This is a genomic window from Rhodococcus spelaei (assembly GCF_006704125.1).
GTDB lineage: Bacteria > Actinomycetota > Actinomycetes > Mycobacteriales > Mycobacteriaceae > Rhodococcus_G > Rhodococcus_G spelaei.
Genome location: NZ_VIGH01000012.1, coordinates 1 through 57,671, shown reverse-complemented (window position 1 = coordinate 57,671; position 57,671 = coordinate 1). Strand labels below are relative to the sequence as shown.

Genomic DNA, 57,671 nt, shown 5'->3' with positions numbered 1-57,671 from the left:
TTCGGTGTCGAGCGCCGCCGCGAGGTCGAGCACGGCGCGGGCGCGCAGGATCTCGCCCTCGGCGGCGGCCGCGTCGGCCTGGTCCTCCTCGTCGAGTAGCGAGAGCTGCGCCTCGCCGGTGTCCTCCACGCGCAGTTCCCGCTTGAGGTAGCGCAGCGACAGGTCGTCGAGGTTGAAGCTGCGCTGTCCGGGCCGCACCAGGTAGGCCGCGAGCGCGGTGTCGCTGGTCAACCCGCCGAGCGTCCAGCCGCGCCCACGGAGGGCGTGCACTGCGGCCTTCGCCTCGTGCAACGCCTTGGGCGCCGCCTCGTCGGCGAGCCACTCGCCGAGCGCCTTCTCGTCCTCCGGCGTCACGGTCGACGTGATGACGTAGCCGCCCTCGCCGTCGGCCGCGGCGATCGCGATCGCGGTCACGTCCCCGCCGTACGGGGTGCCCACGCCGACCACCGACAGTCCGCTGCGGCGGCCGTCGCGGGCGTGGTCGGCGAGCCAGGACGCCACCGCGCCGGGCTCGAGCGCCCCACCGCGCACCTCGAAGCCCTCCTCTGCCTCCGGCTCGGCCGAGGCGAGGGTGTCGAACAGCCGGTCGCGCAGGACCCGGAACTCGAGGTCGTCGAAGAGGCTGTGGATCTTGTCGCGGTCCCACGGCGCGAGCGCCAGCTGGTCGGGGGTGTAGGGCAGCGGCACGTCCCGCACCATCTCGGTGAGCTGGCGGTTGAGCACCACCGACGACAGGTTCGCCCGCAGCGAGTCGCCGACCTTGCCGCGGACCTCGTCGACGTGGTCCACGAGATCGTTCAGCGAGCCGTACTCGCGGATCCACTTGGCGGCGGTCTTCTCCCCCACCCCGGGGATGCCGGGCAGGTTGTCGCTCGGGTCACCGCGCAGCGCCGCGTAGTCCGGGTACTGGCGCGGGGTGAGACCGTACTTCTCCTCGACCGCCTCCGGGGTGAACCGGGTCAGGTCGGAGACGCCCTTCTTCGGGTACAGCACGGTGACGTCGGGGGTGACCAGCTGCAACGAGTCCCGGTCGCCCGTGCACACCAGGACCCGGTAGCCGAGCTCGCCGGCCTGGGTGGTGAGCGTGGCGATGATGTCGTCGGCCTCGAACCCGGCCTCGGCCATCACCGGGATGCCCATCGCGCCGAGCACCTCCTTGGTGATCTCGACCTGCCCCTTGAACTCGTCCGGGGTCTTCGCGCGGTTCGCCTTGTACTCGGGGAACGCCTCCGCACGGAAGGTCTGCCGGGAGACGTCGAAGGCGGCCGCCACGTGCGTGGGCTGCTCGTCGCGCAGCAGGTTGATCAGCATCGAGGTGAACCCGTACACAGCGTTCGTGGTCTGACCGCTGTGCGTCTTGAAGTTCTCGGCGGGCAGCGCGAAGAACGCGCGATAGGCCAGCGAGTGCCCGTCGAGCAGCAGCAGCGTCGGCTTCTCGGTGGAGGCGTCGGCGGCGGTGCGGGATGCGGGGCGCTGATCGGTTGCTGGGCTCACCGCAGTGAGTCTAGGGAGCGACACCGACACAATGACAACATCACCCCACCCCCAGGTACGCGTGCTTGACCGCCGGATCGGCCAGCAACGCCGCCCCGGTCCCGGTCTTGGTCACCTCGCCGGTCTCGAGGATGTAGGCACGATCGGTGCGACTGAGCGCCTGCTGTGCGTTCTGTTCGACCAGCAGGATGGTCGTGCCCTGGGCGTTGATCTCCGAGATGATCCGGAAGATCTGCTGAATAACCATGGGCGCCAATCCCATCGACGGCTCGTCGAGCATGAGCAGTCGCGGCCGGGCCATCAGGGCGCGCCCGATCGCGAGCATCTGCTGCTCGCCGCCGGACATGGTGCCGCCGACCTGGGTGCGCCGCTCGGCCAGTCGCGGGAACAGGTCGAAGACCCAGTCGAGCCGCTCGGTGTAGGCCTGCTTGCTCTCGAATTTGCGGGCGTAGCAGCCCATGTCGAGGTTCTCCTGGACCGTCATACCGGGGAACACCCCGCGCCCCTCCGGCGCCTGCACCACACCGAGCTTGACCCGTTCGTGCGCCTTCATCCGGGTGATGTCGCGCCCGTCGAAGACGATCCGGCCGGCCGTGAGCGGCAGCAGTCCTGACAGGGCCCGCATGGTCGTCGACTTGCCCGCGCCGTTCGCGCCGAGCAGGGTGACCAGTTCGCCGCGTTCCACGCGCAGCGAGACCCCGTGCAGCGCACGGATGCGGCCGTAGCCCACGATCATGTCGGTGACCTCGAGCAGCGGGCTCTCCCGCTCGGGCAGTGCCTGCAGGTCGACCGCGGGCGGGTCAAGAGGCGGCATCGTCGGGCACCCCCAGGTAGGCGGCGATCACGGCCGGGTTCTCCCGGATCGCGGTGGGTAGGTCGTCGGCGATCTTGCGACCGAACTCGAGCACCACGATCCGGTCGGTCACCCCCATCACCAGACGCATGTCGTGCTCGATGAGCAGCACGGTGAAGCCGTCGTCGCGGATCTTGCGGATCAGGTCCATCAGCGCGGACTTCTCACTCGGGTTGAAGCCCGCGGCCGGCTCGTCGAGGCACAGCAGCTTCGGTTCAGTGGCGAGTGCGCGGGCGATCTCGAGCCTGCGCTGGTCGCCGTAGGAGAGGTTCTTGGCCTTCTCCACTGCGCGGGGCGCGATCCCGACGAACTCGAGCAACGCCAGGCCACGTTCGACGGCGTCCCGCTCCTCGCGCCGGTGCCGAGCGGTGCGGAAGATGGCGCCGGGCACCGAGGTTCGGTGCCGCGCGTCGGTGCCGACGACCACGTTCTCGAGCGCCGTCATCTCCCCGAACAGCCGGATGTTCTGGAAGGTGCGGGCGATGCCGAGCCGGGTGATCTCGTTTCGCTTGGTCTTCTCCAGCGGTTTGCCGTCGAACGTGACGGTGCCGCCGGACGGTTTGTAGACCCCGGTGATGGCGTTGAAACAGGTGGTCTTGCCCGCGCCGTTCGGCCCGATCAGACCGAGGATCTCCCCTCGTCTGATCTCGAAGGTCACGTCGTCGAGTGCGACGAGGCCGCCGAACCGGACGCTGAGCCCGTCGGTGCGGAGCAGCGTCTGCCCCTCGCCGGTCGCTATCTCGCGTTGCGGGGCAACGACTTCGGCGACCGTGTCCGGGTCGCTCAGTGCCGGGTCGACGGCCGCGACGTCGACGATGCCCGCGCTCGGCGCCTCCGTCTCGGGTGCGGGCGCGGCCATGTCCTCGTTGTCGAACAGGGCGTCGCCCGGTCCCGGACCCGCGGTCATGACGCCTCTCCTTCCGTCGCGGCGGCGGGCTCGCCTGCGGGCACCGGCCGGCGCACCGCCAGGTACACCTGCCGGCCGTACGCGAGCAACTTCTGCCGGGCCGGGAACAGGCCCTGCGGCCGGAAGATCATCAGAACCACGAGTGCCAGCCCGAAGAAGAGGTACTTGTAGTCGCCGAGGGACTGGCCGCCGACCTGGATCGACATCGCACGGTTCGGGAGGTAGACGATGATGAACGCCCCGACGATGACGCCGAGCTTGTTGCCCTGCCCGCCGATCACCACGGCGCACAGGAAGAGCATCGAGTTGATGACGTTGAACCCGGTCGGATTGATGAACTGGACCTGGCCGGCGTAAAGCGCGCCGGAGAGTCCGCCGATGGACGCGCCGATCGTGAAGGCCCACAGTTTGAACTTGAACGTCGGCACGCCCATGATCTCGGCGGCGTCCTCGTCCTCGCGGATCGCCACCCAGGCGCGGCCGACCCGGCTGCGTTCGAGGTTGCCGACGATCAGCAGCACGACGATCACCATCGCCATGCCGACCCAGTACCACCAGACGCCGGAGTTGACGTTGCCGCCGGTGTTGCCCGCGGAGAAGACGCCGTACGGCTTGTCGTCGGAGACTCCGAGGCGCGGGTACGCGATCTGGGACAGTCCCTGACCGCCGTTGGTGACGTCGGTGAGGTTGTCGGCGAGCAGTCGCACGATCTCACCGAAGCCGAGGGTCACGATGGCCAGGTAGTCCCCGCGCAGGCGCAGCGTCGGGGTGCCGAGTATCAGCCCCGTGAACGCGGTGATCGCGACGGCCAGCGGCAGACACGAGAGCCAGGCCCAGTCGGTGGAGAAGAATCCGCTGGCGCTCATCTTGTTCCACGGACTGTTCGGGCTGGTGAGCAACGCGACCGTGTACGCGCCGACCGCGTAGAAGCCGACATAGCCGAGGTCGAGCAGGCCGGCCTGGCCGACGACCACGTTGAGTCCGATCGCGATCAGCGCGTACATGGCGAATTGCGCCATGACGCCGCCGAAGTCGGTGCCGGGGGTGTCCAGCAGCGGCGGCCGCCACACCGGCAGGATCGCGATCAGCGCGATCAGGGGGACCCCGACCAGCCACTGCATCGGCCGGGCGAGCCCGTTCCACCACCCACGGATCGCGTCGCCGACACCGTGCCGGTCGGGCGGCGGCGCGGCGGGCAGGGTGCTCGAATTCGGTGACGGTGCCGTCGAATTGCCGATGCTCATACCCGCACCTTTCCGAGGCTCTCACCGAGAATGCCGGTGGGCCGGAACATCAGCACCGCGACCAGCAGCACGAACGCGACCACGTCGCGCCATTCGGTGCCGAACACCACCTGACCGTAGTTCTCCATCAACCCCAGCAGCAGGCCGCCGAGCAGCGCGCCGCGCAGGTTGCCGATGCCGCCGAGTACCGCCGCCGAGAACGCCTTGATGCCGAGGATGAATCCGCCGTTGAAGATGATGCCGGACGGGATCTTCAGGGTGTAGAGCATGGCCGCGGCGCCGGCGAGGATGCCGCCCAGCAGGAACGTCAGCATGATCACCCGCTCGCGGGAGATCCCCATCAGCGTCGCGGTGTCGGGATCCTGTGCAACGGCACGGATTCCGCGGCCGAACTTGGTGCGGTTGATGACGATGTCGGTGAGCAGGGTCAGCAGCAGCGCCGCGACGATGATCACGATGGTCACGTTGCTCACCGAGGCGCCTGCGACGGAGAACACCTCGACCGGCTGGACGAGCTTGATCGGCTGCTGTGCGTTGGTGCCGCCGAGTCCCGGCCAGATCTTCGGCAGCACGTAGTGCACGAATTCCTGTAGTACGAACGACATTCCGATCGCGGTGATGAGGAAGACGAGCGGTTTGGCGCCGCGACGGCGCAGCGGCCGGTACGCCACTCGTTCCAGGCCGACGGCCGCGGTCCCCGAGACGGCCATGCCGAACAGCATGGCCAGACCGAGGAACACGACGGTCATGACGACGCCCTCGTTGTACGCGTTGCCGCTGGGGGTGAAGCCCAGCAGTTCCAGTGCGACGTACTGTCCGAACATGCCGAGCATGAAGATCTCGGAGTGGGCGAAGTTGATCAGACGGAGCACACCGTAGACCAGGGTGTAGCCGATGGCGACGAGGGCGTAGATGGCGCCGTAGCTCAGACCGTCGATCGTCAACTGCCAGAAGCTCTTGGTCAGTCCGTCGATGTTGAAGCTGATGTTGCCTGCGTAGAGGTTCGCCGAGTCGGCGAGTGCGGTCGCGATCATCGAAGTAGTTCTCCGGGTGTCTTCGGATGTGGTCGACGTACCGCTCGAGCGGTGCGGCCGGGCCCCGCCTGCGCGTGGTGTGCGCAGGCGGGCGCCCGGCCACCGTCTCGGGTCAGTTGACCTTGTAGATCTGGATGAGCGCGTTGGACAGCTCACCCTTGTCGTTCCACTGGTACTTCTTGCCGACGCCCTGGCCGCTGTAGCCCTTGACGAAGGAGAGCAGCCCGGCTCGGTCCTTGATCCCCGAGTCGATCGCGGCGAGCATGATCGTGGTCAGGTCGTAGCCCTCGACGGAGTAGACGCCGGGAGCCTGGCCGTTGAGTGCCTCGTACTCCTTCGCCAGCGCGGGCGGCGCCGGAATGCAGGGGCAGGTGAGAACGGCGTCCTTGGCCGCCGCACCGGCCTGCTTGACGAACTCCGGGTCGTTGGTGCCGTCGCCGGAACTGAAGGTCGCGGTGACGCCGCCCTCGCGCAGCTGGGTCACGAACGGCGCAGCCTCCGCGTAGTAGCCCGAGTACCAGATCGCGTCGGGCGATTCGCCCTTGATCTGCGAAACCGTTGCGGCGAAGTCCTTCTGACCGGCCTTGACGCTGGCCGAGCATGCCGGGTCCGCGGCGGCGCCGAGCCCGGCGGTGACGACCTTGGCGAGTCCGACACCGTAGTCGGAGTCGTCCTCGACGACGCAGACCTTCTTGGCGCCGAGGCTGCCGGTGAGGTATTTCGCGACGACCGAACCCTGACTGTTGTCGTTACCGAGACCCCGGAAGAAGGTGGTCCAGCCGTTTTCTGTGAGAGTCGGATTGGTGGCCGAGGCGGTGAGGAAGGGCAGGCCGGCCTGGTTGAAGATCGATCCGGTGGCCTTCGTCTCGCCGGAGAATGCCGGCCCGAGCAGACCGATCACGGACTGGTCGCTGACAATGTTCGGCGCGACCTGGGTCGCCTTCTGCGGGTCACCCTCGGTGTCGAACGTCTTGATGGTGACCTGACAGTTCGGATTGGCCTTGTTGTGCTTGTCGATGGCGAGCTTCGCTCCGTACAGGATGTTCTGCCCCAGTGCGGAATTCGCACCGGTCAGCGCGCCCGCCATGGCGAGCGAGACGCCGGAGCAGGTGGCGTTGCCCGTGCCGGCCGGGTTGGCGGCGTCCGTCACGTCACCGCCGGGCACCTCGTTTCCCTCCGCGTCGAGCAGGACGGTCGGCTGAATGCTCAGTCCCGAGGAGGAGGAACCGGACGTGCTGTTTCCGGACGATCCACTGTCGGTCGACTTGCTGCTACATCCCGCGACCGCCAGGACCGCGGCAACGCCGATGACCAACGCGCCTCTCGCTGTACGACGATGCACGTCCCACCTCCGAATTCTGCGCTCTCCGGTGTGACCGGAGGGGCCGACCGCGTCAACCCGGAGTGAACATATCCCCGCCGTAATCAGCTTGCAGGACAACGCAACATACGACCCGAATTCGTGTTTCGAGTGTTACGCGGACTCGTTGCAGGCGCGTCGAAATCCGCCACCCAGAATGGGTCGATGTAGCAGGTGAGAGGGCGTTTGGACGAATGTCCATTTGTAATTCCGGCGGGCAACGTCAACGAAACAATTCGATCTCGAAATTTTACTGACGCATTCGAATTACTTGGGATCGAGAGTCTCGATAACGACCTCGGCGACAACCTTCATCGACGTGCGGCGGTCCATCGCGGCACGCTGAATCCACTTGAACGCCTCGGGCTCGGTGAGCGACTGCGAGGTCATCAGGACGCCCTTCGCGCGCTCGATGACCTTGCGGGTCTCGATCCGGTCGGTGAGGCTCGCGACCTCCGACTCGAGTGCGGCGATCTCGGCGAAACGGCTCGCGGCCAGTTCGACGGCCGGCACCAGGTCGGCCTTCGAGAACGGCTTGACGAGGTACGCCATGGCGCCGGCGTCGCGAGCCCGCTCCACGAGTTCACGCTGACTGAACGCGGTCAGGATGACCACCGGTGCGATCCGCTTGGCGGCGATCTCGGAGGCCGCGTCGATGCCGTCACGGCGGGGCATCTTCACATCCATGATCACCAGATCGGGGCGCAGCTCCTCGGCCAGTTCGACGGCGCGTTGTCCGTCACCTGCCTCGCCGACCACGTCGTAACCCTCCTCGCGGAGCATCTCGACCAGGTCCATGCGGATCAGCGTCTCGTCCTCGGCGACCACGACGCGCCGCTGAACCTGGCTGCCACCTGCGACGGGAGCGTTCATCGTGGGACTTCCCCTTTCCGCCGGCCACCTCGACTCACGTGGCGCGGACTCTAGAAGGGTACCGGTGCTTGACCCTCGCGACGGATCTCCTAGAGTGGTCAATCGCACCAGCCCTCGTATCCCAATTGGCAGAGGAAACGGATTCAAAACCCGTGCAGTGTGAGTTCGAGTCTCACCGAGGGCACCACGCATGATGCACCACCGGTCGCATTGCGAACCACGGTCTCGGCCGTCCGGAGGTCGGGCATTGCCATCGCCGACGGGACGGCGCAATGTTGACAGACAAGGGCATGCCGGCACCGGAGTCTGCCACTCGCATCGACGCCGGGGCGGCTGCACGAACACCCGTAGTTGAGAGTCCGCCATGAACAAGACATCGCTTCGCGTGGCACTGGCAGCAGTCGCTGTCGCACCCATGATCGCTCTCACACCCGGCGTCGCCGCGGCCCAAACCGCAGTAGCGCCCGCACCCGGGTCCGTCCACCCGGTCGTTCTCTTCGGCCAACTCGGGCCGCTCGGCGCCATCCTGTCCTGCGCCCCGGTCGGGATAGTGCCGATCATCGGACCGAACATCATCTTCCCGATTTGCCTGGTCTGAACCCCGGACGAGGCGCCGCACGTTCGCCGACGGCCTGGCGAACGCCGCTACCCCCGGCCACACCAGTATCCGAGCTGTTGACGGACGGCGACCAGCATCGGTGTTCAGGTCGGGACGTGCCGCCCGATACCGTGGACACATGAACGCCGACCTCGCCGATCGCGCGTGCCTGCCGATGAGCGACGGCGACCGCGTGCGGCTTCTACTCGACGTCGTCGAGCTCGCTCAGACCCGCATCGGACCGGACGAGGTCGGCGACCTTGCCGGGCCGGCCCTCTCGCTGCACGGGGTTGCGCTCAACCAGGATGTGGCGCAGGGCTGGAACCTGGCGCTCGAGATCCTCACACGCACGCTCGAGGCCAGGCTCCCGCACTGATCCCGACCCGCCCGGCCCACATACGAACCGACCCCCGCCGCTCACCAGGAGCAGCGGGGGTCGGGTCGGAAATGTCCGAACTACTTCGGCGTGGCCTCGCTGGACCCGAGGCCCAGGCCGCCCAGCACGTCGGCGATGGAAGCAAAGATCTCAGTGACGCTGCCCATGTGTACTCCTACGAATTGCGGGAAAATGACGCGTCAGACTATCGCACGAGCCAACGCAGACAGCAGCTCGAATCCCACTCGACGGACACTGTCCGGACCCGACGCCGTCGGCCTCGTCACCACCGCGCCGCGGCCGCGAACACGCCTTGCGGGTCGAACCGATCCCGAACCGCAGTCAGCCGCCTGCGAGTCTGCGGCGCCCAGGCCGCCCGCACCCGGTCCGCATGCTCATCCGTCGCCGTGCCGGCGAAGTTCATCAGCGACCCGCCGGTCCCCCACGGCTCCATCGCGGCCAGCACCGAATCCAGTGCACCCGGAACCGCATCGGCGATCGGCGGGGCGAGCACCCCGACGGCGAACAGGCTGAACGCCGCGTCGCGGCCGGCGACCGCGTTCGGCACCTCGGCGTCACGACTCAACGCCCCTCCCAGGGCCCTGATCTCCGCGAACACCAACGGCAGTCCACCCACCGGACCGACCGTCGCCAGGAACTCGTCGATCGCCTCGACCGGCAACTCTCGCAGCAGCATCGACCGCTCGGCTCCCGGCATCGGCTCCGTCGGATCGGCGTGGATCGACCCGACGTCGGAGTACATGATCTCGGTGACCGTGTCGACGATCGGCGTCGCCAGATTGCGCAGCGGAGCGAGCAGGGCCTCCCCGTCTTCGGTGTCGCTGACGTGCGCGAAACGCAGGTGCAGCACGGTCCGGCCGCGAAGCGGCGCCGGGACCGCGGCCAGCGGCGGGAAGTTCACCACCGCCACGGAGGAGGTCACTGACTCCGGAACCTGATGCGCCCAGTCACGCCAACCGTGCAGCACCCGGGGCGCGTCGAGGTAGTCGAAGAACATCCCACCGGCATGCAGGGTCTGAATCTCGAAGAGCCGGAACGTGATCTGCGTGACGATGCCGAATGCGCCGCCGCCACCCCGAAGCGCCCAGAACAGATCCCGGTCGTGGTTCTCACTGACCCTGCGCAACTGCCCGTCCGCGGTCACTACCTCGATCTCGACGACGTGGTCGGCAGCGAAACCGAATGTCCGTGCCACCGGACCGATTCCGCCGCCGAGGGTGTACCCGACCACACCAACGCCCGGCGCGGACCCGCAGAGTCCGCCCAGACCGTAGGGAGATGCGGCGTCGAGCACCTGCTGCCAGCGCACACCCGCTCCGACGGTCGCGGTGCGGGACTGCGGATCCACCGCGATGAAGTCGAGCAGTTGAGTGTTGATCAGGATCGACTCCGGGCCGACCGCCGCGGCGCCGTGCCCGGTGGACTGCACAGCCACCGACAAACCGGCCCCGGCCGCGATCCCCACTGCGGCCGCGACATCCGCGGCGCCGGCGGCGACCACGACCGCGGCCGGCCGGTGCACGGTCGCGGAGTTGAACGCCGCGACCGACAGGTCGAAACCACTGTCGCCGGGGCCGTGCACCGGTCCGGCGGTCGCGGCGTCGAGACGCTCGACGATCGAGGGTGCGGATTCTTCGACAGCTGTGGACATGGGCGATTCCTATCGTCGATCGGATCGGTCCGCCACAGCAGACGTGCCCCCACTTACCGTTCTCTTACGACGAGCTTTGCACCCACTGTTCGACCAGGTCGGAGAGCAACGCGTCGACCTGTGCGCGACCGAGATCCGCCCCGACTGCGGTGTGGCGTCGATAGTCCTCGTCAGTGAGCGCATCCCGGATCGCGACCGCCTCCCGCGGCCCGTCGACCGGGTCCATCCACTCCGGCAGGAAACCGATCCGGCTCCCCTGCGCCTGCACCGCGCCCGCGAGTACGGCCGCCTCGGCCGGGTGCCCGGCTCGGGCCAGCACCGCGGCGGCGGTGTGGATCAGGACCAGCCAGGACGTCACGTCGCCATCGATCTCGAGCACCGACTGCATGTCCCGCGCCGACGACATCGCACCGTCCAGGTCGCCGACATCCATCGCGGACTTCATCATCGCCCAGGTCGACGAGGCGACCGCCCATCTGTTACCGATCCGTTCGGCGATTGCGATCGCGATGGCCAACTCGGTCCGCGCCTCGATCGGACGGCCCTCGGTGCGCAGCACCATGCCGAGCACCATCCGGGCGTCCGCCTCGGCGAAATCGGACCCCAGCTCACGGGCGCGCTCGGCGGCGCGTGTGGCGATGCCGAGTCCCTCGGCGTGCGCATCGTCCATCGACAGGAAGTAGCCGAGCCAGGCAGTCAGGCGGGACGCCTCGGCGCCGTCGCCCGAATCCTCCCAGGCGTCGGCCGCACACCGCGCGGCCTGCGCAGCGCCGGCCCGGTCCCCGGTCAGGTAGGTCAGCGACGCGACACCGGACAGCGCGCGGGCGCGCAACCGCGGTTCGGCCGCCCGCCCGTCGGCCGCCACCGCGTCGAGCGCGGCGGTCAGGAACCCGAGACCCTCACCGATCCGGCCCATGCGGTACCAGAACCAGTACAGCCCGCCCGACAGTTCGAGGGCGTAGTGGGCGTCGCCGACCGCCAGCGCGGACACCAGCGCGGCCCGGTGCTCGGCCTGGTCGCCTGACAGCTCACGCATGGTCACCGCGGAACGGGTGCCGTACAGGCTCGGGTGGGCGGCGTTGACTCGCGCAAGTACGTGCGCCCGGTGCGCGGCCTCGGTCTGCGCACGCTCGCCCGGTTCCGCCCGGTCCAACGCAAAATGCCTGATGGTCAGCAACATTCGATACCGCCGGGGTGAGGTACCCGGCTGCACCACGACCAACGACCGGCGCACCAGCGCGGTCAGCGGCGCTACTGCGGCAACGGTGGACGCGACCCCGCCCACCGCGGCAGCGCCCGAGATGTCGAAGCTCTCCGCGAACACCGCCACCCTGCGCAGCAACTCCGACTGCTCGGCATCGAGCAGTCGGTAGCTCCAGTCGACGGTGTCGGCGAGTGCGCGCTGTCTCGCTGGGGTACTTCGTGATCCGCCCTGCAGCAGGGTGAACCGGTCCCCCAGCCCGTCGGCGATCTGCTGCTCCGAGAGCACCCGCAGTTGCGCGGCGGCGAGCTCGATGCCGAGCGGTATCCCGTCGAGTTCGCGGCAGATCGTCCGGACCGCGTCGCTGTTGGTGTCGCCGAGCGTCCAGCCCGGCACCACCCCACCCGCCCGCACCGCGAAGAGGTCGAGCGCAGCGTCCGGCCCCAGCGGCGAAACTTCGTGCAACTCTTCCCCGTCCACGTCGAGCGGTTCCCGACTGGTGGCCAGCACCCGCACCTGCGGACAGCGGTCGAGGAGGGCGCCCACCGCCTGAGCCGTCTCCGCGACGACATGTTCACAGTTGTCGAGGATCAGCAAGGTCGTACGAGAGGACAGCACGCCCGCGAGGTGCTCGACCGTACCGACGCCGGGCAGTCCGAGCGCGGCGGCCACGGCGGGGACCAGCAGGGCGCCGTCGGTCAAGGCACCGAGATCCACCCACCACGGACCGTCCGCGTCGACCCGGCTCCGACAGACCTCCACGGCCAGCCGCGTCTTGCCCACTCCACCCGGCCCGACGAGGGTGACCAGGGGGCGATCGTCGAGCAGCGCTGTCACGGTGTCGATGTCGGCGCCCCGACCGACGAACCGGGTGCGTGGGACCGGCAACTGCGACGCACGCGGGATCTCGGGGCGCACCGATTCGCCCACCGCGTGCAGCGCCTCGTCCTGGGCCAGGACCGCGACCTCGAGTTCCCGTAGCCCGATGCCCGGGTCGATGCCGAGCTCGTCGTCGAGAATCGCCCGCACCCGGCGCAGCGCGGCGAGGGCATCCGACTGCCTGCCGGTACGGTACAGCGCAAGCACGAACAACTCCCAAGCCCGCTCGTCCAGCGGGTACTCGGCGACCACCGCCTCGGCGTCGGTCGCCACCTCCGCGAACCTGCCACGGGAAAGTTCCACGGCCAGTAGGGACTTGCGAGCCTCCAGACGCAATGCCGAGAGCCTGGCGATTTCCGGCGCCGCGAACTCTGCCCCCGCGATGTCGGCGTAGGCGGACCCGCGCCAGAGTGCGAGCGCCTCGCGGTAACGGTCGACGGCGCCGTCCGCCGGGGCATCGGCCCCGCGCTGCACGAGTGCCTCGAACCGCGCAGCGTCGACGCGCTCCCGTTCGACTGCCAGGAGATAGCGGTTCCCCTCACGCACCAGCACACCGTCGGTGCGGCGGGCCCGGTCCGGGCTCAGCGCGTCCCGCAGTTTCGAGATCGCGACGTGCAGCGAACTGAGCTTGGGCTCGGCGAGGTCGTGCCACACCTGGCCGAGCAGTCGCTCCGCCGAAACCGAGTGCGGGTGAGCGAGGACGAGCGCGCCGAGCAGGGACCGCTGGCGGGCGCCGCCGAGCTCGATCTGGTGGCCGTCCCGGACTGCGGCGACCGGTCCGAGCACCCGCAATTCGAGGCCGTCCGGCATCTCGTGCTCCTTGTCCCCCGCCAGTCCCGATGTGCGCCACAGGGTACCGAAGCGGAGCCGTCCACCGTCGTGGTCGACGGCTCGGGCGAGATATCGACCAGGCAACACTTCGTGCAAAGGCTCCGGTCGTCCTGTCCCGCTGAGCTACTTTCGGCGGATGAGACGGCGGGGGTACCTGCAATCGATGGTGGCTGCGGCGATCGCTGCGACGGTGGCGGTGTCCTTACCTCTGCTCGACGTTGGTCGCACGCAGGCCGGGGCCGCACCGGTCAGCAGCACTCAGCAGGCACCCGGCGCGGTTCTCGAATCGTCACCGTTGCCCGCGAATCTCTGGTTGCCGGGTGCCGGCACCGCGTGGCGGTTGACCTACCTCACCACCGGTCCGCGCGGCATCACACCGTCGACCGGCATGGTTTTCCTCCCGCCGGGGCTGCCTCCGGCCGGCGGCTGGCCGGTGATTGCGTGGGCCCACGGCACCATCGGGGACTCCGACTTCGACGCTCCCTCGGTCACCGGTGTCGACGGCGACACCCGGGCCTACGTCAACGACTGGCTCGGTCGCGGGTACGCGGTCGCGGCGACCGACTACATCGGGCTGGGCACCGAGGGGGTACCGCCCTACCTGGACGGCCAGGCGGCCGCCCATGCGGTGATCGACTCGGTCCGCGCTGCCCACGCACTCGATCGGTCCCTGTCACCGAAGTGGGCGGTGGTGGGCCTGTCCGAGGGAGGCCACGCCGCGGTGTTCACCGCACATGAGGCCACCCGCTACGCCCCCGAACTGGACTATCGCGGTGCCGTGGCCAACGGCGTGCCGTCGAACATCGAGACGATCGCACCGCTCGCCGGGCCGTGGTTCCCACCCGCCGGCCTGTTCGCCGGGCTGACCAACTTCATGACCTTCGTGATCGCGGGGGTACGCGACGTCCACCCCGAACTGAACGTGGACAGCTACCTCACCCCCGTCGGCCGTAGCCTCGTCGATGCGGCACCCAACCTGCCGTACGCGGAGTTCGCCAAGCTCAGTGCGAATGTCTCAGTGGCGCAGATGCTCTCCCGTTCGCTCGCCAACCCTGCGCTCCTTGCGGCACTCCGCGACTATCTACAGGTACCGACCTCCGGGTTCGATCGGCCACTCTTCATCGCGCAGGGCGTGCGTGACGCAGTCGTGCCGATCCCGTTGACGCTCAAGCTGATCGCCGACATGAAACTGGCCGGAACCCGCCCGGACTTCCGGGTCTACCCCGGCGATCACATCCGCACCATCTACGACGCCGAACAGGACGAGACCCGGTTCGTTGCCGGGCTCTTTCGCTGACAGGTACGTCGACCTCGCATCTGCATGACCTCGCCGCCGTGGGTGCGCTGGATGCCCGTCCGGCCGACCTGGACGTCCTGCATTCGGATCCGCGAGAGAGCCGTGCGGTGAACTTCGGGAAGGGACGCGGAGGTCGCATCCTTCACCGCCACCCCGCCACCGGTCAGGCCCCGATCGCGCCCTTCATCATCGGCAGCATCGCCCACAGCTGGTCCTGCCAGTACGGCCACGCGTGAATACCCACGGCCGGGAAGTCGAAGTGCGCGCTGTCGATTCCCATCGTGAACAGCCGGACCTGGAACGCCCGCGTCTGTGCGAGCGAGAGCGCCTCGAGACCCATCCCGGTCGCGGTGTTGAAGTAGTCGATCGGGTACACCGGCCGGGTCTGTGGTCCGGGCAGCCCGCTACCCGCCGAGACCCACATCGGCAGTCCGCGCAAACCCTCCGCCTGGACGAACGGGTCGTGCAGTAGCCAGGCGGGATCCCACGGCGGGCCCCACATGCAGTCCGAGTTGTACCGGCCCGCGTCGAGCATCGCAATCCGGATCGCCTCCCGCATGCCGGGTGCGGACAGGTTCAGGTAACCGGACAGTGTGCCGGCGAAACTGAACTGATCACGGTGGCGCGCGGCCAGGATCAGGGCCGCATTGCCGCCCATCGACAGCCCGACCACCGCGTTGTTCGACCGGCTGATGCCGTAGGTCCGTGCGAGGTGGTCGGGCAGGTTCTGGGTGAGGAAGGACTCCCACATGTAGGTGTACGGCTGATTGGTGAAGTTGTTCGGGGCGTACCAGTCGCTGTAGAAACTGGACTCGCCGCCGACCGGTTCGATGACGTTGACCCCGTGGTCGGAGAGCCAGGCGGCGTTGGTCTCGTGCTCCCAGCCACTGACGTCGTCGGTGGCGCGGATGCCGTCGAGGAGGTACACCGCGCGGTTGCTGCCGTTGTCGGCCAGCCACATGCGCACCTTGATCTGCCCGACCCCACCGGGTGCGGGCACCCAGTCCTCACGCAGGCGGTCGTACGGGTTCGCGACCGCCGTCCCCGCGGCGCCCAATGCGACCCCCATCGGCAGGATCACTGCCGCGACGAGCAGCAGTATCACCGACCGCAGCCGGGACGGTCCGGATCGCGCTGTGGCACGCATCAGATCGACCTCCGTCACACCAGTAACATGAGTCGCACCGTGGTTTCCACGGTATTCCCGATGTCCCGGCGCGCACGCGGACTCGGAGGAATCGTTATACGCCGAGGTCGCGCCCCCGGAGCGCTATCCGATCGTGACCCACGCCTCCCACTACCCCATCGTCACGACGCGACGCGCCAGGCGCCAACTGCCGTGCTCGCGACGTAGCACGTCGTCGTAGCGGCCGACGCTCGACAGTCGGGGCGCGCTGGTCGTCTCGACGTAGAAGGTCCAGTACGCGGTGGCCGTCGCCTCGTCGCCGCCCGACGCCGTCACCGCCACCGTGGACAGGACGTGCCGCGTCGCCGTCCCCGGGCCCTGGATGCCCGACGCGCGACGCGCTCGCACGCCGGCCTCGATCTCGGCGACGCCGACCCGACTCTGTGCCGCCATCCCGGTTGCGGGGTTGGCCGAGGACTGCCACACCGCGTCCGCGGTGAAGTTCGACAGGTACTCCTCGACCGTCCCGTCGTCGGCGAGGTGCGCCAATCGTGCGAGCAGGGACTGGATTTCGGAGACCGGGTCGGTTGCGTTCACCGGGCCCATCCTCCCCGCCAGGCCCACGATCGGGCGATCTCCGTCCCACCCCACGGGAGTACCGGACAACCGTCCAGAAAAATTGCCAAACCAACTAATTGGTATGTCCGGATTCGCTACATTGCTTGCCAGCACATCGGCTCCACGCGTTCGGCCACACCGAATGCCCCATTACCAGGCACGACAACGCGGTCGACGATCCCGGGGAGGTCACCTTGAGCGCGAGTACACAGCCGGCAACGACAGCATCGCTGCCAGCCGAACGTCACAGAGGTGGGCGGAATGCCTAGGCCCGGACCCGTTCGTCCCCTGGTCGGCGTGAAGATGGACGCGGGTCAGATCCAGCAGTACGACCAGCAGGCCGAACACGAGGGACTGCTGATGAAGTCCGGCCGGCCCAACCGGTCGGAACTGATTCGCATCAAACTCGCCTTCGCCGACGAGCACATGCCCAACGGCTGGCGGCCCTGACCCGGTCGGTGTCGTTCGGTTTCTGAAGGATTCCTCCCGCTTTCCGGGAGGAATCCTTCAGAAACCGCGACAGTCCGCTGACTGAATGCACGTCGCCCGGGTGCACGGCGCGTGGGGCTGACCTGTGTCTAGACCGGGACCGGCGACAACTCCCACGGGCCGTCCCCCGCCAACTCCAACTGGCGAGCGTGATGCTGATCGACGGTGCTGCGGTGGCTGACGCTGACGAGCATGCAGTCGGGCACCTCGGTGCGGATCAGGCTGTAGAGCGAGTATTCGAGCCCCTCGTCCACCGCCGAGGTCGCCTCGTCGAGGAAGGCCAGCTTCGGCCGGATCAGCACGATCCGGGCGAAGGCGATGCGCTGCTGCTCACCCGGCGAGAGGATCTTCGCCCAGTCCGCCTCCTCGTCGAGCCGCTCGACCAGGTTGCCCAACTGCACCTTGTTCAGCACCTCGCGAATCGTGTCGTCGTCGAGCCGCTCGGTCGTCCCCGGGTAGGCGACGGCCGCCCGCAGGTCGCCGAGCGGCAGATAGGGCATCTGTGAGAGGAACAGCGTCTCGATTCCGGCCGGCCGCCGGATCTCGCCCTCGGTGTACGGCCACATCTCGGCCAGGCTGCGCAGGAGAGTCGTCTTGCCGCTGCCCGAACGACCCTTGACCACCAATGTGTCGCCGGGGCCCATCCGCAGGTCGAGGCCGGTGATCAGCGCGTCGCCGTCAGGCTTGCGGACATGAACACCGGTGAGCTCCAAGGCATTCGCGAGCTCTGCAGTGTCGATCGTGGGCAACCCCCGCGACTCACCGTCGGCAGTGAGCAGCCCGTTGAGTCGGATCAGGCTGGCGCGGTAACCGGCGAAGGTGCCGTACGACTCACGGAAGAAGGACAGCGAGTCGTGTACCTGGCCGAAGGCCTGCGAGGACTGTGTCATGTCGCCGAGGGTGATGGTGCCGGCGAAGAACCGCGGCGCCTGGATGATGAACGCGAACACCACCGAGATCTGGTTGACGACGAGGTTCCAACCGTCGAACTTCAACGTCCGGAACACCAGGCGCCAGTAGTTGGCGATCACTGCGGCGAAGCGAGACAACAACCCGTGGCGCTCGACACCCTCACCCCGGTAGAAGGCGACGTTCTCCGCGCTGTCGCGAACCCGCACCAGCGCGTAGCGGAAGTTCGCCGTGAGCTGCTCGTTCCAGAAGTTGAGCCTGATCAGCGGGCGACCGATCCAGAACGCGACGACGGTGGACACCAGCACGTAGACGAACACGAGAAAGACCATCGCGCGCGGGATCTCGGTACCGAACACCGTCATCGGTCCGGACAGGTCCCAGAGGATCTTGGTGAAGGACACCAGCGAAACCACCGCGCCGACCGCACCCATCGACAGGGTGCGGGAAGTCTGCACGAAGTCGGTGATGTCTGCCTGAATACGCTGGTCGGGATTGTCGATGCTGGCGTCCACGAACCGACCGCGGTAGTAGGCCCGCCCGTGCAGCCAGTCGGTCGTCACGTGCTCGGTCAACCACAGCCGCCAGCGGATGTCGAAGGCCTGCCCGACGTAGTAGTCCAGCAGAGAGCGCGCCACGTGAATCGTCGCGAGAATTCCGAAGATCCACAGGCTGCGCCAGAACGCCGACTCCGCCGCATCGAGCGCATCGGTGTCGCCCTGCGCAAATCCCTGCGCCGCCTTCTGCAGCGCCGTGTACATCTCGTTGCCCTGATACGTGAAGAGCACAGTCATGCGGACCGCGAACACCGTGAGCAACAGCACGGCGGCCAGGAGCGCGTACGTCCGCACACTGTCCCGGCCACGGAAGTAGGCGCCGCTGATCCGCCAGAACTGGCGTCCCCATCGGGTGAACCGGAACAGCAGGACCGCGATCACGACAAGGCACACGGCCGAGATTCCGAACGCCCTCAGCGTCCAGAACAAGGTGTGGAGTGCTTCGTTGTTCCAGTCCAGTCCGGACGATTGCGACATTCGTATCCCCCGATCGACGGGCGAGAAAGATGGCGAAGTTTAACCCGCCGAGCGACCCTCGGCACTACGACTTCGTCAAACCACGTCGCGTCGCGAGACCGCCCGCCACCGAGGCGATTCCGATCGTGACGAGGGCGCCGAGCAGCAGCGCCGGAGCCTCGCCCCGACTCAGCAGGTGCAGCTGAGTACCGATCGTCGCGGCCGCGACCGGAATTCCGAGCTGCGCAGCCGCCAACGCGCCGAGCGGAAGCGGCTGACCGAGGAACCGGGCCAGACAGTGCACCGCCACCGCGGCAAGGCCCAGGACTACCCCGAGAACCGAGTAGGAGGGCCGGTCCACCAGTTCGCGGAGATTCAGCGAGGCGCCGAGCCAGACGTAGAACAGCGGACCGAAGAAGCCCTCGGTGATGCCGAACAGCTGGCGCGCCAGCCGATGCGGCTCCCCCACCGCGGCGACCGCGAGCCCGAGCGCGAAGCCCGCCAACATGATCGAGACATGGCTCCACACCGCGAGCGCCGCGAGACCGAACAGGATGCACAGGTTCACCCGCAGCTCCATCGCGAACTTGCGGTCCTCGGACACCCGATGCAGCCGGCCGCGCAGATCGTGGTACTCGAGTGCGCGGAAGAACCAGTACACCGCGACCGCGCACCCGGCGACGGCAAGCGCCCCGAGCGCGGCGCGCGGCGCGTGCGCCGGGTCGATGACCAGTGGCAGCGCCACGATGCACGCCGTGTCGGCGACAGCGACCTGCGCGACCAGTTGCAGCACCGAAGTCCCGCCCAGGCGCAGCGAGTCGACGATCGGCAGCACCAGCGCCGCCGAGGAGGACGCGATCAGGACGCTGTACAACGGCGCGTGTCCGGTGTCGAAGACCGTCGCGACGCCGAGGCCGGCGGGCACGGCCAGCACTCCCACCACGATCGCCTGCACTGCGCCCCGCGCCAGCGCCGGACGAAGTGCCTTCTGCCGCATCGGCACATGGGTTCCCGCGACGAACATGACGAGCGCGAACCCGATGTCCGCCAGGAACGTCAGTGTCGGGTCGGTGGCGTCGAGCAGACCGAGACCGGTCGCGCCGACCGCCACCCCCGCGACGAGTTCACCGAGCACCACCGGAAAGTGCCAACGTTGCCGGTAAGCCAGCGCGGGCCCGAGCAGGGCGATCGCCGAGTTGAACGCGAGCGTCGAGAAGCCCACTGCCACCCCCTGTCCCGGGCTCAGCCCCGCTTCGGAAAGTGCCGGATCAGGCCCTCCTGCACGACCGTAGCGAGCAACTCGCCCTCGAGGGAGAAGAACCGGCCGGTCGCCAGACCACGCGAGCCCGCGGCGACCGGCGACTCGGTCGCGTACAGGGTCCAGTCGTCGAATCGGAACGGCCGGTGGAACCACATCGAGTGGTTCACCGTCGCCGCGACGATCCGGTCCAGGCCCCAGGACAGTCCGTGCGTGGTGATGATCGAGTCCAGCACGGTGGTGTCCGAGGCGTATCCCATCGTCGCGACGTGGAGCAGCGGATCGTCGGGCAGGTGCCCGTCCGCCCGCATCCAGACCCGGTTGTGGTTGAGCTTCTCCCCGCTGCCCTTGAGGATCCAGGTGGGGTCGTTCGCGTAGCGCATGTCGATCGGCTTGAGCGCGTTGACGAACATCTGCAGCCGGTCCTCGTACCCGACGAAGTGGTCGCCCAAGGGCGGCAACGACTCCGGGAACGGCACCTCCGGCACCTCGACCGCGTGCTCGAGTCCGCGACCCCAGTCCTGGAACGCTGCGAGTACGACCATCAGCTCGCGGCCGTCCTGGTACGCGGTGACCTGTCGATTCGCGAACGCCCGACCGTCCCGGTGTCTCTGGACGCGGTACTCGATCGGCGCCTTGACGTCGCCGCCGCGGATGAAGTGGGCGTTGATCGCGTGCACCGGGCGGTCACCGTCGACGGTTCGGCCCGCGGCGACGATCGCCTGCGAGACCAGCTGACCGCCGAACGTGCGACTACCGAGCTGGGCCTGCGCCGGATGCTGTCCCACGAACACGTCCTGCTCGATCTGCTCGAGGTCGAGCAGATCGAGCAGGACGTCCAGATCCTGCGCGCGCTGCCGTGCCGCTGCTCCCGCGTCTGTCACCGAGTGGTCCTCTCCAACTGTGAGCGAATCAGGTTGGACGAGCCTACTGCGCAGACGGGACTCCGGCGACGGTCACGGGCGAGACCGGCAGATTCCGGGAGGACCGGATCAGTGGTCCTCTTCTCCGATCCGGTGCACGTGGATGAGGTTGGTCGAGCCGACCGTGCCGGGCGGGGAGCCGGCGACGATCACGACCTGGTCGCCCTTGTTGTACCGGCCGAGCGAGAGCAGCGCGGTGTCCACCTGACCGATCATCTGGTCGGTCGTCGAGACCGGCGACACCAGGAACGTCTCCGTTCCCCAGGTGAGGGTCAGCTGGCTGCGCACCTCGGGCAGCGGGGTGAACGCGAGCAGCGGCAGCGGGGTGTGCAGCCGCGCCAACCGACGCACCGTGTCGCCCGACTGGGTGAACGCCACCAACGCCTTGGCGTCGAGCCGCTCGCCGATGTCGCGGGCCGCGTAGGAGATGACGCCACGCTTGGTGCGCGGCACGTGGGTCAGCGGTGGCACCCGGGTGGACTCGCTCTCCACGGCCTCGACGATCCGGGCCATCGTCTGCACGGTCTCCATCGGGAACTTCCCGACCGAGGTCTCGCCGGAGAGCATCACCGCATCCGCACCGTCGAGGACCGCGTTCGCGACGTCGGAGGCCTCGGCGCGGGTGGGACGCGAGTTCTCGATCATCGACTCGAGCATCTGTGTCGCCACGATGACCGGCTTCGCGTTCTCCCGCGCGATCTGGATGGCGCGCTTCTGCACGAGCGGCACCTGCTCGAGCGGCAGTTCGACACCGAGGTCGCCGCGGGCCACCATCACCGCGTCGAACGCGAGCACCACCGCCTCGAGGTTCTCGATCGCCTCGGGCTTCTCGAGTTTCGCGATCACCGGGATGCGTCGGCCGACGCGGTCCATCACCGCGTGCACGAGCTCGACGTCGGCGGGCGACCGGACGAAGGACAGCGCGATGAAGTCGACACCCAGGCGCAGTGCGAACTCGAGGTCCTCGATGTCCTTCTCGGACAGCGCCGGCACCGAGACGTTCATGCCCGGCAGCGACACGCCCTTGTTGTTGCTGACCGGCCCGCCCTCGGTGACCGTGCACACGACGTCGTTGCCGTCGACGGCGGTGACGGTGAGGCCGACCTTGCCGTCGTCGACGAGCAGGCGGTCACCGGCCTTGGCGTCACGGGCCAGCTCCTTGTAGGTGGTCGAGACCCGGTCGTGGGTGCCCTCGCACTCGTCGACGGTGATCCGGACCTGCTCGCCGTTCTCCCAGACCGTGCGATCCTGAGCGAAGCGGCCGAGACGGATCTTCGGACCCTGCAGGTCGGCGAGGATGCCGACCGCCTTGCCCGTCACGTCCGAGGCCGCACGCACCCGCCGATAGTTGTCCTCGTGGTCGGCATGCTCACCGTGGCTGAAGTTGAGCCGGGCGACGTCCATGCCACTTTCGACGAGTTCTCGGATACGGTCCCCGGTCGCGGTTGCGGGTCCCAGGGTGCACACAATCTTTGTCCGTCGAGTCACGATGACGAGCCTAGTCGGTGAACCGATTCAGATCCATTCGTACCCCCGCTGAGGAAGTTCGCTGACAGGCCGTTCACCGCTGCGTCACCTCCCCGTCACAGGACCGCCAGCGGAAGCGCCGTCGGATGCACGGGAGACGGCAGATCTGAATGCCCGGTGAGGAATTCGTCGACGCTGTGCGCGGCCGCGCGCCCCTCGGCGATCGCCCACACCACCAGCGACGCGCCGCGGTGCGCGTCCCCGCACACGAACACGCCCGGTGCAGTGGTCTGCCAGTCCGGACCGCACGAGAGGGTGCCACGTCCGGTCAGCGTGAGCGCGAAGTCGTCGAGCATCCGACTGTACTCGACGCCCTCGAATCCGATGGCCAAAAGTGCCATGTCGCAGGGCAACTCGACCTCCTCACCGACCGGAGTCACGTGCCGGCGGCCGGCGGCGTCGCGAGTGACCGTCACCTCGGCCAGCACCATCGAACGGACGTGCCCGCTCTCGTCGCCCAGGAACCGTTGCACCGCAACCTCGTACCGACGAACACCGCCCTCCGCGTGCGCGGGCGACGTGCGCAGCACCATCGGCCAGGCCGGCCACGGCGATCGGTCGTCGTCACGCGCAGTCGGCAACTCGGGGTGGTAGTCGAGCTGGGTCACCGAGAGCGCGCCCTGCCGGTGCGCGGTGCCGAGACAGTCCGCCCCGGTGTCGCCGCCACCGATGATCACCACGTGTTTGCCCTTCGCCGTGACAGGGGTGGCGCCGTCGCCCTCGCACTCCCTGTTGGAGAGCACGAGATGCTCCATCGCGAGGTGGATTCCCACCAGCTCGCGACCCTGCACGGTGGCGTTGTCGCGTGCCCGCAGCGCGCCGACCGCGAGCACCACCGCGTCGAACTGGGCCCGCAACTGCTCCACCGTGACATCGACACCGACCTCACAGTCTGTGACGAAATGTGTTCCCTCGGCGCGCATCTGGCCCAGCCTGCGCTCCACGACCGCCTTCTCGAGCTTGAACTCCGGGATGCCGTACCGCAGCAGCCCGCCCAGCCGGTCGTCACGCTCGAAGACCGTGACGTCGTGACCCGCCCTGGTCAGCTGTTGCGCCGCCGCCAGACCCGCAGGCCCGGAACCCACGACCGCGACCGACTTGCCGGTGCTGATGGTCGCCAGCTGTGCGGCCACCGTGCCGCCCTCCCAGGCGGCGTCGGCGATGGCCTGCTCTATCCGCTTGATCGTCACGGCGCCGCCGGTGTCGTTCTCGGCGATCGAGAGCACGCAGGCCGCCTCGCACGGCGCGGGGCACACCCGCCCGGTGAACTCCGGGAAGTTGTTGGTCGCGTGCAGGCGGTCACCGGCCGCCGACCACCGGTCCCTCCGCACCAGGTCGTTCCATTCCGGGATCAGGTTGCCGAGCGGGCACCCCGCGGAACCGGAGTGGCAGAACGGAACTCCGCAGTCCATGCAGCGGGTGGCCTGCTCGGCCACCTCCCTGGCCCGCTCCGCGGCGGGCTGCGGTGCGGACACGTCGCGCCAGTCGCGCACCCGCTGCGCGATCGGCCGCTTGGGTGCGTCCTTCTTCCGGACCTTCAGGAAACCCTGCGGATCAGCCACGAGCAGCCTCCATGATCGCCGAGTCGACGTCACGCCCCTCGGCGCGCGCCATGCGGGTCGCGTCGAGCACCCGCTCGTAGTCGGTGGGCATCACCTTAGTGAGCAGTGCGCTGCGCCGCGGCCAGTCGGCCAGCACCGACGCCGCCACCGGTGACCCGGTCCGATCCCGATGCGCGGTGATGGTCTCGCGCAGCCAGGCCAGGTCGTCGGGGTCCGGCCGCTGCAGGGTCACCATCGCGGTGTTCACGTTCGACGGATCGAGGTCGAGTACGTAGGCGATGCCGCCGGACATGCCCGCCGCCAGGTTGCGGCCGGTCGGCCCGAGCACGACCACCCGTCCACCGGTCATGTACTCGCAGGCGTGATCGCCGACCCCCTCGACCACCGCGGTCGCCCCGGAGTTGCGGACCGAGAAGCGTTCACCGACCTGACCGCGCAGGAACACCTCACCGGAGGTCGCCCCGTAGAGGATGGTGTTGCCGGCGATCACCTGCTCCTCCGCCTCGAACAGCGCGTCGGCGGCAGGCCGGACGACAATCCGGCCACCCGAGAGTCCCTTGCCGACATAGTCGTTCGCGTCACCGATCATCTCGATCGTGACACCCGGCGGCAGGAACGCACCGAGGGACTGTCCGGCCGACCCGGTCAGCTCCACCCGGATGGTGTCCTCCGGCAGGCCGGCTGCGCCGTAGCGGCGGGTCACCTCCGCGCCGAGCAGCGTGCCGACGGTGCGGTTGACGTTGCGCACCGGCAACTGCAGCCGCACCGGGTGGGCGTCCTCGAGCGCGCCCTCCGCGAGCTGGATCAGGCTGCGGTCCAACGCCAGGTCCAGCCCGTGGTCCTGGTCGCGCTGCCGTCGTCGCTGCGGCAGCCGGTCCCCCGCACGGTCGGTCGGCATCGTGAAGATCGACGACAGGTCGAGGCCGCGGGACTTCCAGTGCGCGACGCCCTCCGCCGTCTCGAGCGCGTCGGCGTGTCCGACCGCCTCGTCCACACTGCGGAACCCGAGCTGCGCCAGGTACACCCGGACGTCCTCGGCAACGAACCGGAAGAACTCCTCCACGAACTCCGGCTTGCCGGTGAACCTCTTGCGCAGCACCGGATTCTGGGTGGCCACGCCCACCGGGCAGGTGTCGAGGTGGCAGACCCGCATCATGATGCAACCGGCGACCACCAGCGGTGCGGTGGAGAATCCGTACTCCTCCGCCCCGAGCAGCGCGGCCACGATCACGTCCCGGCCGGTCCGCATGCCGCCGTCGCACTGCACCGTGATGCGGTCCCGAAGTCCGTTGAGCACCAACGTCTGCTGCGCGTCGGCGAGCCCGATCTCCCAGGGTGCCCCCGCATGCTTGAGCGAGGTCAGCGGCGACGCACCGGTACCCCCGTCGTGCCCGGAGATGAGCACCACGTCGGCGTGCGCCTTCGACACCCCCGCTGCGACCGTGCCCACACCCACCGAGCTGACCAGCTTGACGTGCACCCTGGCCTGCTCGTTGGCGTTCTTGAGGTCGTGGATCAGCTGCGCGAGGTCCTCGATCGAGTAGATGTCGTGGTGCGGCGGCGGTGAGATCAGCCCGACCCCAGGCGTGGAGTGCCGCGTCTTGGCGATCCACGGGTAAACCTTGAACGCAGGCAACTGGCCACCCTCACCGGGCTTGGCGCCCTGGGCCATCTTGATCTGGATGTCGCTGGCGTTGATCAGGTAGTCGCTGGTCACGCCGAACCGCCCGCTGGCAACCTGCTTGACCGCGCTGCGCCGGCGCGAGTCGTAGAGCCGGTCCGCGTCCTCGCCGCCCTCGCCCGAGTTCGACCGTCCGCCGAGGTTGTTCATGGCGATCGCCATCGTCTCGTGCGCCTCCGCCGAGATGGATCCGTAGCTCATCGCACCGGTGTTGAACCGGGTCACGATGGACTCGACGGGCTCCACCTCGTCCAGCGGAACCGGCTGGCGCAGGCCCTCACGGAACCGGAACAGGCCGCGGAGCGCGCCACCCTCGGCCGCGAGCCGGTTCACCTCCTCGCTGTACCGAGCGAACACCTCGTGCTTGCCGGTACGGGTGGCGTGCTGGAGCAGGAACACCGTCTCCGGGGTGAACACGTGCAGCTCGCCCTCGCGGCGGAACTGGTACTCGCCGCCGACGTCGAGGCGGCGGTGCACCCGGTCGGTCGGGTTGTCGGGATAGGCCAGTCGGTGCCGGATGCGCACCTCCCGGGCCAGCACGTCCATGCCGACGCCACCGAGCTTGCTGACGGTCCCGCGGAAGTACTCGTCGACGAGGTCGCGGTCGAGGCCGATCGCCTCGAACACCTGCGCTGCGGTGTACGAGCCGACGGTGGAGATGCCCATCTTCGACATCACCTTGAGCACGCCCTTGCCGAGACCCGTCAGGTAGTTGCGCACGGCGACAGCCGGTTCCACGCCCGTCAGCTCCCCCTCGCTGACCAGGTCCTCGATCGACTCCATCGCCAGATACGGGTTGACCGCCGCCGCCCCGAAGCCGATCAGCAGCGCCAAGTGGTGCACCTCGCGCGCGTCGCCGGACTCGACCACCAGTGCGACCTTGGTGCGTTCCTTGGTGCGCACCAGGTGGTGGTGCACCGCCGAGACGGCCAGCAGCGACGGGATCGGGGCGTGCGCGTGATCGGAGTCCCGGTCGGAGATCACCAGGATGCGGTAGCCCGCGGCGATCGCGGCGCTGGCACGGGCACGCAGGTCCTCGATCGCCTCGGCCATGCCCTCGCCGCCGCGCTCGACGTCGTAGAGCGCCCGCAGCACCGTCGCCGCGAGACCCGGCAGGTCGCCGTCGTCGTCGAGGTGGATGATCTTGCTCAGTTCGACGTTGTCGAGCACCGGCCACGGCAGCACGATCTGCCGGCACGACGCGGCGGTCGGGGCGAGCAGGTTCTGCTCCGGCCCCATCACCCTCGTCAACGAGGTAACGACCTCTTCGCGGATTGCGTCCAGCGGCGGATTGGTCACCTGGGCGAACAGCTCGACGAAGTAGTCGTAGAGCAGTCGGGACCGCTGCGACATCACCGCGACCGGCGTGTCGGTTCCCATGGAGCCCAACGGTTCCCCGCTGCTGGCGGCCATCGGCGCGAGCAGGATCCGCAAGTCCTCCTCGGTGTACCCGAACGCGACCTGGCGACGGACCACGGACTCGTGCGGATGCTGGACGGGGGTGCGTTGGGGCAGTTCCTTGAGCTCGAGCAGACCGGCGTGCAGCCACTCGTCGTAGGGCTGCTCGGTGGCCAGCGCCATCTTGACCTCGGCGTCGGGCACCACCCGTCCCGCGGCGGTGTCGACAAGGAACATCCGGCCCGGCTCGAGCCGGCCCTTCGCGAGCACCTGCGACTGCGGGACGTCCAGCACGCCGGACTCACTGGCGAGGATCACCCGGCCGTCGACGGTCTGCCACCACCGACCGGGGCGCAGGCCGTTGCGGTCGAGCACCGCACCGACCTGGGTGCCGTCGGTGAAGGTGACACACGCCGGTCCGTCCCACGGCTCCATCAGCGAGGCGTGGTAGCGGTAGAAGGCCCGTCTTGCGGGGGCCATCGCGGCGTCGTTCTCCCAGGCCTCGGGCACCATCATCATCACCGCGTGCGCGATGCCGCGACCGGCGAGGTGGAGAAGTTCGAGCACTTCGTCGAAGGAGGCCGAGTCGGAGGCCTCGGGCGTGCAGATCGGGTACAGCCGTCGCAGGTCACCGGGGATCAGGTCGCTCGCCAGCATCGCCTCGCGGGCGCGCATCCGGTTCCGGTTGCCGCGTACGGTGTTGATCTCGCCGTTGTGTGCGACGAACCGGAACGGGTGTGCCAGCGGCCAGGACGGGAAGGTGTTGGTCGAGAAGCGGCTGTGCACGATCGCGATCGCGCTGGCGCACCGCTCGTCGCGCAGGTCAGGGAAGAATGCCGACAGCTGCGCGGTGGTCAACATTCCCTTGTAGACGATCGTCCGGCTCGACAGCGACGGGAAGTACACCCCGCTGCCCTCCGCCTCGATCTCGTCGGTGACCTGCTCGGACCGCTTACGCAGTGCGAACACCACCCGATCGAGGTCCAGCCCGCCGATCCGGCCTGGGGAGGCGACGAACAGCTGACGCATGAACGGCATGCAGTCGCGCGCGGCGACCCCGATGTCCGCGCCCGTCGGGTCGACCGGCACGTCCCGCCAACCGAGCACCTCGAGCCCCTCCTCTGCGGCGATCGCGTGGATGCGCGCGACGGCGGCCGCCCGGGCAGGCGGGTCCTGCGGCAGGAAGCAGATGCCGGCGGCGAAGGTGTTGGCGCCGTCGGACGTCGGGGCGGGCAGCTCGAATCCGGCGACGTCGACGAGCAGGTCGACGGGCAGTTGCAACAGGATGCCCGCGCCGTCGCCGCTGTTCGGCTCGGCGCCCGCGGCTCCGCGATGCTCGAGGTTCTCCAGGGCCAGCAGACCGTCGGCGACGATGCGATGCGAGGGCCGGCCGTGGATGTCCGCGACCATCGCCACCCCGCAGGAGTCGGCCTCCTGCGCGGGGTCGTACAGGCCCTGCGGCTCGGGCAACTGAGAAAACAGCACCTGGGCACCTCCACGTCGGCGGCCACGTCATGGCACGGGGCACATACGGCACATGACGTCCGGTGTGGCGCACAGGTGGGGAGGACCGAGCGTCACACTCGGGTGCGCCCAGTCTAGCAACGGAAAGACCCTGCACAGCGGGCCCAATTCAGGCAAACGGACGACGTCGAACAAACCGGGCGGTCCAGAACCGTCCAGACTCTGTCCCTACGTCTCGCTACCATTCCCGACACGTCCACAGACCGGACCGGGACCTCGAGGAGCTGCGTGAACCACAGTCCGACCACCCCTTCCGATCTGACGGACCTCGAATCCGCCTTCGCGCCACCTGCCGCTTGGATTCCGATGAAGCATCCGAGGCGGGGCGGCTTCGCTGCCGATGTCGACCCCGTCGATCCCCGCGCTGACGCGGAGCTCGCGCAGTCGATCGAGACCAACGAGGAACGCCTGCAGTGGGCCGCGTGGGATCTGGTGAACGACCCCGATCCCAACCCTCTCGTCGTCGCCGCCCGCCGCTACCGGAACGGCGACGTCTCGGCCGTCGGCGCCGCCGCGCTGGCCGTCCTGCTCGCACGTACAGGGAAACCGGACGAGGGCACGCTCGTCGTGGACGGATGGGTGGCGAGGCACGGTGCGACATTCGCGGTCCAGTCACTGCTGGAAGCCTCGGACATGCGGCGGGTGGCCAACCGGGTGCCGGTCGATGATCTGCCCGACGGCATCAACTTCATCTGGGTCCAGCACGGCGATTCGTCCGGGAACGAGATGGAACTGCCCCGCTACGTGGTTCTCGAGCAGCTCGGTCAGGTCGACGACCCGAACGCGCAGGTGACCTACACCGTTCTCGAGCACATGCTCGACCGGATGCGCGGACTACTCACCATAGCCTCAGACGACGACTACGTCGCGGCACGCGATATGGCAGAGACGCTGCGTACGAACACGACTCGGCGCCTCGCCGCGACGTACCTTTTCCCGACCGAACGCGAGTGGTCCGACGAGCTGATCATGGGACTGGACGCAATCCCGCATCGCTGGCGCACGCATCTGCTGGTGTCCTCGAACACGACCGCACAGCTCGAGCGGGCCGCCGACGGATGGGGGCCACGACTGTGGCTCGGCGACGAGGCGATTCTGGCTGCGCTGGTGGACGGTGTCGGCGCCGAGATCACCACGGCACTGACCGCGGCCTTCGACACCGAGTTCCCGTACAGGAGCGTGCAGGACGATGCGATCCAGCTGAGCATCCTGCATGCGCTGTCGTCGATCCCCACCGATGACGCCTTCTCCGCCCTGCTCGAACGCGCAGACGTGAAGAACGCTCTGCCCGCGGTACTGAATGCGATACAGCACTACCCCCGTCGCGCCTTCACGATCCTGGCATCGGCCGATTCAGGCCTGTTCGACCGCCACGTCCGAGAGAACCCCGACCTCGCCGCCGCCTTGGCGGACACGCTCCCCGCGCCTGCCCGGCGCCGGATCGCGGAACTGACGACGACGGTGCCCGAGTCGACGGATCTACCCGCGATCCTGGTGACGCCACCGTGGTTGAACCGGAGGCGGGCGACCACGCCGCCGGTGATCGACGGACTCACGGCTCCCGTGATCCACCGGATGGCCTGGCTGCCTGCCGAACTCGAGGAGATTTGCGCCACCCCGCACGACTACTCGTACACCACGTGGGAGCAGTACCGGCAGTACGTCCGCAACACGACACCGCAGAACGTGAACGAGTGGGAGGCCTGGATCATCTTCCTCCTCGCCCCGGACGAGGTCGCGCGCCCGCTGCTGACCGACTGGGAGACAACGACACTCAGGGAGCCACATCGAGTCGTCGCCCGTTACGAACTCGACGCCCTGCCATTGCTGCTGCGCGTGGCGCGCGCCCGCCCCGGCGCGGCGGCCCCGTACCTGATGCCGTATGTCGACCTCGACGTCGCGCGTCTGCACGCGACGATGTACGCCACCCGCAAGAATCTCCGCAGGCCGGCGCTGTCGTGGCTCGTCCGCCACACCACCGACGCGATCACGCTGCTGGTTCCCGACGCGGTCGGCAAGGCGGGAGCTGGGCGCGATCACGCCGCTGCCGCGCTGGGGGCGCTTGCGCGTGCCACCACGCCGGAGACCGTCATCTACGGGGCTGAGCAGTACGGGGCCGACGCCGCGGAAGCCGTCAGGGCGCTCCTCGACGTCGACCCACTCGACGTACTGCCCAAACGAATCCCCACGACGCCAGCCTGGGCGTATCTCGAATCCCTGCCTCCCATACTGACGGCCGATCGGTCGGCGGCGCTCCCCGCGTCGGCAGTGTCAACCATTCTGACGATGTGCGCCATCAGTACGGCAGACGCCCCGTACGCCGGACTCGACACCGTGACCTCTTTTTGCGATCGGGCGTCGCTGGCCGCGGCGATATGGGAACTGTTCGAGAGGTGGTGGGGAGCCGGCGCCCCGTCGAAGGACAACTGGATCGTCCTCGCCCTGGGTTGGCTCGGTGACGATGCGACGGTCACCAGGTTGGCGCCGCTCATCAGGAGGTGGCCCGGAGATGGCGGCACCGCCCGCGCACAGCTAGGACTCGACGCCCTCGCCGCGCACGGCTCCGCGCGGGCACTGACCGAACTCGACCGCATGTCGCGAAAGATGAAGTTCAAGTCGTTGAAGAACGGCGCCGCGGAACGTGTCGCGGAGGTCGCCGAACGCCTCGGGCTCGACCACGAACAACTTGCGGACCGCACAGTCCCCGACCTCGATCTGTCCCCCGACGGCACGATGACGCTCGACTTCGGACCGCGGACGATCACCCTCCGTTTCACGGAGGCACTGGTGCCCTTCGCCGTCGACGAGTCCGGCAAGAAGTCGGCCGGACTCCCCAAGGCAACCGTGAACGACGACGCTGCACTCGTCGAGGACGCGAAGAAGCGTTTCGCCGCGCTCAAACGTGAAGCGAAGACTGTTGCTGCCGAACAGATCAAGCGATTCAACCGGTCCATGGTCACCGGGCGCCGCTGGGACGGAGGAGAATTCACCGAGTACGTCCTCGGCCACCCACTGCTGCTGCACATCGCACGCCGCCTGCTGTGGGCATCGTTCGACGAGAACTCCCGTCCCACGGTGGTGTTCCGGGTCGCGGAGGACAACACGTTCGCCGACATCGACGGCAATACAGTCGCGCTGGCGGACGGCCCGATCGGACTCGTGCATCCCGCACACATCCCCGACACCGTGCGAACCTGGTCCCACGTCTTCGCCGATTACGAGATCCTGCAACCGTTTCCGCAACTGGGACGTCCCGTCCACCATCCCCTGCCGGGCGACGTCGACGGCAGCGGGCTGTCCCGTTTCACCGGGGTGACGGCGACACCGAGTCAGGCGCTGCGCCTGACGTATCGCGGGTGGGACCCGGTGTGGGAGAACCCGGCGTACCCGAGTCAGAAGCGACCGGGGGGCCAGGGGCTGCTGTACCGGCTGAGTGACACCGTGTCGGTGCTGCTGGGACTCGACCCCGGGATGGGAACGGGAAGTCCGTACGACGGATACCCAGACCAGAAACTGGTGTCCGTGGACCTTCGCGGCGGCACCCTCGACGACGCCGACAGTGCGACGGTGTCCGAACTCCTCGCCGACCTGGCCGGGTTCGCGTCGTGACCCGCCGAGCGCGGCGACACGTCGACAGGCCACCGCGTCGACATGCCACCGCTCGGATCAGCTCCGGAGTTGGCGCCCCTGACCGTCCTGGACACTGCCCGAGAGCATCATGATCCCGTCGACGAAGGACCAGATCCAGATGCCCGGAACGATGAGGAATCCGATCAGCAAGAACAGGGTGAACACGCCGAACCAGAAGCCGAGCAACTGCGCGAGCCCGATCCCGGTGCTGCCACTGTAGAGACGTCCCACGCCGCAGACTCCGACGAACGGCAGCAGCATCTGCAGAAGACCGGCCGTCGTCTTCGACTTGTCGGACATCGGCCGGCCCGTGATCGGGTCGCGGCCGAACGGCGCCCCCGCGTCCGCGCCCTGATATCCGTATCCGGGCATCGGCGCGAACTGCTGCGGGTACGCGGGCTGCTGCCCGTACACCGGGGGCTGCTGCCCGTATGCGGGCGGTGGGAACTGCGGCGGCTGGGCACCGAACGGCTGCCCCGCGCCCGCGTCCTGCGGAGCCGGAATGCCCGGCCCGCTGCCGGGCGCCCCGTAGACCGGGCCGGACTGCTGCGGGTAGCCGGCGCTCGGCGACTCGGCGCCCGGGTACGTCGAGTACTGGGATGTCGGGTCGGCCCAGGTGCCGCCGTTCTCGATCCGCTTCTGCCAGTCGTCGTCCGATGTGGTCACGTGTCGTCCCCCTGTGTTGTCTTCGTGGTCTTCGTGTCGATCCCGGCCTCGTCAGCCTCGCCGTCCGCGGTCTCCGCCTGCGGCGCTCCCCCACCCGTGAACTCCTCGCGTGCCTTCCCGATTCGCAGCTCGGCCGGCGTCTCGCGGCCCTTCTTCGCGAGCGCGAAGTAGGCGATCGCGCAGACGAACACCACCACCGAGGTGAACACGTTGATCCGGATTCCGGCGATGTGCGTGGCGTGGTCGTCACGCATGAGTTCGACGAAGAACCGGCCGAGGCAGTACCCGGCGACGTACAGCGCGAACAGCCGGCCGTGCCCGATCCGGAAACGGCGGTCCACCCAGACCAGCAGCACGACGATCAGCACGTTCCAGATCAGCTCGTACAGGAAGGTCGGGTGCACGACCCGCTCGACCACGCCCGTCGAGGTGCCGCTGAGCATGTCGGCCCGGCCCGCGGAATTGACCCGCTCGTAGATTTCGAGGCCCCACGGCACGGTGGTCTCTCGGCCGTAGAGCTCCTGGTTGAAGTAGTTGCCGATCCGGCCGATCGCCTGCGCCAGCAGGATCGCCGGTGCCAGCGCGTCACCGAGGGCCGCGACCGACACCCCGCGCCTGCGGCACCCGATCCAGGCGCCGACGCCGCCGAGCAGCACCGCACCCCAGATGCCGAGGCCGCCCTGCCAGATCTTCAGCGCGTCGGCGGGGTGCCCGCCGGCGCCGAAGTAGGTGGTCCAGTCGGTGGCGACGTGATAGAGCCGGCCGCCGACGAGGCCGAAGGGGACCGCCCAGATCGCGACGTCGAGGACCGTACCCTGCTCGCCGCCGCGTGCCACCCACCGGCGGTCGCCCCAGACGACGGCCACGACGATGCCGACGATGATGAAGAAGGCGTAGGCGCGCAGCGGCACCGGGCCGATGTTCCACACGCCCTGCGGCGGGCTCGGGATGTACGCCAGGATGTCGACAGTCGAGGTCACGACGCCACGGTAGTCGAGCGGACTCCGGCGGCGAGTTCGGTGGTGATCGCGCGCAACGCCGCCGGGCCCTCTGCAACGGCCGTGACCAGTGCCGAACCCACGATGACGGCGTCCGCGTAGGCGCCGATCTCGGCGGCCTGCGCGCCCGACCGGACGCCGAGGCCGACGCCGACCGGGATGTCGGAGTGCGCACGCACCCGCGCGACCAGTTCCGGCGCCATGTTGGAGACCGCGTCGCGGGCACCGGTGACGCCCATCGTGGAGGTCGCGTAGACGAAGCCGCGGCAGGAGTCGACCGTCATCGCGAGACGCTCGGCGGTCGAGGAGGGCGCGACCAGGAAGGTCCGGTCCAGGCCGTGCTTGTCGGAGGCGGCGATCCAGTCGGCGGCCTCGTCCGGGATCAGGTCCGGGGTGATGATGCCGAGACCGCCCGCGGCGGCCAGGTCGCGCGCGAACTCGTCGACGCCGTACTTGAGCACGAGGTTCCAGTACGTCATGACGACGGCCTTGCCGCCCGCCTTCGAGATGGCCTCGACGACGGTGAACACGTCACGGACCCGGAAGCCCGCAGTGAGCGCCTCGTCGGCGGCGGCCTGAATGGTCGGGCCGTCCATCACCGGATCGCTGTACGGGATACCGACCTCGATCAGGTCGCAGCCGGCCTCGACGAGGATCTCGAACGCCTCGATCGAGCGGGGCAGGTCGGGGTAGCCGGCGGGCAGGTAGCCGACCAGCGCGGCACGCTGCTCCGCCCGGCACTGCGCGAAGAGGTCTCCCAGCCGGGACTGCTGCTCGCTCACTTCGTCTGCCCTTCGTCGGTCGTGTCGGTGTCGGTGTCGTCGGGGAACAGGCCGAACCACTTGGCTGCGGTGTCGACGTCCTTGTCGCCGCGACCGGAGATGTTGACCAGCACGATCGCGCCCTCGCCCAGTTCCTTGCCGAGCTTGAGTGCACCCGCGAGCGCGTGCGCCGACTCGATCGCGGGGATGATGCCCTCCCGGCGGCTGAGCAGCGCGAGCGCGTCCATCGCCTCGGTGTCGGTGATCGCCCGGTACTCGGCGCGGCCGATGTCCTTGAGGTGCGAGTGCTCCGGGCCGACGCCCGGGTAGTCCAGACCCGCCGAGATCGAGTGCGACTCGATGGTCTGGCCGTCCTCGTCCTGCAGCAGGTACGAGTAGGCGCCGTGCAGCGCGCCCGGCGTGCCGCCCGCGATGGTCGCGGCGTGCCTGCCGGTCTCGACGCCGTCACCGCCGGCCTCGAAGCCGACGAGCCGAACCGACGGGTCGTCGATGAACGCGTGGAAGATGCCGATGGCGTTGGAGCCGCCGCCGACGCAGGCCGCGACCGCGTCGGGCAGCCGGCCGGTGTGCGCCTGCACCTGCGCCCTCGCTTCGAGGCCGATGATGCGCTGGAAGTCGCGCACCATCACCGGGAAGGGGTGCGGACCGGCCGCGGTGCCGAAGCAGTAATAGGTGTTGTGAGCGTTGGTGACCCAGTCTCGCAGCGCCTCGTTGATCGCGTCCTTGAGCGTGCGCGAGCCGGTCATCGCGGGGATCACCTCGGTGCCGAGCAGCCGCATCCGCGCGACATTGAGCGCCTGCCGCTTGGTGTCGACTTCGCCCATGTACACGACACATTCGAGTCCGAGCAGAGCACAGGCGGTGGCCGTGGCGACGCCGTGCTGGCCGGCGCCGGTCTCGGCGATCACCCGGGTCTTGCCCATCCGCTTGGCGAGCAGCGCCTGACCGAGAACGTTGTTGATCTTGTGAGAACCGGTGTGGTTCAGGTCTTCCCGCTTGAGCAGCAGTCGGGCGCCGCCGGCGAACTCGCTCAGTCGGGTGGCCTCGTACACCGGCGACGGACGGCCGGTGTAGTCACGCTGCAGGCGATCCAGTTCGTCCAGGAAGGCCGGATCGACGCGGGCCTTGTCGTACTCGGCCGTGACCTCCTCGATCACCGCCATCAGGGCCTCGGGCACGTACCGGCCGCCGTAGGCACCGAAGTGACCGCCCTGATCGGGTTCGTGGGCGCTGCGCTCGGTCACACCCGCGCTCATGCGGGGAAGGCCACGGCCCTTGGCAGAAAGTACGGGATCGTCTGTGCTCACCTGTACCAGTCTGCCCTAGTCGCCGCGGTCGAACGTACGTCGGGTCCGACCGCCGGCGGACGGGTCAGCGAGCGGGCTTCGGGCAGGACGGATGCGCCCCGGCCGCGACGAGATCCTTGACGGCCGTTCGCGGATCCCCGCTGGTGACCAGTCCCTCGCCGACCAGCACCGCGTCGGCCCCGGCACCCGCGTAGGCGAGCAGGTCGGCGGTCCCACGGACCCCCGACTCGGCGATCTTGATGACGTCGGTCGGCAGTCCCGGCGCGATCCGCGCGAACGTGTCGCGGTCCACCTCGAGCGTCTTGAGGTTGCGCGCGTTGATGCCGATCACACTGGCGCCCGCCTCGAGCGCGCGGTTCGCCTCCTCCTCGGTGTGCACCTCCACCAGGGCGGTCATGCCGAGGGACTCGGTGCGGTCGAGCAGTGAGGCCAGCGTGGCCTGCTCCAGGGCCGCCACGATCAGCAGGATCACGTCCGCGCCGTGCGCGCGGGCCTCGTGAATCTGGTACGGGCCGACGATGAAGTCCTTGCGCAGCACCGGGATTCCGACGGCCTTGCGCACCGCGTCGAGGTCCGCCAGCGAGCCGTGGAAACGACGCTCCTCGGTGAGCACGCTGATCACACGCGCCCCACCCTGCTCGTAGGCGAGGGCCAGTTCGGCCGGATCCGCGATGGTGGAGAGCGGACCCTTCGAGGGGCTCGCCCGCTTCACTTCGGCGATCACGCCGATTCCCGGTGACCGCAGGGCTGCGGCGGCGTCGAGCGCGGCGGGAGCTCCGGCGGCCGCGGCCTTGACCGCGGCGAAGTCGAGCACGGATTCGCGGGCGGCGACGTCGGCACGTACCCCGTCGAGAATCGAATCGAGAACAGTCATCGCGTCCCGAGTCCTTTCTGGGCTGGCGGCCGATGTGAGGAACCTCATCGGATTCGTAAAGCGTAGAGGGCGTCCGAGTCTTGACTAACGGCGGGTGTCTGTGTCATCGGAGTCGTCGGGCTTTGCCTGGTCCGACGGCCCGTCCTCGGTGGGGTCCTGCCCCGCGTCGAGCGCGTCCCAGAGCGTCCGCTGACTCGGCGGTTCGCCGGAACCTTCCCCGCGGCGCTTGGTCGCCTCCTCGCGGCGGGCGGCGGGCGCCGCGTACTTCGACGACAGTCCCGCGCTGACACTCGCCTTCCGGATCAGTGCCACCGCCGCCGCCAGGGCGAGCACCGCGCCCAGCAGCGCCAGCAGCGCCGGGGCGGCGTGTGTCGCGGTGGCGGTGACCTCGGCGCGGGCCGGCAGTTCCGCCAGCCGTCCGGCCTTGTCCCGATCCGCGCCCTCGATCAGCAGTGTCGCCGCGGGAATCGCCGCCGCGACCGCCACCGCCGCGACCAGCACGCCGACGATCCGCAGCGCCCAGCCACGCACCGCGAACGAGGCCGCGATCGCGGCGAGCAGGGTCAGCGCGAGCGGGGTGGTCGCCGCGGCCCAGGTGCCGCCGATGAGTGCGATGCGCCGGGCCTCCCCGAGACCGTCGGAGGCGTCCAGACTCACCCAGGTCATCCGCGACGACGCCCACAGGCACAGGGCGGCCGCCGCGAGCAGCAGGACCGGCAGGGCCGCGGCGAGCCCGGAGCGCCGCGCGGACGGGGCGTCCGCGTCGCCGGTCGGTGTCCGGTCACTCATCGGCGCCGCCGAGTGTCTTCAGGGTGCCCGCCGCGGCGATCGCACTGAGCACCGCCATCGCCTTGTTGCGGGCCTCGGTGTCCTCGTACACCGGGTCCGAGTCCGCCACGATCCCGGCACCCGCCTGCACGTACGCGGTGCCGTCCTTGACCAGGGCGGAGCGGATCGCGATCGCGGTGTCGGCGTCGCCGGCGAAGTCGAGATAGCCGACGATCCCGCCGTAGATGCCGCGCCGCGTCGGTTCGAGTTCGTCGATCAGTTCCATCGCCCGGACCTTCGGCGCACCGGAGAGGGTGCCCGCGGGGAAGCAGGCCGTGACCGCGTCGAGCGCGTGCTTGCCCGCCGCGAGCCGACCGGTCACCGTGGACACCAGGTGCATGACGTGGCTGTAGCGCTCGACGTGCCGGTAGTCGTGCACCTTGACGGTGCCCGGCTCGCAGACCCGGCCGAGGTCGTTGCGCCCGAGGTCGACGAGCATCAGGTGCTCGGAGTTCTCCTTCTCGTCGGCGATGAGGTCCTTCTCGAGCAGGAGGTCGTCCTCCTCGGTGGCCCCTCGCCAACGGGTGCCGGCGATCGGGTGGGTGGTCGCGGTGCCCTCCTTGACCGTCACGAGCGACTCCGGGCTCGACCCGACGATCGAGAAGGCGGTGCCGCCGTCGCCGTCCGGGACGTTGACCAGGTACATGTACGGGCTCGGGTTGGACGCGCGCAGCATCCTGTACACGTCGAAGGGGTGCGCGTCGGTGTCCATCTCGAAGCGCTGCGAGAGCACCACCTGGAACGCCTCGCCCGCCTCGATCTCACCGATCAGCCTGCGCACGTCGACGCCGAACGACTCGGTGGTGCGCTGGCGTCGGTACTCGGGCACCGGCTTGCTGAAGGTGGAGACGGTGGACGGCGACGACGCGCTCAGGGCGGTGGTCATCGCGTCGAGTCGGGCGACCGCGTCGTCGTAGGCCTCGTCGACGCGCTCGTCGCTCCCGTCCCAGTTGACGGCGTTCGCGATCAGAGTGATCGCGCCCTCGTGGTGGTCGACGGCGGCCAGGTCGGTGGCCAGCAGCATCACCATCTCGGGGACCTGCAGGTCGTCGACGGCGTTGCTGGGCAGCCGTTCGAGCCGGCGCACAATGTCGTAGCCCATGAACCCGACCATGCCGCCGGTCAGTGGCGGCAGGTCGGGCAGTCGCTCGCTGCGCAGGAGTTCGAGGGTCTCGCCGAGCGCGACGATCGGATCGCCGCCCGAGGGTGCACCGGCGGGCACGCTGCCCTGCCAGCCGGCCTCGCCGTCGACGACGGTCAACGCCGCGGGACTGCCCGCACCGATGAACGACCAGCGCGACCAGGACCGGCCGTTCTCGGCGGACTCGAGCAGGAAGGTCCCGGGCCGGTCGGCCGCCAGCTTCCGGTACGCGGAGAGCGGAGTCTCGGAGTCCGCCAACACCTTTCGGATGACCGGGACGACGCGATGGTCGGCCGCCAGGGAGCGGAACTGTTCCCTGGTGGTGGTGGACTCGCCCGCGTCGACGACGGCGGCTGCGGTGGGGACGGAGGTTGACTCGCCGGGCATGGCACCCATCATCCCAGCACCGGACTGACGGTCGTCGAGCGCGGTAGCCTCGGACGCATGCAGACTGGACAGCAGGCGCCGGATTTCTCCCTCCCCGACCAGGACGGGACCGTCCGGACGCTGAGCGAACTCGTCGCGGACGGTCCCCTGGTGCTGTTCTTCTACCCGGCCGCGTTCACCCCGGTGTGCACCGCCGAGGCGTGCCACTTCCGAGACCTGGCAGCGGAGTTCGGCGCGGTCGGGGCGTCACGGGCCGGCATCTCCACCGACAAGGTCGACAAGCAGGCCTCGTTCGCCGCCGCGAAGTCCTTCGACTACCCACTGCTGTCCGACGAGTCGGGCGCGGTCGCCGAACAGTTCGGGGTGCGGCGCGGACTGCTGTCCAAGCTGTCACCGGTCAAGCGCACGACCTTCGTCATCGGCACCGACCGCACCGTGTTGAAGGTGATCGCCAGCGAACTGCGCGCGAACACGCATGCCGACCAGGCGTTGGAGTTCCTACACGAGCTGAAGTGAGCGCTTCGCCAGGCCCATCCAGAAGCCGTCGATCACCTGCTGCGGGACCTGTTCGGGATTGCTGGACGCACCGAGCGTGACGAACAGCGGCGCGAAGTGCTCGATCGTCGGGTGCGCGTAGGGCATGCCCGGCGCCTTCGCCCGGAAGTCGATCAGCGCGTCGACGTCGCCGGCCGCGAACCGCTCGGACGCCCACGCGTCGAACTCCGCAGACCATCCCGGGGCGACCGCGTTCGGAGAGTAGTCACGCAGGAACGGCAGCCCGTGTGTGGTGAAGCCCGACCCGACGATCAGCACACCCTCCTCGCGCAGGGGACGCAGTCGTTCGCCGAGGTGCAGCAGACGCTCCGGGTCGAGGGTCGGCATCGAGATCTGCAGAACCGGGACGTCGGCGTCGGGGTACATCACGGTCAACGGAACGTAGGCGCCGTGGTCGAGTCCGCGGTCGGGCTGGTGGTACACGGGTTCGTTGTCGGGCATCAGCGCCGCGACCCGCCCGGCGAGGTCCGGTGCGCCCGGCGATGCGTACTGCACGCGGTAGTACTTGGGGTCGAAGCCGCCGAAGTCGTAGACGAGCGGCGTTCCGGTGGTCGTGGAGCCGATGGTCAGGGGCGCCGACTCCCAGTGCGCGGAGACGATCAGGATCGCCTTGGGTCGGGGCAGATCTGCGGACCAGGCGGCGAGCTGGGAGACCCACAATTCGTCGTCGACGAGCGGCGGTGCACCATGGCTGAGGTACAACGCGGGCATGGCGAGATCCGTCATATCCGACTCCTTAAATTGAAGCTTCAACTATCATAGGAGTCAACGGCACCGTACGACAAATATTCCCCAGGCGAATGTTCCTCAGGAGGCGACAGCATGACCCGGCGGTGCACATGACTCAGAGTTCGCACGATTCAGCAGAACCGACGACGCGGTGGCTCGACGACGAACAGCAACGCGCCTGGCGCGAACTGGTCGCGCTGACCACCCGTCTGCCCGCGGCGCTGGACACCCAACTCCAGCGCGATGCGGGTCTGACGCACTTCGAGTACTTCGTGCTCGCGGTCCTGTCCGAAGCCCCGCAGCGTCGACTGCAGCTGAGCACCCTGGCCGCACAGGCGAACGCGTCGTTGTCGCGGCTCTCCCACGTCGTGACCAAGATGGAGAAGGCGGGCTGGGTCAAGCGCAAGAGCATCGTCGGCGCCCGCGGATCGCTCGCCGTCCTCACCGCGGCCGGCTACGCGAAGGTCGTCGCCGCCGCACCCGGCCACGTGCACGCGGTCCAGACCCTGGTCTTCGAGGGACTCGACGACGCCCAGGTCCGCGGCCTGATCACGCTCGGTCAGGCGTTGGTCAGCCAACTCGACCGCGGGATCGCGAAGGGAACCGGCAAGGCCTGAGCGGCGGCCGTCACCCCAACGGCACGCCGCCGACACCCCAGTTCTCGCGCGGCACGTCGGTGAGCGTGACCCACACCTGGGCCGGGTTCTTGCCGGTCGCCTCCGCGTAGGCCTTCGTCACCGCCTCGATCGCGGCCCGCTTCTGCTCGGTGGTCAGTCCGGGTGTCTGGCTGATCTGAATCAGTGGCATGCCGACCATTGTTGCCGACCCCCGCTGCCGAACGGGAACCCAAGGCTCGCTTGCGACCGCGAAACGAGCCGTGAGGTCCCGTTCGCCGCCTGTGGATACCGACGAAGCGATCCACAGGCGGCGGCAACCGGACGGGTGCGCTATCGAAACTCGTCGGACGCCGACGCCAACGTGGCGGCATGACCATCATCGACGCACCGTTCCGCGGCTCGACCGCGATCGCACAGGGACTGGAGACGCGGGCCCGGATCCGACGGCACTGCCGGCGCCCCGGTCTGATCACCGAACGGGAACCCATGGCTCACTTGCGACCGCGAAACGAGCCGTGGGCTCCCGTTCGTGAGCGGCGGAGGTCAGGGCTTGGCGAGCAGGACGTCGGTGTCGAAGCAGGTGTGCGTGCCGGTGTGGCAGGCGGCGCCCTCCTGGTCGACGATCAGCAGGACCGAGTCGCCGTCGCAGTCGAGGCGCACCTCGTGCACGTACTGGGTGTGGCCGGAGGTCTCCCCCTTGACCCAGTACTGCTGACGCGACCGCGAGAAGTACGTTCCCTTACGGGTTTCCAGCGTGCGGGCGAGCGCCTCGTCGTCCATCCAGGCGACCATCAGCACGTCGCCGGTGGACCGTTCCTGGGCGACGGCACTGAACAGGCCGGCCTCGTTGCGCTTGAGACGGGCCGCGATGGCCGGGTCGAGACTCATCGGACCACGATACCTTCCGCGCGCATTGCGTCCTTGACCTGCGGAATCGTGAGGTCGCCGAAGTGGAACACGCTCGCCGCGAGCACCGCGTCCGCACCGGCCTGGACGGCGGGCGCGAAGTCGCCGACCGCCCCGGCGCCACCGCTGGCGATCACGGGCACGTGCACGGCCGCGCGCACGGAGCGGATCATCGGCAGGTCGAACCCGGCCTTGGTGCCGTCGGCGTCCATCGAGTTGAGCAGGATCTCCCCCACCCCGAGCTCGGCGCCGCGCAGCGCCCACTCGATCGCGTCGATGCCGGTGCCGCGGCGACCACCGTGCGTGGTGACCTCCCAGCCGGACGGGGTCGGCGCCTCACCCTCGGGCACCGTGCGAGCGTCCACCGACAGCACGATGCACTGCGAGCCGAACCGCTCGCTGAGCTCGCGCAGCAGTTCCGGCCGGGCGATCGCGGCGGTGTTGACGCTGACCTTGTCGGCGCCGGCCCGCAGCAGCCGGTCCACGTCCTGCTCGGTGCGGACGCCGCCGCCGACCGTCAGTGGGATGAACACCTGCTCGGCGGTGCGGGTGACGACGTCGAGCATGGTGCCGCGCTCGGAGGTGGACGCCGTGACGTCGAGGAAGGTCAGCTCGTCGGCGCCCTGCGCGTCGTAGACCGCTGCCAGCTCCACGGGATCGCCTGCGTCGCGCAGATTCTCGAAGTTCACGCCCTTCACGACCCGACCCGCGTCCACGTCCAGGCACGGGATGACCCGCACTGCCAACGTCATGTCGTCTTACCTTCCTACCGCGGAATCCAGGTAGTCACCCGGATCACCAAGAGACTTCAGAATATTCAACACTTCGTCATGCACGCCCGGCGCCGCCGCCAGCACCGACTTCGAGCCGATGTGCCAGTCCTGCCCGGCCAGGTCGGTGACGATGCCGCCCGCCGCCCGGACCAACGCGACGCCTGGGGCGTTGTCCCACGGGTGGTAGCCGAAGATCACCGACGCCCCGAGCACACCCGCCGCGGTGAACGCCAGGTCCGCGCCGGTCGAGCCGTGCATCCGCAGCCGCCGGCACACCCGGCTCACCTCGGCCAGCGCCCGCACCCGGTAGGCGCCGGGGATCGGCCCGCGGCCCTCCACGTTGAATGCCCCGAACCCGACCATCGTCTCCGACAGGTGCTGCCGACGAAGCGCGGGCAGCACCTCCCCGTTGCACAGCAACGGACCGTCGACACTCGCCGCGTAGCGCCGGTTCATCATCGGCAGCCAGGTCAGCCCGAGGACCGGCCTGCCCTCCTCCAGCAACGCCAGCAGGATGCCCGCGGTCGGCAGACCGGACGAGTAGTTCAGGGTGCCGTCCACCGGGTCGAGCACCCACACGGTGCCCTCGGACAGGTCGGGACCGCCGAATTCCTCGCCGTGCACGGCGATTCCGGTGAGCTGTTCGAGTTCACCGCTGATCCGGCGTTCGAGTTCCAGGTCCACCTCGGTGGCAAAGTCCGTGGGCCCCTTGGTCACCGCGCTCGGCGCACCGACGCCGGCGAGGAACCGCTCCACCACCCCGTCCAGCACGCCGCCCGCGATCGAGAGCAGCTCGTGCGGGTCGCGGGCCGGGATCATCGTCGGAACCTAGCCGGCGACCGCGGCGAGTGCCTCGGGCAGGGTGAAACGGCCCGCGTACAGGGCCTTACCGATGATCGAGCCCTCGACGCCCTGATCGACCAGCCCGGCGATCGCCACGACGTCGTCGAGACTGGAGATGCCGCCGGACGCGACAACCGGTGCGTCGGTGGCCGCGCAGACCTGGCTCAGCAGTTCGAGATTCGGCCCGGTGAGGGTGCCGTCCTTGCTGACGTCGGTGACGACGTAGCGCGAGCAGCCGTCACGGTCGAGGCGAGCGAGGGTCTCGAACAGGTCGCCGCCCTCGGTGACCCAGCCGCGCCCGCGCAGCTGGTAGCGGCCGTCGACGTTGCGCACGTCCAGACCGACGGCGATCTTGTCGCCGAAGCGGGCGATGGCGCTGGCGCACCAGTCGGGGTTCTCGATGGCAGCGGTGCCGAGGTTGACGCGGGCGCAGCCAGTGGCGAGGGCGGCCTCGAGGGAGGCGTCGTCGCGGATGCCCCCGGACAGCTCAACCTTGACGTCGAGTTCACCGATCACACCGGCGAGCATCTCGCGGTTGGACCCGCGGCCGAAGGCGGCGTCGAGGTCGACCAGATGCACCCACTCGGCACCGGCGTTCTGCCACGCGAGGGCCGCGTCGCGCGGCGAACCGTAGTTGGTCTCACTGCCTGCCTCCCCCTGAACAAGGCGAACAGCTTGACCGTCGACGACATCTACAGCAGGCAAAAGGACCAGGCTCACTGCGACAACCCTAGTGCCTCAGCGCTCCGGGCCGGTGTCCGGGTCGGGCTCGCGTGTCGACTCGTCCCCCGGCTCCTCGTCGAATGCCTGTCGCGTCATCCCGGTGGAGACGGTGCCCATCGCGGCGACCGCCCCGGCAACCCCGACCAGCACGATGACCAGCCCGACCACCGGCGACGGCCGCAGCGCGGCGACCAGCACCGTCACCAGCAACAGGACCGCGGCCGCGGCGCCGAGAGAGAACAGGGCGAGCCGTCCCAGGGAGAGCTCCCGGCGCCCGCCACTCACAGGCTGCGAACCCAGTTCTCCAGCAACGCGGCGCCCGCGTCGCCCGACTTCTCCGGATGAAACTGGGTGGCCGAGAGCGGGCCGTTCTCGATTGCGGCGAGGAAGGAGCCACCGTGGTCTGCCCAGGTGAGCTTCGGCGGCGCGATCAGGTCCGATTCCGCCAGCTCCCACTTCTGCACGCCGTACGAGTGCACGAAGTAGAAGCGGGTGTCGGGGTCGAGGCCCGCGAACAGGACACTGTCCTCGGGCGCCGTCAACGTGTTCCAGCCCATGTGCGGCAGCACGTCGGCCTGCAACTTCTCGACGGTGCCCGGCCATTCGCCGCAGCCGTCGGCCTCCACGCCGTGCTCGACGCCCCGCTCGAACATGATCTGCATGCCCACGCAGATGCCCAGCACCGGGCGACCGCCCGCGAGGCGCTGGCCGATGATCCGCTCGCCCTTCACCGAACGCAGGCCCTGCATGCAGGCGGCGAACGCGCCGACACCGGGCACGACGAGCCCGTCCGCGGCCAGCGCCGCCTTCGGGTCGGAGGTCACCTCGACGTCGGCACCGACGCGCGCGAGCGCCCGCATCGCCGAGTGCAGGTTCCCGGAACCGTAATCGAGCAGAGCAACGGAGGTCATGACTCGACTCTATCGGCCCGCGGCACCGCCACTGGAATCCTCCAGGCCAGCGCGAGCGGAACCACGACTGCGATCGCCGCGGCCCCGACCACGAACACCGCCGGATAGCCCGCTGCCCCGGCGACCACGCCGAGAGCGAGTGCACCGATCCCGGTGCCGGCGTCGTAGCTGATGTTCCAGGCCGCACTCGCGGCGCCGAGTCGGACCGGACCTGCCGACTGGAACAACGTCACCAGTGCCTCGTTCTGCACCGCGCCGAAGCCGGCACCGAACAACGCCGACCCGAGTAGGAGCAGCGTCACGTGGCCGTCGCCAGCCACCGCCGCCGCGTACACTGCGGCGCCGACCGCGACACAAGCCAACGCGGGAGCCATGATTCGGCCCACCCCTATCCGGTCGACCAGGATGCCCGCGCCGTAGCGACCGACGAGCATCGCGCCGCTGACGAACGCCAGCGCGACACCGGCGATCGCGGCGCGGTCCTCGACCGCGATCGGCAGCAGGCTCGACACCCCGCCGTACACCGACGCGACCGCGACCATCGCAAGGCACGGAACCAGCACCGCTCGCAGCGGCAGCGGCTCCCGCCTGGCATCGGAACGAGCTGCGGGCCGGACCGTCGGCAGCGCCGCGACCGCCGCGACCGCCAGCAGCGGCACCACCGCACCGAGCACGAAGACCAGGGACTGGTGACCTCGCCCGAACAACGCCAAACCGACCGGCAACGCGATCATCTGGCCGGTCGCGATCGCGATGCCCTGGGCGCCGGTGGCCCGGCCGAGCAGTTTCCTCGGGGCCAGTTCCGCGACCAGCGCGCTGCCCGCCACGCTGAGCATCCCGAAACCCACACCCCGCACCGCAGAGATCACGAGGGCGGGCACCGCCGCGGTGGACAGCAGGAACGCAAGCGCGGGCGCGCCGAGCAGCACGCAGCCGACCGCGAGGACAGCCCGGTAGCCCCACGCACGAAGCAGTCGCGGCGTGACCAACTGCGTGGCCACCGTGGTAGCCATGAAGATCGAGGTCGACGCACCCGCCAGCACGTCGGAGCCGCCGGCCTGGAAGATCGCGAGCGGCACCACCGGCAGCAGCAGTGACCATCCGCCGAAGGCAGCGAAGCCCATGATCATCGCCACCGGCATGCCGCGGGTACGCAGCATGCTCAGCATCAGACGAGCCGGAGGACGCCGGCGACCACCGCGATGATCGCCAGCGCGACCAGCACGCCGGCGGCGAACTTGTTGACCTTCCACAGCGAGTAGGCACCGCCGACCGCGAATCCGGCCAGCAGGAAGAGTCCGTAGATCAGGAAGTCACTCATAGAACTAGAGCGCGCCCTTGGTCGACGGCACACCGGACACCCGCGGATCCGGCTCGACGGCCTCGCGCAGCGCCCGCGCGACGGCCTTGAACTCACCCTCGGTGATGTGGTGCTGGTCGCGCCCGTAGAGCACCCGCACGTGCAGCGCGATGCGCGCGTTCGACGCGATCGACTCGAACACGTGCCGGTTGATCACCGTCGCGTACGGGACACCGGGGTATCCGCCGATCACGGTGTGCAGCATGTGATCCGGTTCACCGGTGTGCACGCAGTACGGCCGGCCCGAGACGTCGACGGCGGCGTGTACCAGGGTCTCGTCCATCGGGATGAACGAGTCGCCGAATCGGCGGATGCCCTTCTTGTCGCCGAGCGCCTGTCCGAGCGCCTGACCCAACACGATCGAGGTGTCCTCGATCGTGTGGTGCGCCTCGATGTGGATGTCGCCCTCCGCCTTGACCGTCAGGTCGAAGCTCGCGTGCGCACCCAGCGCGGTGAGCATGTGGTCGAAGAACGGGACACCGGTCGAGATGTCGACGATGCCGGTGCCGTCGAGGTTCAACTCGACCGAGATCGACGACTCCTTGGTGGTCCGCTCGACCGTGGCGATGCGATCGGTCATCGATTGTCTCCTGTGTTCGAGTGGGCGGCAACGAATTCGGTGGCAGCGATCTCGTCGCTCGCCGCGATGAAGGCGTCGTTCTCGGACGCGAGCCCGACGGTGACGCGCAGGTACCCGGGGATGCCGACGTCGCGGATCAGCACCCCGCGGTCCAGGTACGACTGCCAGGCGCGGGCGGCGTCCGCGAACTCGCCGAACAGGATGAAGTTGGCGTCACTGGGGATCACCCGGAACCCGGTGTCCTCCAGCGCCTTCGACACCCGGACACGCTCTGCGGCGAGGGCGTGCACGCTGCCGAGCGTCTCGTCGGCGTGCCGCAGGGCCGCGCGGGCGGCGGCCTGGGTGACGACGGACAGGTGGTACGGCAGGCGCACCAGCAGCAGCGCGTCGATGAACGCCGGTGCCGCTGCGAGGTAGCCGAGCCGACCACCCGCGAACGCGAACGCCTTGCTCATCGTGCGCGAGACCACGAGCTTGGTCGGGTACTCGTCGATCAGCGTCATCGCGCTGGGCGCGTCGGAGAATTCCGCGTACGCCTCGTCGACGATCACGATGCCCGGGGCGGCGTCGAGCAGCAACCGCAGCGACGCGATCGGGATGCTGTGGCCGGTCGGGTTGTTGGGGCTGGTGACGAACACGACGTCGGGCCGCTGCTCGCCGATCGCCACCACGGCGGCGTCCACGTCCAGCGCGAAGTCCGCACGCCGGTAGACCGGCAGCCACTCGGTGTCCGTACCGTCCGCGATGATCGGGTGCATCGAGTACGAGGGCACGAAACCCATTGCGCGACGACCCGGTCCGGCGAACGCCTGCAGCAACTGCTGCAGGATCTCGTTGGAACCGTTGGCCGCCCACACGTTCTCGAGGGTCACCGGGACGCCGGTCTGCCGGGACAGGTACGCCGCCAGGTCGGTGCGCAGCGCGACGGCGTCGCGGTCCGGGTACCGGTGCAGCTCGCGGGCAGCCTCACGCACCGACTCGGCGACGTCGTCGATCAGCGCCTTCGTCGGCGGATGCGGGTTCTCGTTGGTGTTCAGCTGCACCGGGACGCTCAGCTGCGGGGCCCCGTACGCGGACTTGCCGCGCAGGTTCTCGCGCAGCGGTAGATCATCGACCGTCACCGCCGAGCCGGGCGCGGCGCTCACTTCAGCGCCTCGGCGGCGGTGCCGTCCAGTGTCTCGAACCGCAGCCGCACGGCCTCACCGTGCGCCGGCAGGTCCTCGGCGTTCGCCAGGGTGATCACGTGGCCTGAGACGTCCTTGAGCGCGGCCTCCGAGTAGTCGACGACGTGGATGCCGCGCAGGAAGGTCTGCACGCTCAGCCCGGACGAGTGCCGGGCGCAACCCGCAGTCGGCAGCACGTGGTTCGAACCCGCGCAGTAGTCGCCGAGGCTGACCGGCGACCAGGCGCCGACGAAGATCGCACCCGCGCTGCGGACCCGCGCGGCGACCTCGGCCGCGTTCTCGGTCTGGATCTCGAGGTGCTCGGCGGCGTACGCGTTGACGACCTTCAGACCCTCGTCGATCGAGTCGACGAGCACGGTGCCGGACTGACTGCCGGACAGTGCGGTGGCGACGCGCTCGCGGTGCTTGGTCAGCGCCAGCTGCGCGGTGAGCGCATCGTCGACGGCGTCGGCGAGCTCCGTCGAGGTGGTGACCAGCACGGACGCGGCCATCACGTCGTGCTCGGCCTGACTGATCAGGTCGGCTGCCACGTGCACCGGGTCGGCGGTGTGGTCGGCGAGGATCGCGATCTCGGTGGGTCCGGCCTCGGCGTCGATACCGACGAGCCCGCGGCAGAGCCGCTTGGCCGCGGTGACGTAGATGTTCCCGGGCCCGGTGATGAGGTCCACCGGTGCCAGTTCGCCGCCGTCGGTGTCGGTGCCTCCGTACGCGAGCAGCGCGACACCCTGGCCGCCGCCGACCGCCCACACCTCGTCGACGCCGAGCAACTGCGCGGCCGCGAGGATGGTCGGGTGCGGCAGGCCACCGAAGGCGGCCTGCGGCGGGGAGGCGACCACCAACGAGCCGACCCCCGCGGTCTGCGCGGGCACCACGTTCATCACGACCGACGACGGGTAGACGGCGTTGCCGCCGGGTACGTACAGCCCGACCCGCTCGACCGGGACCCAGCGCTCGGTGACGGTGCCGCCGGGCACGACCTCGGTGACGGTGTCGGTGCGGCGCTGGTCGGCGTGCACCTTGCGGGTGCGCTCGATCGCGACCTCGAGCGCGGTGCGCACGGCCGGGTCGAGCTCGTCGAGGGCGCGGGCCAGCTCGGCGGCGGGCACCCGCACCGTGCCGGGGCGGACGCCGTCGAACTTCTCGCCGTACTCGAGCGCCGCCTCGGCGCCGCGGTCGCGGACGGCCTCGACCATCGGGCGCACCTGATGCAGCACCGCGTCCACGTCCACTCCACCTCGGGGCAGCGCCGACCGGAGTTCGGCGAGGGTGGGGGTTCGACCGCGCAGATCCACGCGGGCGAGCTCGGTGCGGGCAGGCATGAGGGTCCCTTCGAAAGGATGGGTTTGTGTCGATTATCGCGCTGTCAATTGTCCAGGATAGTTGCTACTGATTTTCGCCGACCGCCGTGCGGCGCGTCCCAGGCCCGCCGGGGCTACCTCGACCTGTTCCGCCCCGCCGTCCAGAAACGAGCCGAACAGCAGCACCGCTGACCGCGATCACGACGAGCAGTCCCGCGCATGCCGCCGGCACGGAGTCGCCGAACCGGTCGTAGGCGGTGTCCCGCACCGACAGCGGCACGTCGACCTCGAGCGCGCCGTGTGCAGCGGACGGCAACCATGCCAGCCGGTTGCCCCGCGCGTCGAAGCCCGCCGACACGCCGGTCAGCGCCGCCACGACGGCCGGTCGGCCGGTCTCCGCGGCACGCAGCGCTCCGAAGCTCGCCAACTGCGCGGGCGCCCAACTGCCCTGGAAGGTCGCGGTGGACGTCTGGTAGACCAGCAGTCCCGCCCCTCCCCTGGCCTGCCTGCGGGCCAGGTCCGGGAAGGTCAGCTCGAACGAGACGAGTGGCCCGATCGCCACGCCGTTCGCGTCCATGACGACCAGACCGCGACCGGGCTGCCGGTTCTCCCCCGCCGCGGCGGTGATCCGGCTGAGCCAGCCGAGCCGATCGCGAAAAGGCACGTACTCACCGAACGGCACCAGACGCGTCTTGGCGTAGGTCGCGACGATCCCGTGTGCGTCGATCAGAGTCGCAGTCTTCGCGATGGCACCGGACGCCCCCGCCCGGGCGTCGACGTTGACGAGCAGGTCCGCACCGACCGACCGGGACAGCGCGGTGAGCCGGTCCAGGACCTCGGGGTGGTCACCGGGGTCGTCGTCGACGCTGCTCTCGCCCCACACCACGAGGCCGACCCGTCCCGCCACCGCACGGGTCAGCTCCTCCTCACGAGAGAGCAAGTCGCCGTGGACGATTCCCGGCTGGATCAGCGCGACGTGCACCCGGTCCGCTGTCGACGGCGGAGGGAATCCGGCGTACCAGAGCGGGCCCGACACCAGCGCGAGCACAACGGCCACCGCCCCGACCGACCGCGCCGCCGCACGGGTCACGATCAGCACGACGAGGCCCGTGTTGGCCGCGACGATCGCGAATCCGACCAGCCACCCGCCGCCGAGTGCGGCGAGGCCGAGCATGCTCGGATGCCGCCACTGGGTCGCACCGAGCAGCGACCAGGGGCCGCCGAGCCACTGCCAGGACCGGACCACCTCGATCACAGTCCACCCGGCGGACACACCGAACACGGCGACCACGGCCCGACCAACGCTGACGTTGCCCCGCAACAGGATCCACACCACAATCCCCCAGCCGACCCACAACAACGCCACCAATCCGATCGCCGGCGGGAAGAACCAGACGAGATTGGGCACCAGCCAGTACTGGGTGGCCGCCAGGAATCCGACACCGGTGAGCCAGCCGAGCAGGGCCGCCTCCCGTGCCGAACTCGCGCCCCTGAGCAGGAGAAGTGCGGGGACCAACGCCACCCAGGCGAGCCACCCGAGGTTCGGCTCGGGGAACGCGAACACCGGTGCGGCGCCGGCGAGGAATGCGCCCGCCCGTCGGGTCCATCGCGACTTTCCCAGTGCGGCAAGCGAAGTACCGCCACCCGAGCTGGACACGACGGATCCCCGTCAGGCCTCCGCGGGCATGAGGGTCGCCGCGGTCACGGCACCTGCGGCGGTGGCGGCGCGGATGAACTCGCCGATCCGGGCAATCGCTCGCCCGGCCTCCGGCACCAGGTCGGCGGCGGCGTGGAACACGTGCACCTGCCGGTCCCACACCTCGAGGGTGACCGGCACCCCCGCTGCCCCGAGTCGCTGAGCCATCAGTTCCGAATCCGGGTACAGCATCTCCGTGGACCCGACCTGGATCAGCACCGGCGGCAGTCCGGTCAGGACGCTGTCGACCGGCGAGCGCAGCGGCCCGCGGATGCCGGTGGCGGCGCGGCGGTCGACGCGATCCGCGATCTCGGCAAGCGCGAGTATCACCGAGCGCGGAATCAGCGGGCAGTCGTCGGCGCCGGGGTTCGCGAGCTTGCCCGCCGGGTTCAGATCGGTCAGCGGCGACAACGCGACCAGGGCCGCCGGCTTCGGCAGCCCGAGTTCGGCGGCGGCGAGCGCTGTCATGAAGGTCAGGAACCCGCCGGCGGAGTCGCCCGCGACCACGATCCGGTCCGGGGCGTAGCCGCGGTCGAGCAGCCAGCGGTAGCCGGCAACACCGTCCACGACCGCGTCGCCGATCGGGTGCCGCGGCAGCATCCGGTAGTCCACGCTGAGCACGCCGGCCCCGGCCGCGAGCCCGACCCGAGACGCGAGCCTGCGGTGGGTGTTGAGCCCGCAGGTGAGGAACCCACCGCCGTGCAGGTACAGCACCGCGCGTTCGGCCCCGCCGGCCGCGGGCATCCATTCGGCGTCGCAGTCGTCCAGACGCACCCGCCGCGTGCGCACCCCCCTCGTCGGTGGCAGGAACCGGGCGGCGTGGTCCAGCAGACCGGCGGGCCAGAGCGGACTCGGCCACAGTCCCCATGCGCCGAGCACCGGTTTGACCGTGTACCGCAACGCGCCGGCGAGCAGTTGGGACCGCAGACTCGCACCGCGGATGAACTGGGGTTCGACGGCAACCGCGATGTGCGGCGCGCGTGGACCCGCCGGCCTCGTCCTGGTCGACTGCCCGGTCTTCCTTCTGGTCGACTGAGCCGTCTTCCTGATTGACTGAGCCGACTTCCTGGAGGACATCTCTGGCGCCGGCCGCGGGTCATCCACGCGGCGTACGGTCCGCTTCGACGGCGATGGATTCGCTGCCATCTCGAGCTCCCGGCGGGTGTAAACGACGATCACTGCCGAAAGTTCAGGGGCAGTCGAATCATGGTACGTGACGCAGAACACATTTACGAGCCTGTAACAAACCATCGCCGCCCGAACCGCCGACGCATTGCCTTCCCGCACTGGTGGCAGCCACGCCGGTACGGGCCTACCGTTGAACTGAGGGTCGATCGGCCGGGCGATCGCCACGGCAGCCGGGCCCTCGGACGGCGTGATCGTGGGAGTCGAGATGGCCACGTTCGGCGTGGTGGCCGTGTTGCTGGGCCTGCTGCTCATCCTGGTGGAGGCGCACACCCCGACCTCGGGCGTGCTCGGCGGGATCGCGGTTCTCGCGATCGGTGCGGGCGTGTGGATGCTGTTCCTGTCCGGCGGTGCCGGACAGGTGGTCGCGGTGCCGATCGCGCTCGGCGTCGCGGGGATCGGACTCGGCGTCACGGCGGTCGCGGGCCGCAAGGTCGTCACCTCGCGGCGGGCCCCGGTTCGCGGCGGACCGCAGTCGCTGGTGGGCTCGCATGCGACCGTCAGCAGTTGGTCCGGCCCGACCGGCCAGGTGCGTGCGGACGGCGGACTGTGGTCGGCCCGCATCGAGTTCGGCTACCCCGACGACCCGGTGCCCGCCGCAGGCGAGTCGGTCGTCGTCGAGGGCGTCCACGGACTGACCCTGACGGTGCGCAGACCGGAACCCTGGGAGGTACCGCTGTGACCATCCTGTTCACCCTGATCGTGGTCCTCGCCGTCCTCGCGCTGGTGGTGCCCGGGACCGCGGTGCGGGTGCTGCGCGAGTACGAGCGCGCCGTGGTGTTCCGGCTCGGACGCGTGCTCGAGGTCAAGGGCCCCGGTCTGGTGCTGCTGATCCCGGGCGTCGACCGGATGGTCCGGGTCGGGCTGCGCACGGTGACCCTGAACGTTCCCGTACAGGAGGTCATCACCCGCGACAACGTGCCCGCCCGGGTGACTGCGGTCGCCTACTTCCGGGTGCTCGACGCGAACCGCGCGGTCGTCGAGGTCGAGGACTTTCTCGCCGCGACCACTCAGATCGCCCAAACCACGCTGCGCTCGGTGCTCGGCAAGGCCGAGCTCGACACCCTGCTCGCCGACCGCGACCGCCTCAACGACGACCTGCAGAAGGTGATCGACCAGCAGACCGAACCATGGGGCGTCAAGGTCACCACCGTGGAGATCAAGGACGTCGAGATCCCGGAGAACATGCAGCGCGCCATCGCCCGCCAGGCCGAGGCCGAGCGCGAGCGGCGCGCGAAGATCATCAACGCCGAGGGTGAGTTCCAGGCCTCCGCGAAGCTGGCCGAGGCCGCCGAGGTGATCAGCCGGAACTCGACGACCCTGCAACTTCGCTACCTGCAGACGTTGCGGGAGGTCGGTGGCGAGCACAACTCCACGGTGATCTTCCCGCTGCCGATCGACCTGATCCGACCGTTCCTCGGTACGGATGCGAAACCCGAGAACTAGTTAACTAGTTCGTCGCGGGCAGTTCGAACTCGCCCTGGCCCGCGAAGTCCACCTGACGTCGCGCGTTCGCGAGTGCGCTCACCACGCACGTGCCCACCGTTCCGCGGCGGTCGAACATCGTCGCGGTGCCCACCGCGACGCCGTCTGCGCTGATGTGGTCGTCCGCCTCGATCCCGACGTCGAGCCCCTCGGGTAGTCGGGCCAGCACCAGTGTCATGTCGACATTGATGAATCCGACGCCCGCGGTGCCCCAGTTGGTCATCAGGCTGGTCGGCTCCCCCGCCATCGCGGCCCGCACGAACGGCGACGGCTCCTCCCCCACGACTGCGGGAAGATGCCGCGCCCACATCCTCTTTCGGCTCGCCCCCTGATGCTCGAGCATCGACGTGGACCAGCCGTCGGGGTGGTCGTCGCTGCCGAAGTACGGCGGCGTCAGCGCTTCGGTCGGCGGCGCGATCGTGGCGGGCGGCGGCGACGGCCTACGCTCGCGGGTCCAGACCTGCCCCGGCGGCTGCTCGGACGGCCGCAGGAACACCGCGGTCGCCCGCACCACCGGCTCGCCGTCCTGCAGCAGTTCGGCGTCGGCGACCCGGATCCGCTTGCCGTCCCGCACTCCGGTGGTCACGGCGGTCAGCGGCCTGGTCAACGCGGGCCGGAACAGGTCCACTGTCAGCCTGGCCGGCACGAAACCGTCACCGCCGTGGCTGTTTTCGAGCGCCCGCGCGACGAGACCGCACAGCGCCGCGCCGTTCACCATGTCGGGCGACCACCGGCTGATCGCGAAGTGCAACGGTACGAAACCGTCCGGGGTCGAGTCGAAGAAGGCGAGCGGGGCGTTCACAGCAGAACCTTTCGGGTCGGCGACAACTCAGTGCCCGTCCATGATGCGTGGTCCGGCGTCGGGACCGCCGCAAAACCGTTGAATCATCGAACGGAATTACCGGGCCGGATTTCACCACGCGCTTCGGCCGCACTGCCCTACCCTCCGAGGCGTGGCCCGAATCGTGCGCGTCCTCGCCCTCGTCCTCGCCCTCGTCGCAGGTCCGATCGTCGTCGCCGGACCCGCACAGGCCGCACCGGCCGGCCTCGGCGCGGACTTCGAATGGGGCGTGGCGACCTCGGGATTCCAAGCGGAAGGGCCACCCCCGGACAGCAATTGGTCGCGCTACATCGCGGCAGGCAAGACCCACGACCCGTACGGGCCCGGCCCGGACTTCCTGCACCGCTACCCCGAGGACATCGCCAACACCGCGGCGATGGGAGTCAAGGTCTTCCGCTTCTCCGTCGAGTGGGCCCGCGTGCAACCGACGCCCGGCGCATGGGACGAGTCCGCGTTCGCCTACTACGACGACGTGGTCCGGCAGATCCGCTCCCACGGCATGAAGCCGATGATCACCCTCGACCATTTCGTCTACCCCGGCTGGATCGCCGACCGCGGGGGCTGGGGCAACGACGAGACCGTCGGGTTCTGGCTCACCAACGCCGAACACGTGATTGCCCGGTACGCCGGCGTCGGGGCCGACTGGATCACCATCAACGAGCCGACGGCCTTCGCCCTCAAGGAACTGACCTTCGGCGGCATCAGCCCGCTCGGCGTCCCACTGATGACGGACCGACTGGTCCGCGCGCACCGCGGCGCCTACGACCTCGTCCATCGGCTCGATCCCGGCGCCCGGGTGTCGAGCAACGTCTCCTACATTCCGGCCGTCGAGAGCGGGCTCGACGCCACCTTCGTCGACCGGGTCCGCGACAAGCTCGACTTCATCGGCGTGGACTACTACTACGGCGTCTCACTGGACAACCTCTCCGCCGCGAACGCGATCAGCGACGCCTTCTACGACATCACGCCCCAGCCGGACGGCATCTACCACGCGGTGATGCACTACGCCGAGCGCTACCCGGGGCTGCCGATCTACATCGTCGAGAACGGGATGCCCAGCGACAACGGAAAACCGCGGGCGGACGGGTACACCCGCTCGGACCACCTGCGCGACCACGTCTACTGGCTGACCCGGGCGAAGGCCGACGGCGCCAACGTGATCGGCTACAACTACTGGTCGATCACCGACAACTACGAATGGGGCAGCTACCGGAACCGGTTCGGCCTCTACACGGTCGATGTGCTCACCGACCCGACGCTCACCCGCAGGCCCACCGACGCGGTCGCCGCCTACCGGGACGTGATCGCCGCGAACGGCGTGCCCGCCGACTACCGGCCGGTCATGCGGCAGTCGGTGTGCTCGCTGGTGAACCCGCCGCAGAGTTGCCTGAACCCGCCGAAGTCCGGCGCGCCGACCGGGTCGTCGGGCAGCTGAGCGTTCAGCGGTACCGGCGCTGGAGCCCCAGCAGGGTGGCGGTGATCCCGTCCCCGTTCTTCCCGGGGAATCCGCCCAGTTCGAGCCCCTTCGCGATCGGGCAGGTCGAGTAGTCGAACACCTCGGTGACCTGAGTGTGGGGGCCGTCGTCTCCGGCCGCCGGCAGGTCGTCGAACTCCCACCGCCACCGGTGCCCGAACGGATGCCGCCACTCGATCAGCCGATCTGGTTCGAATGCCGTGACGGTGCTGGTGATCCGGTACGGAAAACCGAACATCCGCATGTTCACCGAGAACTTGTCGCCGAGCGCGAGCCGCTCCGGGCCGGATACCGTCGCCTTGACGGTGCCGGAGCCGTCCAGGTCCGCGTGCCGGCGGGGGTCCGCCACCTGGGCGAACAGTTCGGGTGCGGCGGCGTCGATCACGGCGCGGCGGGCGACCTTGCGGCGTCCGAGGTCGACGGATTCGATGGGACTCGCCATGTGCTCACGGTACGCCCGAAGCGCGAACCGGCGGAAGTAATAGGGTCGGGCCATGACATGGCAGGTGTGGCTGGCGTTCCTCGGCGCGGCGTGGGTGATCAGCCTGTCGCCGGGAGCGGGCGCCATCGCCTCCATGTCGGCCGGACTGAACCACGGGCTGCGCCGCGGCTACTGGAACATCCTCGGCCTGCAACTGGGCCTGCTGCTGCAGGTGGCGATCGTCGCGGCCGGGGTCGGCGCACTGCTGGCCAGTTCGGCGCTCGCGTTCACGGTGATCAAGTGGTTCGGTGTCGCGTACCTGGTGTATCTCGGCATCCGGCAGTGGCGCGCGGCACCGACCGAGGTCGCCACCGATGCCGAACGGCCGGGACGGTCGGTCACGGGCATGGTCACGCGCGGATTCCTGGTCAATGCCAGCAATCCGAAGGCCGTGGTGTTCATGCTCGCCGTGCTGCCGCAGTTTCTCGACCCCGCCGCGGCACTAGTCCCGCAGTACGCGATCATCGCGGCGACCATGATCACCGTCGACGTCATCGTGATGACCGGCTACACCGGCCTGGCCGCGCGGGTGCTGGCGGTCATGCGGTCGCCGCGACAGCAGCGTGTCACCGGCCGGGTGTTCTCCGGGCTGTTCTTCACCGCGGCCACATTCCTGTCGCTGGTGCGGCGCGCCGCGGCCGTCTAGCTGTACTGCCCAGGGACGTTGGTCAATCGGCTGAAGGGAACGTTCCTACCGATGGCGGAGTGTTGCCGGTGGTGATTGTAGGTGTGTAGCCATCCCGACAACGCGCTCCGTCGGGCTTGTTCTG

General features: G+C 69.3%; 52 protein-coding genes, 1 tRNA gene and 1 pseudogene (1 of these 54 running past the window's edge). 12 read left to right on the top strand and 42 right to left on the bottom strand.

Going from position 1 to position 57,671, the window contains the following annotated elements:
* The 7 genes from polA to FK531_RS21470 all read right to left on the bottom strand — a co-directional run.
* On the bottom strand, window positions 1-1,494 hold the 5' portion of the coding sequence (polA, locus tag FK531_RS21500; protein ID WP_142103131.1) for a DNA polymerase I. It extends 1,242 nt beyond the left edge of the window; the window shows 1,494 of its 2,736 coding nt (coding positions 1-1,494); the start codon lies at window positions 1,492-1,494; the stop codon falls past the left edge of the window.
* Between the two features lie 40 nt (window positions 1,495-1,534).
* The gene (locus FK531_RS21495) at window positions 1,535-2,308 is read right to left on the bottom strand and encodes an ABC transporter ATP-binding protein (protein WP_142103129.1); all 774 of its coding nucleotides are present in this window, start codon (window positions 2,306-2,308) and stop codon (window positions 1,535-1,537) included.
* Window positions 2,295-3,254 (bottom strand): ABC transporter ATP-binding protein, encoded by a 960-nt coding sequence (locus FK531_RS21490; RefSeq protein WP_142103127.1) that lies wholly within the window; start codon window positions 3,252-3,254, stop codon window positions 2,295-2,297. Before FK531_RS21490 ends, FK531_RS21495 begins: the two co-directional genes overlap by 14 nt.
* Entirely contained in the window at window positions 3,251-4,498 is a 1,248-nt protein-coding gene (locus tag FK531_RS21485; RefSeq protein WP_246098311.1) for a branched-chain amino acid ABC transporter permease, read from the bottom strand. Before FK531_RS21485 ends, FK531_RS21490 begins: the two co-directional genes overlap by 4 nt.
* Window positions 4,495-5,532, bottom strand: a complete 1,038-nt coding sequence (locus FK531_RS21480; protein ID WP_142103125.1) for a branched-chain amino acid ABC transporter permease — start codon at window positions 5,530-5,532, stop codon at window positions 4,495-4,497. The genes FK531_RS21485 and FK531_RS21480 overlap by 4 nt, the downstream gene beginning before the upstream one ends.
* Window positions 5,533-5,644: 112 nt before the next feature.
* Window positions 5,645-6,874, bottom strand: a complete 1,230-nt coding sequence (locus FK531_RS21475; RefSeq protein ID WP_142103123.1) for a branched-chain amino acid ABC transporter substrate-binding protein — start codon at window positions 6,872-6,874, stop codon at window positions 5,645-5,647.
* 285 nt (window positions 6,875-7,159) lie between these two features.
* Window positions 7,160-7,765 (bottom strand): ANTAR domain-containing response regulator, encoded by a 606-nt coding sequence (locus tag FK531_RS21470; protein ID WP_142103121.1) that lies wholly within the window; start codon window positions 7,763-7,765, stop codon window positions 7,160-7,162.
* A gap of 110 nt (window positions 7,766-7,875) precedes the next feature.
* Here FK531_RS21470 and FK531_RS21465 point away from each other — a divergent pair.
* From FK531_RS21465 to FK531_RS21455, 3 genes are all read left to right on the top strand, one after another.
* Window positions 7,876-7,952: transfer RNA gene (locus FK531_RS21465), tRNA-Leu, on the top strand.
* Window positions 7,953-8,180: 228 nt separating this feature from the next.
* Window positions 8,181-8,363 (top strand): hypothetical protein, encoded by a 183-nt coding sequence (locus FK531_RS21460; RefSeq protein WP_142103119.1) that lies wholly within the window; start codon window positions 8,181-8,183, stop codon window positions 8,361-8,363.
* A gap of 139 nt (window positions 8,364-8,502) precedes the next feature.
* A complete protein-coding gene (locus tag FK531_RS21455; protein WP_142103117.1) occupies window positions 8,503-8,739 on the top strand; it encodes a hypothetical protein in 237 nt (78 codons plus the stop codon).
* A gap of 283 nt (window positions 8,740-9,022) precedes the next feature.
* On the opposite strand, the gene FK531_RS21450 is transcribed toward FK531_RS21455, so the two are convergent.
* A complete protein-coding gene (locus FK531_RS21450) occupies window positions 9,023-10,411 on the bottom strand; it encodes an FAD-binding oxidoreductase (RefSeq protein WP_142103116.1) in 1,389 nt (462 codons plus the stop codon).
* A gap of 64 nt (window positions 10,412-10,475) precedes the next feature.
* Complete coding sequence (locus FK531_RS21445) at window positions 10,476-13,301, bottom strand: ATP-binding protein (protein ID WP_142103114.1); 2,826 nt, start codon at window positions 13,299-13,301, stop codon at window positions 10,476-10,478.
* 157 nt (window positions 13,302-13,458) lie between these two features.
* Between FK531_RS21445 and FK531_RS21440 the strand changes: the two genes are divergently transcribed.
* Window positions 13,459-14,619, top strand: a complete 1,161-nt coding sequence (locus FK531_RS21440) for a lipase family protein (RefSeq protein WP_246098310.1) — start codon at window positions 13,459-13,461, stop codon at window positions 14,617-14,619.
* Window positions 14,620-14,782: 163 nt separating this feature from the next.
* Here FK531_RS21440 and FK531_RS21435 read toward each other — a convergent pair whose 3' ends face one another.
* Window positions 14,783-15,766: an alpha/beta hydrolase gene (locus FK531_RS21435; protein WP_142103112.1), complete on the bottom strand. Its 984-nt coding sequence runs from the start codon at window positions 15,764-15,766 to the stop codon at window positions 14,783-14,785.
* Between the two features lie 150 nt (window positions 15,767-15,916).
* A complete protein-coding gene (locus tag FK531_RS21430) occupies window positions 15,917-16,342 on the bottom strand; it encodes a nuclear transport factor 2 family protein (RefSeq protein WP_246098309.1) in 426 nt (141 codons plus the stop codon).
* A gap of 282 nt (window positions 16,343-16,624) precedes the next feature.
* On the opposite strand from FK531_RS21430, the gene FK531_RS21425 reads away from it, so the two are divergent.
* A complete protein-coding gene (locus FK531_RS21425; protein ID WP_142103108.1) occupies window positions 16,625-16,813 on the top strand; it encodes a hypothetical protein in 189 nt (62 codons plus the stop codon).
* Between the two features lie 128 nt (window positions 16,814-16,941).
* Here the strand turns inward: FK531_RS21425 and FK531_RS21420 are convergent, their stop codons facing one another.
* From FK531_RS21420 to gltB, 6 genes are all read right to left on the bottom strand, one after another.
* On the bottom strand, window positions 16,942-18,795 hold the full coding sequence (locus tag FK531_RS21420; protein WP_142103106.1) for an ABC transporter ATP-binding protein/permease: 1,854 nt from the start codon (window positions 18,793-18,795) through the stop codon (window positions 16,942-16,944).
* 64 nt (window positions 18,796-18,859) lie between these two features.
* On the bottom strand, window positions 18,860-19,996 hold the full coding sequence (locus FK531_RS21415) for a cation:proton antiporter (RefSeq protein WP_142103232.1): 1,137 nt from the start codon (window positions 19,994-19,996) through the stop codon (window positions 18,860-18,862).
* A gap of 20 nt (window positions 19,997-20,016) precedes the next feature.
* Window positions 20,017-20,916 (bottom strand): acyl-CoA thioesterase, encoded by a 900-nt coding sequence (locus tag FK531_RS21410; protein ID WP_142103104.1) that lies wholly within the window; start codon window positions 20,914-20,916, stop codon window positions 20,017-20,019.
* A 108-nt stretch (window positions 20,917-21,024) separates the two neighbouring features.
* The gene (pyk, locus tag FK531_RS21405) at window positions 21,025-22,443 is read right to left on the bottom strand and encodes a pyruvate kinase (protein WP_142103102.1); all 1,419 of its coding nucleotides are present in this window, start codon (window positions 22,441-22,443) and stop codon (window positions 21,025-21,027) included.
* A 95-nt stretch (window positions 22,444-22,538) separates the two neighbouring features.
* Entirely contained in the window at window positions 22,539-24,044 is a 1,506-nt protein-coding gene (locus FK531_RS21400) for a glutamate synthase subunit beta (protein ID WP_142103100.1), read from the bottom strand.
* Window positions 24,037-28,608: a glutamate synthase large subunit gene (gltB, locus tag FK531_RS21395; RefSeq protein ID WP_142103098.1), complete on the bottom strand. Its 4,572-nt coding sequence runs from the start codon at window positions 28,606-28,608 to the stop codon at window positions 24,037-24,039. The genes FK531_RS21400 and gltB overlap by 8 nt, the downstream gene beginning before the upstream one ends.
* A gap of 345 nt (window positions 28,609-28,953) precedes the next feature.
* On the opposite strand from gltB, the gene FK531_RS21390 reads away from it, so the two are divergent.
* Window positions 28,954-32,256 (top strand): DUF4132 domain-containing protein, encoded by a 3,303-nt coding sequence (locus FK531_RS21390; protein ID WP_142103097.1) that lies wholly within the window; start codon window positions 28,954-28,956, stop codon window positions 32,254-32,256.
* Window positions 32,257-32,313: 57 nt separating this feature from the next.
* Here the strand turns inward: FK531_RS21390 and FK531_RS22515 are convergent, their stop codons facing one another.
* The 7 genes from FK531_RS22515 to FK531_RS21355 all read right to left on the bottom strand — a co-directional run bounded on the left by FK531_RS22515 (window position 32,314) and on the right by FK531_RS21355 (window position 39,260).
* Window positions 32,314-32,943: a TM2 domain-containing protein gene (locus tag FK531_RS22515; protein WP_181763068.1), complete on the bottom strand. Its 630-nt coding sequence runs from the start codon at window positions 32,941-32,943 to the stop codon at window positions 32,314-32,316.
* Complete coding sequence (gene lgt / locus FK531_RS21380; protein ID WP_142103095.1) at window positions 32,940-33,923, bottom strand: prolipoprotein diacylglyceryl transferase; 984 nt, start codon at window positions 33,921-33,923, stop codon at window positions 32,940-32,942. The genes FK531_RS22515 and lgt overlap by 4 nt, the downstream gene beginning before the upstream one ends.
* Window positions 33,920-34,723, bottom strand: coding sequence for a tryptophan synthase subunit alpha (trpA, locus tag FK531_RS21375; protein WP_142103093.1), 804 nt, complete (start codon window positions 34,721-34,723; stop codon window positions 33,920-33,922). Before trpA ends, lgt begins: the two co-directional genes overlap by 4 nt.
* Entirely contained in the window at window positions 34,720-35,979 is a 1,260-nt protein-coding gene (gene trpB, locus FK531_RS21370) for a tryptophan synthase subunit beta (RefSeq protein ID WP_142103091.1), read from the bottom strand. The genes trpA and trpB overlap by 4 nt, the downstream gene beginning before the upstream one ends.
* A 115-nt stretch (window positions 35,980-36,094) precedes the next feature.
* The gene (gene trpC, locus FK531_RS21365; RefSeq protein WP_142103089.1) at window positions 36,095-36,904 is read right to left on the bottom strand and encodes an indole-3-glycerol phosphate synthase TrpC; all 810 of its coding nucleotides are present in this window, start codon (window positions 36,902-36,904) and stop codon (window positions 36,095-36,097) included.
* 84 nt (window positions 36,905-36,988) lie between these two features.
* A complete protein-coding gene (locus tag FK531_RS21360) occupies window positions 36,989-37,693 on the bottom strand; it encodes a TIGR02234 family membrane protein (RefSeq protein ID WP_142103087.1) in 705 nt (234 codons plus the stop codon).
* Entirely contained in the window at window positions 37,686-39,260 is a 1,575-nt protein-coding gene (locus FK531_RS21355; protein WP_142103085.1) for an anthranilate synthase component I, read from the bottom strand. Before FK531_RS21355 ends, FK531_RS21360 begins: the two co-directional genes overlap by 8 nt.
* Before the next feature lie 57 nt (window positions 39,261-39,317).
* Between FK531_RS21355 and FK531_RS21350 the strand changes: the two genes are divergently transcribed.
* A complete protein-coding gene (locus FK531_RS21350; RefSeq protein ID WP_142103083.1) occupies window positions 39,318-39,776 on the top strand; it encodes a peroxiredoxin in 459 nt (152 codons plus the stop codon).
* Here FK531_RS21350 and FK531_RS21345 read toward each other — a convergent pair.
* Window positions 39,759-40,541 (bottom strand): dioxygenase family protein, encoded by a 783-nt coding sequence (locus FK531_RS21345; protein WP_142103081.1) that lies wholly within the window; start codon window positions 40,539-40,541, stop codon window positions 39,759-39,761. The genes FK531_RS21350 and FK531_RS21345 overlap by 18 nt on opposite strands.
* Window positions 40,542-40,654: 113 nt before the next feature.
* On the opposite strand from FK531_RS21345, the gene FK531_RS21340 reads away from it, so the two are divergent.
* The gene (locus FK531_RS21340; protein WP_142103079.1) at window positions 40,655-41,161 is read left to right on the top strand and encodes a MarR family winged helix-turn-helix transcriptional regulator; all 507 of its coding nucleotides are present in this window, start codon (window positions 40,655-40,657) and stop codon (window positions 41,159-41,161) included.
* Between the two features lie 10 nt (window positions 41,162-41,171).
* On the opposite strand, the gene FK531_RS21335 is transcribed toward FK531_RS21340, so the two are convergent.
* From FK531_RS21335 to FK531_RS21275, 14 genes are all read right to left on the bottom strand, one after another.
* Window positions 41,172-41,351 carry a tautomerase family protein gene (locus FK531_RS21335; protein WP_142103077.1) on the bottom strand — a complete coding sequence of 60 codons (180 nt, stop codon included), beginning with the start codon at window positions 41,349-41,351 and terminating at the stop codon, window positions 41,172-41,174.
* Between the two features lie 353 nt (window positions 41,352-41,704).
* A complete protein-coding gene (gene hisI / locus FK531_RS21330; protein WP_142103075.1) occupies window positions 41,705-42,049 on the bottom strand; it encodes a phosphoribosyl-AMP cyclohydrolase in 345 nt (114 codons plus the stop codon).
* Complete coding sequence (gene hisF / locus FK531_RS21325; protein WP_142103073.1) at window positions 42,046-42,819, bottom strand: imidazole glycerol phosphate synthase subunit HisF; 774 nt, start codon at window positions 42,817-42,819, stop codon at window positions 42,046-42,048. Before hisF ends, hisI begins: the two co-directional genes overlap by 4 nt.
* A 6-nt stretch (window positions 42,820-42,825) precedes the next feature.
* Window positions 42,826-43,659: an inositol monophosphatase family protein gene (locus FK531_RS21320; RefSeq protein WP_142103071.1), complete on the bottom strand. Its 834-nt coding sequence runs from the start codon at window positions 43,657-43,659 to the stop codon at window positions 42,826-42,828.
* Window positions 43,660-43,668: 9 nt separating this feature from the next.
* Window positions 43,669-44,403 carry a bifunctional 1-(5-phosphoribosyl)-5-((5-phosphoribosylamino)methylideneamino)imidazole-4-carboxamide isomerase/phosphoribosylanthranilate isomerase PriA gene (priA, locus tag FK531_RS21315; RefSeq protein WP_142103069.1) on the bottom strand — a complete coding sequence of 245 codons (735 nt, stop codon included), beginning with the start codon at window positions 44,401-44,403 and terminating at the stop codon, window positions 43,669-43,671.
* A gap of 18 nt (window positions 44,404-44,421) precedes the next feature.
* Entirely contained in the window at window positions 44,422-44,691 is a 270-nt protein-coding gene (locus tag FK531_RS21310) for a hypothetical protein (protein ID WP_181763067.1), read from the bottom strand.
* On the bottom strand, window positions 44,688-45,317 hold the full coding sequence (hisH, locus tag FK531_RS21305) for an imidazole glycerol phosphate synthase subunit HisH (RefSeq protein ID WP_142103068.1): 630 nt from the start codon (window positions 45,315-45,317) through the stop codon (window positions 44,688-44,690). The genes FK531_RS21310 and hisH overlap by 4 nt, the downstream gene beginning before the upstream one ends.
* Window positions 45,314-46,486, bottom strand: coding sequence for an MFS transporter (locus FK531_RS21300; protein WP_142103066.1), 1,173 nt, complete (start codon window positions 46,484-46,486; stop codon window positions 45,314-45,316). Before FK531_RS21300 ends, hisH begins: the two co-directional genes overlap by 4 nt.
* Window positions 46,486-46,638: a hypothetical protein gene (locus FK531_RS22510; protein WP_181763066.1), complete on the bottom strand. Its 153-nt coding sequence runs from the start codon at window positions 46,636-46,638 to the stop codon at window positions 46,486-46,488. The genes FK531_RS21300 and FK531_RS22510 overlap by 1 nt, the downstream gene beginning before the upstream one ends.
* Before the next feature lie 4 nt (window positions 46,639-46,642).
* A complete protein-coding gene (gene hisB, locus FK531_RS21295; protein ID WP_142103064.1) occupies window positions 46,643-47,257 on the bottom strand; it encodes an imidazoleglycerol-phosphate dehydratase HisB in 615 nt (204 codons plus the stop codon).
* Complete coding sequence (locus tag FK531_RS21290) at window positions 47,254-48,402, bottom strand: histidinol-phosphate transaminase (RefSeq protein WP_142103063.1); 1,149 nt, start codon at window positions 48,400-48,402, stop codon at window positions 47,254-47,256. Before FK531_RS21290 ends, hisB begins: the two co-directional genes overlap by 4 nt.
* Window positions 48,399-49,760: a histidinol dehydrogenase gene (gene hisD / locus FK531_RS21285; RefSeq protein ID WP_142103061.1), complete on the bottom strand. Its 1,362-nt coding sequence runs from the start codon at window positions 49,758-49,760 to the stop codon at window positions 48,399-48,401. The genes FK531_RS21290 and hisD overlap by 4 nt, the downstream gene beginning before the upstream one ends.
* Before the next feature lie 64 nt (window positions 49,761-49,824).
* Entirely contained in the window at window positions 49,825-51,396 is a 1,572-nt protein-coding gene (gene lnt / locus FK531_RS21280; RefSeq protein WP_220126970.1) for an apolipoprotein N-acyltransferase, read from the bottom strand.
* A gap of 12 nt (window positions 51,397-51,408) precedes the next feature.
* Entirely contained in the window at window positions 51,409-52,314 is a 906-nt protein-coding gene (locus FK531_RS21275) for an alpha/beta hydrolase (protein WP_354003521.1), read from the bottom strand.
* 514 nt (window positions 52,315-52,828) lie between these two features.
* On the opposite strand from FK531_RS21275, the gene FK531_RS21270 reads away from it, so the two are divergent.
* Both FK531_RS21270 and FK531_RS21265 read left to right on the top strand, forming a co-directional pair.
* A complete protein-coding gene (locus FK531_RS21270; protein WP_142103057.1) occupies window positions 52,829-53,302 on the top strand; it encodes an NfeD family protein in 474 nt (157 codons plus the stop codon).
* Window positions 53,299-54,066: a slipin family protein gene (locus FK531_RS21265; protein ID WP_142103055.1), complete on the top strand. Its 768-nt coding sequence runs from the start codon at window positions 53,299-53,301 to the stop codon at window positions 54,064-54,066. The genes FK531_RS21270 and FK531_RS21265 overlap by 4 nt, the downstream gene beginning before the upstream one ends.
* Before the next feature lie 4 nt (window positions 54,067-54,070).
* Here FK531_RS21265 and FK531_RS21260 read toward each other — a convergent pair whose 3' ends face one another.
* Entirely contained in the window at window positions 54,071-54,907 is an 837-nt protein-coding gene (locus FK531_RS21260; RefSeq protein ID WP_181763065.1) for a thioesterase family protein, read from the bottom strand.
* Window positions 54,908-55,058: 151 nt separating this feature from the next.
* On the opposite strand from FK531_RS21260, the gene FK531_RS21255 reads away from it, so the two are divergent.
* On the top strand, window positions 55,059-56,381 hold the full coding sequence (locus FK531_RS21255; protein ID WP_181763064.1) for a glycoside hydrolase family 1 protein: 1,323 nt from the start codon (window positions 55,059-55,061) through the stop codon (window positions 56,379-56,381).
* Window positions 56,382-56,385: 4 nt separating this feature from the next.
* On the opposite strand, the gene FK531_RS21250 is transcribed toward FK531_RS21255, so the two are convergent.
* On the bottom strand, window positions 56,386-56,862 hold the full coding sequence (locus FK531_RS21250; RefSeq protein ID WP_142103053.1) for an SRPBCC family protein: 477 nt from the start codon (window positions 56,860-56,862) through the stop codon (window positions 56,386-56,388).
* A gap of 52 nt (window positions 56,863-56,914) precedes the next feature.
* Between FK531_RS21250 and FK531_RS21245 the strand changes: the two genes are divergently transcribed.
* On the top strand, window positions 56,915-57,547 hold the full coding sequence (locus tag FK531_RS21245; protein WP_142103051.1) for a LysE family transporter: 633 nt from the start codon (window positions 56,915-56,917) through the stop codon (window positions 57,545-57,547).
* Here FK531_RS21245 and FK531_RS21240 read toward each other — a convergent pair.
* A pseudogene (locus tag FK531_RS21240) lies at window positions 57,544-57,671 on the bottom strand (IS481 family transposase); the annotation flags it as partial. The gene FK531_RS21245 and the pseudogene FK531_RS21240 overlap by 4 nt on opposite strands.

What these genes read in the sequence shown, in the direction of transcription:
- FK531_RS21495 (WP_142103129.1), bottom strand. Translation starts at nt 2,308, where the DNA reads ATGCCGCCTCTTGACCCGCCCGCGGTCGACCTGCAGGCACTGCCCGAG.
- FK531_RS21490 (WP_142103127.1), bottom strand. Translation starts at nt 3,254, where the DNA reads ATGACCGCGGGTCCGGGACCGGGCGACGCCCTGTTCGACAACGAGGAC.
- FK531_RS21485 (WP_246098311.1), bottom strand. Translation starts at nt 4,498, where the DNA reads ATGAGCATCGGCAATTCGACGGCACCGTCACCGAATTCGAGCACCCTG.
- FK531_RS21480 (WP_142103125.1), bottom strand. Translation starts at nt 5,532, where the DNA reads ATGATCGCGACCGCACTCGCCGACTCGGCGAACCTCTACGCAGGCAAC.
- FK531_RS21470 (WP_142103121.1), bottom strand. Translation starts at nt 7,765, where the DNA reads ATGAACGCTCCCGTCGCAGGTGGCAGCCAGGTTCAGCGGCGCGTCGTG.
- FK531_RS21460 (WP_142103119.1), top strand. Translation starts at nt 8,181, where the DNA reads ATGATCGCTCTCACACCCGGCGTCGCCGCGGCCCAAACCGCAGTAGCG.
- FK531_RS21455 (WP_142103117.1), top strand. Translation starts at nt 8,503, where the DNA reads ATGAACGCCGACCTCGCCGATCGCGCGTGCCTGCCGATGAGCGACGGC.
- FK531_RS21450 (WP_142103116.1), bottom strand. Translation starts at nt 10,411, where the DNA reads ATGTCCACAGCTGTCGAAGAATCCGCACCCTCGATCGTCGAGCGTCTC.
- FK531_RS21445 (WP_142103114.1), bottom strand. Translation starts at nt 13,301, where the DNA reads ATGCCGGACGGCCTCGAATTGCGGGTGCTCGGACCGGTCGCCGCAGTC.
- FK531_RS21440 (WP_246098310.1), top strand. Translation starts at nt 13,459, where the DNA reads ATGAGACGGCGGGGGTACCTGCAATCGATGGTGGCTGCGGCGATCGCT.
- FK531_RS21435 (WP_142103112.1), bottom strand. Translation starts at nt 15,766, where the DNA reads ATGCGTGCCACAGCGCGATCCGGACCGTCCCGGCTGCGGTCGGTGATA.
- FK531_RS21425 (WP_142103108.1), top strand. Translation starts at nt 16,625, where the DNA reads ATGCCTAGGCCCGGACCCGTTCGTCCCCTGGTCGGCGTGAAGATGGAC.
- FK531_RS21420 (WP_142103106.1), bottom strand. Translation starts at nt 18,795, where the DNA reads ATGTCGCAATCGTCCGGACTGGACTGGAACAACGAAGCACTCCACACC.
- FK531_RS21390 (WP_142103097.1), top strand. Translation starts at nt 28,954, where the DNA reads ATGAAGCATCCGAGGCGGGGCGGCTTCGCTGCCGATGTCGACCCCGTC.
- trpB (WP_142103091.1), bottom strand. Translation starts at nt 35,979, where the DNA reads ATGAGCGCGGGTGTGACCGAGCGCAGCGCCCACGAACCCGATCAGGGC.
- trpC (WP_142103089.1), bottom strand. Translation starts at nt 36,904, where the DNA reads ATGACTGTTCTCGATTCGATTCTCGACGGGGTACGTGCCGACGTCGCC.
- FK531_RS21360 (WP_142103087.1), bottom strand. Translation starts at nt 37,693, where the DNA reads ATGAGTGACCGGACACCGACCGGCGACGCGGACGCCCCGTCCGCGCGG.
- FK531_RS21355 (WP_142103085.1), bottom strand. Translation starts at nt 39,260, where the DNA reads ATGCCCGGCGAGTCAACCTCCGTCCCCACCGCAGCCGCCGTCGTCGAC.
- FK531_RS21350 (WP_142103083.1), top strand. Translation starts at nt 39,318, where the DNA reads ATGCAGACTGGACAGCAGGCGCCGGATTTCTCCCTCCCCGACCAGGAC.
- FK531_RS21345 (WP_142103081.1), bottom strand. Translation starts at nt 40,541, where the DNA reads ATGACGGATCTCGCCATGCCCGCGTTGTACCTCAGCCATGGTGCACCG.
- FK531_RS21340 (WP_142103079.1), top strand. Translation starts at nt 40,655, where the DNA reads ATGACTCAGAGTTCGCACGATTCAGCAGAACCGACGACGCGGTGGCTC.
- FK531_RS21335 (WP_142103077.1), bottom strand. Translation starts at nt 41,351, where the DNA reads ATGCCACTGATTCAGATCAGCCAGACACCCGGACTGACCACCGAGCAG.
- hisI (WP_142103075.1), bottom strand. Translation starts at nt 42,049, where the DNA reads ATGAGTCTCGACCCGGCCATCGCGGCCCGTCTCAAGCGCAACGAGGCC.
- hisF (WP_142103073.1), bottom strand. Translation starts at nt 42,819, where the DNA reads ATGACGTTGGCAGTGCGGGTCATCCCGTGCCTGGACGTGGACGCGGGT.
- FK531_RS21320 (WP_142103071.1), bottom strand. Translation starts at nt 43,659, where the DNA reads ATGATCCCGGCCCGCGACCCGCACGAGCTGCTCTCGATCGCGGGCGGC.
- hisH (WP_142103068.1), bottom strand. Translation starts at nt 45,317, where the DNA reads ATGACCTCCGTTGCTCTGCTCGATTACGGTTCCGGGAACCTGCACTCG.
- FK531_RS21300 (WP_142103066.1), bottom strand. Translation starts at nt 46,486, where the DNA reads ATGCTGAGCATGCTGCGTACCCGCGGCATGCCGGTGGCGATGATCATG.
- FK531_RS22510 (WP_181763066.1), bottom strand. Translation starts at nt 46,638, where the DNA reads ATGAGTGACTTCCTGATCTACGGACTCTTCCTGCTGGCCGGATTCGCG.
- hisB (WP_142103064.1), bottom strand. Translation starts at nt 47,257, where the DNA reads ATGACCGATCGCATCGCCACGGTCGAGCGGACCACCAAGGAGTCGTCG.
- hisD (WP_142103061.1), bottom strand. Translation starts at nt 49,760, where the DNA reads ATGCCTGCCCGCACCGAGCTCGCCCGCGTGGATCTGCGCGGTCGAACC.
- FK531_RS21270 (WP_142103057.1), top strand. Translation starts at nt 52,829, where the DNA reads ATGGCCACGTTCGGCGTGGTGGCCGTGTTGCTGGGCCTGCTGCTCATC.
- FK531_RS21250 (WP_142103053.1), bottom strand. Translation starts at nt 56,862, where the DNA reads ATGGCGAGTCCCATCGAATCCGTCGACCTCGGACGCCGCAAGGTCGCC.
- FK531_RS21245 (WP_142103051.1), top strand. Translation starts at nt 56,915, where the DNA reads ATGACATGGCAGGTGTGGCTGGCGTTCCTCGGCGCGGCGTGGGTGATC.